The organism is Streptomyces sp. AC512_CC834 (assembly GCF_019049325.1).
Taxonomy (GTDB): Bacteria; Actinomycetota; Actinomycetes; order Streptomycetales; family Streptomycetaceae; genus Streptomyces.
The window spans coordinates 1-57,671 of sequence record NZ_JAGMUO010000052.1 but is presented as its reverse complement, the minus strand read 5'-3'; the positions used below and the strand labels follow the sequence as shown (position 1 = coordinate 57,671).

The 57,671-nt window shown below is 71.0% G+C and carries 49 protein-coding genes, 3 pseudogenes and 1 riboswitch (1 of these 53 running past the window's edge); of the genes and pseudogenes, 36 read left to right on the top strand and 16 right to left on the bottom strand.

From position 1 onward, the window contains the following. Positions 1-905 carry the 5' portion of a M1 family metallopeptidase gene (locus KUM40_RS19895; protein WP_217167351.1) on the bottom strand. It extends 589 nt beyond the left edge of the window, so only the first 905 of its 1,494 coding nucleotides appear in the window; it begins with the start codon at positions 903-905; its stop codon lies beyond the left edge, outside the window. Positions 906-1,068: 163 nt separating this feature from the next. Here KUM40_RS19895 and KUM40_RS19890 point away from each other — a divergent pair, with 163 nt between their 5' ends. The 3 genes from KUM40_RS19890 to KUM40_RS19880 all read left to right on the top strand — a co-directional run bounded on the left by KUM40_RS19890 (position 1,069) and on the right by KUM40_RS19880 (position 4,457). Further along, positions 1,069-1,341 carry a hypothetical protein gene (locus tag KUM40_RS19890; RefSeq protein ID WP_254395355.1) on the top strand — a complete coding sequence of 91 codons (273 nt, stop codon included), beginning with the start codon at positions 1,069-1,071 and terminating at the stop codon, positions 1,339-1,341. After that, the gene (locus KUM40_RS19885) at positions 1,338-2,639 is read left to right on the top strand and encodes a M14 family metallocarboxypeptidase (RefSeq protein WP_217167349.1); all 1,302 of its coding nucleotides are present in this window, start codon (positions 1,338-1,340) and stop codon (positions 2,637-2,639) included. Before KUM40_RS19890 ends, KUM40_RS19885 begins: the two co-directional genes overlap by 4 nt. A gap of 81 nt (positions 2,640-2,720) precedes the next feature. After that, a complete protein-coding gene (locus KUM40_RS19880; RefSeq protein ID WP_217167348.1) occupies positions 2,721-4,457 on the top strand; it encodes a BCCT family transporter in 1,737 nt (578 codons plus the stop codon). Positions 4,458-4,546: 89 nt separating this feature from the next. Here KUM40_RS19880 and KUM40_RS19875 read toward each other — a convergent pair whose 3' ends face one another. Beyond that, positions 4,547-5,497: an FAD-dependent oxidoreductase gene (locus KUM40_RS19875; RefSeq protein WP_217167347.1), complete on the bottom strand. Its 951-nt coding sequence runs from the start codon at positions 5,495-5,497 to the stop codon at positions 4,547-4,549. Between the two features lie 168 nt (positions 5,498-5,665). Between KUM40_RS19875 and KUM40_RS19870 the strand changes: the two genes are divergently transcribed. After that, the gene (locus KUM40_RS19870; protein WP_217167346.1) at positions 5,666-7,312 is read left to right on the top strand and encodes an ABC-F family ATP-binding cassette domain-containing protein; all 1,647 of its coding nucleotides are present in this window, start codon (positions 5,666-5,668) and stop codon (positions 7,310-7,312) included. Between the two features lie 103 nt (positions 7,313-7,415). Here KUM40_RS19870 and KUM40_RS19865 read toward each other — a convergent pair whose 3' ends face one another. The 3 genes from KUM40_RS19865 to KUM40_RS19855 form a co-directional block, all read right to left on the bottom strand. After that, complete coding sequence (locus KUM40_RS19865) at positions 7,416-9,776, bottom strand: Tex family protein (protein ID WP_217167345.1); 2,361 nt, start codon at positions 9,774-9,776, stop codon at positions 7,416-7,418. 66 nt (positions 9,777-9,842) lie between these two features. Beyond that, on the bottom strand, positions 9,843-9,983 hold the full coding sequence (locus KUM40_RS19860) for an LPFR motif small protein (RefSeq protein WP_217167344.1): 141 nt from the start codon (positions 9,981-9,983) through the stop codon (positions 9,843-9,845). Between the two features lie 96 nt (positions 9,984-10,079). Then, on the bottom strand, positions 10,080-10,949 hold the full coding sequence (locus KUM40_RS19855) for a hypothetical protein (RefSeq protein WP_217167343.1): 870 nt from the start codon (positions 10,947-10,949) through the stop codon (positions 10,080-10,082). A gap of 113 nt (positions 10,950-11,062) precedes the next feature. Between KUM40_RS19855 and KUM40_RS19850 the strand changes: the two genes are divergently transcribed. Together KUM40_RS19850 and KUM40_RS19845 are read left to right on the top strand one after the other, a co-directional pair. Beyond that, on the top strand, positions 11,063-12,040 hold the full coding sequence (locus KUM40_RS19850) for a GlxA family transcriptional regulator (protein WP_217167342.1): 978 nt from the start codon (positions 11,063-11,065) through the stop codon (positions 12,038-12,040). Between the two features lie 35 nt (positions 12,041-12,075). Then, a complete protein-coding gene (locus tag KUM40_RS19845; RefSeq protein ID WP_217167341.1) occupies positions 12,076-12,711 on the top strand; it encodes a DJ-1/PfpI family protein in 636 nt (211 codons plus the stop codon). Here KUM40_RS19845 and KUM40_RS19840 read toward each other — a convergent pair. Beyond that, positions 12,698-13,477 carry an enoyl-CoA hydratase/isomerase family protein gene (locus tag KUM40_RS19840; protein ID WP_217167387.1) on the bottom strand — a complete coding sequence of 260 codons (780 nt, stop codon included), beginning with the start codon at positions 13,475-13,477 and terminating at the stop codon, positions 12,698-12,700. The genes KUM40_RS19845 and KUM40_RS19840 overlap by 14 nt on opposite strands. 154 nt (positions 13,478-13,631) lie before the next feature. Between KUM40_RS19840 and KUM40_RS19835 the strand changes: the two genes are divergently transcribed. Continuing rightward, entirely contained in the window at positions 13,632-14,084 is a 453-nt protein-coding gene (locus tag KUM40_RS19835) for an ATP-binding protein (RefSeq protein ID WP_217167386.1), read from the top strand. 48 nt (positions 14,085-14,132) lie between these two features. Here the strand turns inward: KUM40_RS19835 and idi are convergent, their stop codons facing one another. Next, a complete protein-coding gene (gene idi / locus KUM40_RS19830) occupies positions 14,133-14,726 on the bottom strand; it encodes an isopentenyl-diphosphate Delta-isomerase (protein WP_217167340.1) in 594 nt (197 codons plus the stop codon). A gap of 206 nt (positions 14,727-14,932) precedes the next feature. Continuing rightward, positions 14,933-15,871 carry a cation diffusion facilitator family transporter gene (locus tag KUM40_RS19825; RefSeq protein ID WP_217167339.1) on the bottom strand — a complete coding sequence of 313 codons (939 nt, stop codon included), beginning with the start codon at positions 15,869-15,871 and terminating at the stop codon, positions 14,933-14,935. A gap of 499 nt (positions 15,872-16,370) precedes the next feature. Between KUM40_RS19825 and KUM40_RS19820 the strand changes: the two genes are divergently transcribed. The 20 genes from KUM40_RS19820 to KUM40_RS19730 all read left to right on the top strand — a co-directional run bounded on the left by KUM40_RS19820 (position 16,371) and on the right by KUM40_RS19730 (position 37,675). Further along, positions 16,371-18,263: a DUF5941 domain-containing protein gene (locus tag KUM40_RS19820; protein WP_217167338.1), complete on the top strand. Its 1,893-nt coding sequence runs from the start codon at positions 16,371-16,373 to the stop codon at positions 18,261-18,263. Then, positions 18,260-19,012: a sugar phosphate nucleotidyltransferase gene (locus KUM40_RS19815; protein WP_217167337.1), complete on the top strand. Its 753-nt coding sequence runs from the start codon at positions 18,260-18,262 to the stop codon at positions 19,010-19,012. Before KUM40_RS19820 ends, KUM40_RS19815 begins: the two co-directional genes overlap by 4 nt. Then, a complete protein-coding gene (locus tag KUM40_RS19810; protein WP_217167336.1) occupies positions 19,000-20,061 on the top strand; it encodes an iron-containing alcohol dehydrogenase family protein in 1,062 nt (353 codons plus the stop codon). The genes KUM40_RS19815 and KUM40_RS19810 overlap by 13 nt, the downstream gene beginning before the upstream one ends. Continuing rightward, a complete protein-coding gene (locus tag KUM40_RS19805; RefSeq protein ID WP_217167335.1) occupies positions 20,039-20,818 on the top strand; it encodes a CDP-alcohol phosphatidyltransferase family protein in 780 nt (259 codons plus the stop codon). Before KUM40_RS19810 ends, KUM40_RS19805 begins: the two co-directional genes overlap by 23 nt. 8 nt (positions 20,819-20,826) lie before the next feature. Continuing rightward, positions 20,827-21,699, top strand: a complete 873-nt coding sequence (locus tag KUM40_RS19800) for a glycosyltransferase family 2 protein (RefSeq protein WP_217167385.1) — start codon at positions 20,827-20,829, stop codon at positions 21,697-21,699. 98 nt (positions 21,700-21,797) lie between these two features. Continuing rightward, complete coding sequence (locus KUM40_RS19795; protein ID WP_217167334.1) at positions 21,798-22,727, top strand: ABC transporter permease; 930 nt, start codon at positions 21,798-21,800, stop codon at positions 22,725-22,727. Next, positions 22,720-23,508: an ABC transporter ATP-binding protein gene (locus KUM40_RS19790; RefSeq protein WP_217167333.1), complete on the top strand. Its 789-nt coding sequence runs from the start codon at positions 22,720-22,722 to the stop codon at positions 23,506-23,508. Before KUM40_RS19795 ends, KUM40_RS19790 begins: the two co-directional genes overlap by 8 nt. A gap of 359 nt (positions 23,509-23,867) precedes the next feature. Continuing rightward, positions 23,868-24,806 (top strand): squalene synthase HpnC, encoded by a 939-nt coding sequence (gene hpnC, locus KUM40_RS19785; RefSeq protein ID WP_217167332.1) that lies wholly within the window; start codon positions 23,868-23,870, stop codon positions 24,804-24,806. Continuing rightward, positions 24,803-25,753, top strand: coding sequence for a presqualene diphosphate synthase HpnD (gene hpnD / locus KUM40_RS19780; RefSeq protein WP_374227398.1), 951 nt, complete (start codon positions 24,803-24,805; stop codon positions 25,751-25,753). Before hpnC ends, hpnD begins: the two co-directional genes overlap by 4 nt. Further along, the gene (locus tag KUM40_RS41460; protein ID WP_254395354.1) at positions 25,753-25,911 is read left to right on the top strand and encodes a DUF6380 family protein; all 159 of its coding nucleotides are present in this window, start codon (positions 25,753-25,755) and stop codon (positions 25,909-25,911) included. Before hpnD ends, KUM40_RS41460 begins: the two co-directional genes overlap by 1 nt. Next, positions 25,908-27,353, top strand: a complete 1,446-nt coding sequence (gene hpnE / locus KUM40_RS19775) for a hydroxysqualene dehydroxylase HpnE (RefSeq protein ID WP_217167331.1) — start codon at positions 25,908-25,910, stop codon at positions 27,351-27,353. Before KUM40_RS41460 ends, hpnE begins: the two co-directional genes overlap by 4 nt. Before the next feature lie 68 nt (positions 27,354-27,421). Beyond that, positions 27,422-28,486, top strand: coding sequence for a polyprenyl synthetase family protein (locus KUM40_RS19770; RefSeq protein WP_217167383.1), 1,065 nt, complete (start codon positions 27,422-27,424; stop codon positions 28,484-28,486). 121 nt (positions 28,487-28,607) lie between these two features. Next, positions 28,608-30,701 carry a squalene--hopene cyclase gene (shc, locus tag KUM40_RS19765; protein WP_254395353.1) on the top strand — a complete coding sequence of 698 codons (2,094 nt, stop codon included), beginning with the start codon at positions 28,608-28,610 and terminating at the stop codon, positions 30,699-30,701. Beyond that, positions 30,701-31,342 (top strand): 1-hydroxy-2-methyl-2-butenyl 4-diphosphate reductase, encoded by a 642-nt coding sequence (locus KUM40_RS19760; RefSeq protein ID WP_217167330.1) that lies wholly within the window; start codon positions 30,701-30,703, stop codon positions 31,340-31,342. Before shc ends, KUM40_RS19760 begins: the two co-directional genes overlap by 1 nt. 6 nt (positions 31,343-31,348) lie before the next feature. Further along, positions 31,349-32,371 (top strand): adenosyl-hopene transferase HpnH, encoded by a 1,023-nt coding sequence (gene hpnH, locus KUM40_RS19755; protein WP_217167329.1) that lies wholly within the window; start codon positions 31,349-31,351, stop codon positions 32,369-32,371. A 4-nt stretch (positions 32,372-32,375) separates the two neighbouring features. After that, complete coding sequence (ispG, locus tag KUM40_RS19750) at positions 32,376-33,530, top strand: flavodoxin-dependent (E)-4-hydroxy-3-methylbut-2-enyl-diphosphate synthase (RefSeq protein ID WP_217167328.1); 1,155 nt, start codon at positions 32,376-32,378, stop codon at positions 33,528-33,530. Between the two features lie 27 nt (positions 33,531-33,557). Next, complete coding sequence (gene dxs, locus KUM40_RS19745) at positions 33,558-35,474, top strand: 1-deoxy-D-xylulose-5-phosphate synthase (protein WP_217167327.1); 1,917 nt, start codon at positions 33,558-33,560, stop codon at positions 35,472-35,474. Further along, positions 35,475-36,860, top strand: coding sequence for an aspartate aminotransferase family protein (locus KUM40_RS19740; RefSeq protein WP_217167326.1), 1,386 nt, complete (start codon positions 35,475-35,477; stop codon positions 36,858-36,860). Between the two features lie 84 nt (positions 36,861-36,944). Next, on the top strand, positions 36,945-37,559 hold the full coding sequence (locus KUM40_RS19735; RefSeq protein ID WP_217167325.1) for a helix-turn-helix domain-containing protein: 615 nt from the start codon (positions 36,945-36,947) through the stop codon (positions 37,557-37,559). Then, entirely contained in the window at positions 37,556-37,675 is a 120-nt protein-coding gene (locus KUM40_RS19730) for a DUF6126 family protein (protein ID WP_217167324.1), read from the top strand. The genes KUM40_RS19735 and KUM40_RS19730 overlap by 4 nt, the downstream gene beginning before the upstream one ends. A gap of 24 nt (positions 37,676-37,699) precedes the next feature. Here KUM40_RS19730 and KUM40_RS19725 read toward each other — a convergent pair whose 3' ends face one another. Further along, positions 37,700-38,497, bottom strand: coding sequence for a tyrosine-protein phosphatase (locus KUM40_RS19725; protein ID WP_217167323.1), 798 nt, complete (start codon positions 38,495-38,497; stop codon positions 37,700-37,702). 424 nt (positions 38,498-38,921) lie between these two features. Further along, positions 38,922-39,079, top strand: a riboswitch (cyclic di-AMP (ydaO/yuaA leader). Positions 39,080-39,083: 4 nt separating this feature from the next. Between KUM40_RS19725 and KUM40_RS19720 the strand changes: the two genes are divergently transcribed. After that, complete coding sequence (locus KUM40_RS19720; RefSeq protein ID WP_217167322.1) at positions 39,084-40,037, top strand: M23 family metallopeptidase; 954 nt, start codon at positions 39,084-39,086, stop codon at positions 40,035-40,037. Between the two features lie 228 nt (positions 40,038-40,265). Further along, positions 40,266-41,051, top strand: a complete 786-nt coding sequence (locus KUM40_RS19715) for an SGNH/GDSL hydrolase family protein (protein WP_217167382.1) — start codon at positions 40,266-40,268, stop codon at positions 41,049-41,051. 33 nt (positions 41,052-41,084) lie between these two features. Here the strand turns inward: KUM40_RS19715 and KUM40_RS19710 are convergent, their stop codons facing one another. After that, positions 41,085-41,705, bottom strand: a complete 621-nt coding sequence (locus tag KUM40_RS19710; protein WP_217167321.1) for a TetR/AcrR family transcriptional regulator — start codon at positions 41,703-41,705, stop codon at positions 41,085-41,087. A 150-nt stretch (positions 41,706-41,855) separates the two neighbouring features. Between KUM40_RS19710 and KUM40_RS19705 the strand changes: the two genes are divergently transcribed. Continuing rightward, positions 41,856-43,091, top strand: coding sequence for an MBL fold metallo-hydrolase (locus KUM40_RS19705; RefSeq protein ID WP_217167320.1), 1,236 nt, complete (start codon positions 41,856-41,858; stop codon positions 43,089-43,091). A 143-nt stretch (positions 43,092-43,234) separates the two neighbouring features. Here the strand turns inward: KUM40_RS19705 and KUM40_RS19700 are convergent, their stop codons facing one another. Then, on the bottom strand, positions 43,235-44,440 hold the full coding sequence (locus KUM40_RS19700; protein ID WP_217167319.1) for an ISAs1 family transposase: 1,206 nt from the start codon (positions 44,438-44,440) through the stop codon (positions 43,235-43,237). Between the two features lie 219 nt (positions 44,441-44,659). Here KUM40_RS19700 and KUM40_RS19695 point away from each other — a divergent pair, with 219 nt between their 5' ends. Beyond that, complete coding sequence (locus KUM40_RS19695; RefSeq protein ID WP_217167318.1) at positions 44,660-45,460, top strand: WD40 repeat domain-containing protein; 801 nt, start codon at positions 44,660-44,662, stop codon at positions 45,458-45,460. A 40-nt stretch (positions 45,461-45,500) separates the two neighbouring features. On the opposite strand, the gene KUM40_RS41455 is transcribed toward KUM40_RS19695, so the two are convergent. From KUM40_RS41455 to KUM40_RS19675, 5 genes and pseudogenes are all read right to left on the bottom strand, one after another. Continuing rightward, positions 45,501-46,163 (bottom strand): response regulator, encoded by a 663-nt coding sequence (locus KUM40_RS41455; protein ID WP_308401194.1) that lies wholly within the window; start codon positions 46,161-46,163, stop codon positions 45,501-45,503. Between the two features lie 288 nt (positions 46,164-46,451). Then, positions 46,452-47,882, bottom strand: a pseudogene (locus KUM40_RS42170) (SAV_2336 N-terminal domain-related protein); the annotation flags it as partial. Between the two features lie 4 nt (positions 47,883-47,886). Then, positions 47,887-48,882: a MoxR family ATPase gene (locus KUM40_RS19685; protein WP_217167317.1), complete on the bottom strand. Its 996-nt coding sequence runs from the start codon at positions 48,880-48,882 to the stop codon at positions 47,887-47,889. Then, positions 48,879-51,044 carry a hypothetical protein gene (locus tag KUM40_RS19680; protein ID WP_217167316.1) on the bottom strand — a complete coding sequence of 722 codons (2,166 nt, stop codon included), beginning with the start codon at positions 51,042-51,044 and terminating at the stop codon, positions 48,879-48,881. Before KUM40_RS19680 ends, KUM40_RS19685 begins: the two co-directional genes overlap by 4 nt. After that, entirely contained in the window at positions 51,044-51,358 is a 315-nt protein-coding gene (locus tag KUM40_RS19675; protein ID WP_217167315.1) for a trypco2 family protein, read from the bottom strand. The genes KUM40_RS19680 and KUM40_RS19675 overlap by 1 nt, the downstream gene beginning before the upstream one ends. A 365-nt stretch (positions 51,359-51,723) precedes the next feature. Between KUM40_RS19675 and KUM40_RS19670 the strand changes: the two are divergent. The 5 genes and pseudogenes from KUM40_RS19670 to KUM40_RS19655 all read left to right on the top strand — a co-directional run. Further along, positions 51,724-52,071 (top strand): annotated as a pseudogene (locus KUM40_RS19670) (MBL fold metallo-hydrolase); the annotation flags it as partial. Between the two features lie 462 nt (positions 52,072-52,533). Then, positions 52,534-52,869: pseudogene (locus KUM40_RS42460) on the top strand (hypothetical protein); the annotation flags it as partial. A 175-nt stretch (positions 52,870-53,044) separates the two neighbouring features. After that, positions 53,045-53,404, top strand: a complete 360-nt coding sequence (locus KUM40_RS19665) for a CU044_2847 family protein (RefSeq protein WP_217167314.1) — start codon at positions 53,045-53,047, stop codon at positions 53,402-53,404. Then, the gene (locus tag KUM40_RS19660) at positions 53,383-57,114 is read left to right on the top strand and encodes a serine protease (protein ID WP_217167313.1); all 3,732 of its coding nucleotides are present in this window, start codon (positions 53,383-53,385) and stop codon (positions 57,112-57,114) included. The genes KUM40_RS19665 and KUM40_RS19660 overlap by 22 nt, the downstream gene beginning before the upstream one ends. A 3-nt stretch (positions 57,115-57,117) precedes the next feature. Then, positions 57,118-57,477: an ADP-ribosylglycohydrolase family protein gene (locus KUM40_RS19655; RefSeq protein WP_308401192.1), complete on the top strand. Its 360-nt coding sequence runs from the start codon at positions 57,118-57,120 to the stop codon at positions 57,475-57,477. Positions 57,478-57,671: the final 194 nt, after the last annotated feature.

Genomic DNA, 57,671 nt, shown 5'->3' with positions numbered 1-57,671 from the left:
TAGAACGGCCGGGTCTGCGTCTCCAGCGCGTACCCGGTGTCCGTGTTCGGCACGTAACCGCCGAGCGCGTTGAAGGGATACGGCCCGAAGTAGCCGGTCAGCCAGTCCGCGACCTCCCCGGTCCGCTCCACGCTGGCCCGCGCCGCGCCGTCGTTCGCGCCCAGGTCCTTGCTGTAGGCGTTGACAATGGGGATGCCGCTCTCGGTCGTGCCGGTGGTGAGGTCGAACTTCCCGACCGCCAGCGTGGCGAGATACGTGGCCTGCGGCTTGTCGGAGCGCCAGTTCCAGCGCGTCCAGCCGAGCCGCGAACTCGTCGACTGGAGGGTGCCGTTCGAGATGGCCTGAGTGCCGTCCGGCACCTGCACCGACACGTCGTAGGTGGCCTTGTCGAGGGGATGGTCGTTGCTGGGGAACCACCACGCCGCGGCCTCGGGCTCGTTCGCGCCGACGCCGCCGTCCGGGGTGCGGTGCCAGCTTGTGAAGCCGTACGCCTCCTTCGAGGACGGCACGCCGCTGTAGCGGACGACGACGGTGACGGATGTGCCCTTGTCGAGCGGGCTCTGCGGGGTGATCTCCAGCTCCTGCTCGCCCGAGGTGGTGAACGACGCCTTCGCGCCGTTCACCCGCACCTCGCCGACGTCCAGCAGGAAGTCGAGGTTGAACCGCGACAGGTCCTCCGTGGTACGGGCCAGGATCGTCGCCGTACCCTCCAGCCGGTCCGTGGCCGGCTGGTACTTCAGGCGCAGGTCGTAGTGCGAGACGTCGTATCCGCCGTTTCCGTAGGCCGGGTAGTAGGGGTCGCCGATGCCCGGAGCGCCGGGGGAGTGGGCCGCCGCCGACGCCGGGATCGCCAGCATGAGGGAGGCGGCGCCCAGCACGCCCGGCACAGAGATTCTGCGGTGCACGAAAGCTCCAAGTCGTAGGGTCACGAAGTCTGTTCGGAGGCTATTCAGCTCCTGTGCCCGCCGTCATGTCCACGGCCACCCCTGTCACACGATCGCCATCCGGCCGTCACCGGCCACCTCCGGCCCCCTTCTGCGCGGGAGTCGACCGATGTACCGTCCGCGCATGCCGATACGCATGCGCCTCACGATCCGGAGACCGCTCGCGACGGCGGCCACGGCCGCATCCCGGCAACCTTGGGCCGACACGCCGACGCCCACCCTGGACCTCTCCCGCACGTCGGCCCGCGTACCGTTCATCGGCGGAACCGCCGCGTCCGCCCATGCCACCGCAGGTAAGGCGACCGTCGGTACGGCGACCGCCGCTCCGGCACCCGCACCGCTCGACGGCATGACCACGCCGCACCCCACGCACCGCGCCCCGAAGGGAGGCCGATGAACCGCCTGCGCACCCTCACCGTGACCACCGCGGCCCTCGCCGCGTCCCTCCTCGGCGCCCCGGCCCACGCCGACGCCTCCGCGCACCACCCGCCCCGCACCGGCTTCGAGAAGACGCACGGCGCCCGCTGGACCACGCAGCCCGAGGAACACACCCTCCTGGCCGCCGCCGACCGGGCGAGCGACCGCGTCACCGTCGACCGCATCGGCACCACGAAGCAGAACCGCCCGCTCCGGCTCGTGACGATCGGCAGGTCCTCCACCCCCAACAAGGTGCTCCTCGTGTGCAGCCAGCACGGCGACGAGCCCTCCGGGCGCGAGGCCTGCCTGTCCACCGTCCGCGACCTGGCGTATGCCAAGGACCCGCGGACCCGGCGTTTCCTGGACCGCACCACCGTGCTGGTCGTGCCCACCGCCAACCCCGACGGCCGGGCCGCCGACACCCGCGGCAACAGCGACGGCGTCGACATCAACCGCGACCACCTCGCCCTGGAGACGGCCGAGGCCCGCGCCATGGCCGCCGTCGTCCGCGACCGGCGCCCCGACGTCATCTACGACCTGCACGAGTACGGCGCCACGCCCCCGTACGGCGCCACGCCCCCGTACTACGACAAGGACCTCTTCGACCTCTGGCCCCGCAACCTCAACACCCGTACGCCGGTCCACGACGAGGCCCGGACCCTGTCCGGGGCGTACGTCCGCCCCGCCGCCGAGAACGCCGGGTACTCGACCGGCACCTACGGCATCTGGACCGACCCCGTCACCGGCGACCCGGTCAAGCAGACCGCCGGCGACGGCCAGGAACGCATCCTGCGGAACATGTCCGGCGTGAAACACGCGGTCGGCCTGCTCATCGAGAGCCGCGTCGACCCGCTGACCGACGCCGAGCGCGAGGACCCGGCCCTGAACAACCGGCGCCGGGTGAACTCCCAGCTCGCCGCCCTGGACGGCATGTTCCGCCACGCGGACGGACGGCGCGGACACGTCGAGGCGGCCACCGGTGCCGCCCGCCTGGCCGGACTGGCCGACACCGGACCCGTGTACCTCGGCGGCGCGGACAACGACCCGGCCGAGGCCTCCGAGGTGCTCCAGGACCCGCCCTGCGGCTACCGGCTGACGGCTGCCCAATACACCGACATCCGGGATGAACTCGCTCTGCACGGTGTACATGTGCGCCCGGACGGGGAGAAGGGCGCCTACGTACCGCTGCGCCAGCCGCAGCGGGCCCTGGTACCGCTGCTCCTGGACGAGCGTGCGACATACCACCTGACGGTGGGTGAACCCGACGCCCACTGCTGAGGAGGTGAGTTTCGCGTCGCACGTGGTTATGGGCGTAGCGGAGGGGTATTTTCGGCCTCATCGACTTGAAAGGTGCCGTCTGTGACGCAGGACCGACCAAGCGACAAGGAAGAACACGACAGAGGTCCGCTTCCGGGCACGGAAGCGGACCTGCCGGGGCGCGAGCACACGCCCGGGACCGACCGCGTCGTCTTCGGCGTCACTGCTGCCCTCACCCTGGCGTTCGTCGTCTGGGGTGCCGTCGCCACCGACTCGCTGGAGGATGTCTCCAGCAGCATGCTCGGTGGCCTGCTGCACAACGGCGGCTGGGCGTTCACGCTCGCCGCCTCCGGGTTCGTGGTCTTCGCCCTCTGGCTCGCGGCCAGCCGCTACGGCCGCATCCACCTGGGCGCCGAGGGCGAGGAACCCGAGTTCCGGACCGTGTCCTGGGTCGCCATGATGTTCAGCGCGGGCATGGGCATCGGCCTGATGTTCTACGGCGTGAGCGAGCCGCTGGCGCACTACACGACGGCCCCGCCCGGCACCAGCCCGGCCAGCTCCGGTGACAGCATGGCGACGGCCATGGCCACCACCCTGTTCCACTGGACGCTCCACCCGTGGGCGATCTACGCGGTGGTCGGTCTCGGTATCGCCTACAGCACGTTCCGCAGGCGCCGCAGGCAGACCATAAGTGCGGTGTTCACCCCGCTCATCGGCGAGAAGCACGCCAACGGGGCCAGCGGACGGGTCATCGACATCCTGGCCATCATCGCGACGATCTTCGGCTCCGCGGCCTCCCTGGGCCTCGGCGCGCTGCAGATCGGCTCCGGCCTGGAGAAGCTCGACTGGATGGACAAGGTCAGCACCGGGCTGCTGGTCGGCATCATCGCGGTGCTGACGGTGGCGTTCGTGGCCTCCGCGATCTCCGGCGTCGAGAAGGGCATCCAGTGGCTGTCCAACACCAACATGGTGCTGGCCCTGCTGCTCGCCGTGTTCGTGTTCGTCGCGGGCCCGACGATCCTCATCCTCGACCTGTTCCCGACCTCGATCTTCGCCTACCTCGGCGACCTGCCCCAGATGGCCGGCCGCACCGAGATCAGCGGCGGCGAGGGCGTCGCGGACTGGCTGGGTAGCTGGACCGTCTTCTACTGGGCGTGGTGGATCTCCTGGACGCCCTTCGTCGGCATGTTCATCGCCCGTATCAGCCGGGGCCGGACCATCCGTCAGTTCATCGGCGGCGTCATCCTGGTCCCCAGCGTGGTCAGCCTGATCTGGTTCGCGATCTTCGGCGGTTCGGCGATGCGGCTGCAGGAGCAGAACCGGCTGGGCGACGACACGACCCCCGAGGGCCAGCTCTTCGCCGTGCTGCAGGAGTACCCCATCGCCACCGCGACCAGCCTGCTGGTGATGATCCTCGTCGGCATCTTCTTCGTGTCGGGAGCCGACGCGGCCTCCATCGTGATGGGCACGCTGTCGCAGAAGGGCGCGCTGGAACCGAGCCGCTGGGTGGTGGTCTTCTGGGGCGTGGTGACCGGCGCGGTCGCCGCGATCATGCTGCTGATCGGCAGCGGCGAGGCGGACGCGCTCACCGGTCTGCAGAACCTCACGATCCTCGCGGCGGCGCCCTTCGTCATCGTGATGATCTTCATGTGCGTCGCCCTCATGCGCGACCTGCGCCGTGACCCCCTCATCGTGCGCGGCGAGATGGCGTCCGAAGTCGTCGGACTGGCGGTCATCGAGGGCCACAGGCAGTACGAGGGCGAGTTCGAGATCCGGATCGGCCCCGGCCCCGGCACGGAGGTGGAGGGCGACCCGATCGGCAAGCACCAAAATAGCTGAACCCTGCCGGTCGGCCGTGCCACCGGATCGCCCGGTCGGTCGGCCGGTCGGTCGGCCGGGCGGCCGGGCGGGCGGTCGGTACGACGGCGTCAGGAGGCGAGCGCGGCCGCCTCCTGCGCGCAGCCCCAGGCCACGGTCACACCCGCGCCGCCATGACCGTAGTTGTGCACCAGCAGTCGGCCGTCCGGCAGCGTCTCGCGCTCCAGCCGGACGGCGCTGCGCGCCGGCCGCAGCCCGACCGGGTGCGCGAGCACCCGCGCCCCGGCGATCTCGGGCCGCAGTGCCGCGCACCGCCGCACGATGTCCTCGGCGACCGCCGGGTCCGGCTCGGCCGACCAGACGTCGTCCTCGGCCGTCCCGCCCAGCAGGAGCCGGCCGGGCTGCGGAAGGAAGTACGTCACCTCCCCGGAGACGGGATCGTTGGAGACCAGCCAGGTCCGGATACCGGGGTTCTCCACCACGACCAGTTGTCCGCGCACCGGACGCACGTCCGGGTCCGGCACCAGCTCCCGGGCGCCCAGGCCCGTGCAGTTGACCACGACCGGCGCGTCCGCCTCGGCCAGGTGGGTCACCGCACGCGCCTCCACAGTGCCGCCCGCCGCCACCAGCCGCTCCCGCAACCAGGGCAGATGAGTCGACATGTCGATGAGCGGCAGCCGCGCCCACAGCCCCTGCCCGGCGTACTCCGCGGCACTCGACGCGCGCAGTCCCGGCAGCCGGGCGGCGGCCCACGCGCCCACCTCGTCCAGACCGGTCTCGCCTAGCACCCCCTCGACCATGCGTACGCCGGTCTCCTCGGGCCGCGCGGCCAGCTCCTCGTACACGTCCAGGGAACGCAGCGCCCACGCGCGCACCAGCTCCACCGGCTCGATCCGGTACGGCCACCACAGCCCGCCCGCGACCACCGAGGTGGTCCGCTCGACGGGCTCCCGCGTCCACAGCCGCACCCGCCTGCCCCGCTCGGCGAGAACGACGGCCGTCGTCAGCCCGACCACCCCGCCGCCGACCACGACGACCTCGTCATCCAGTTCGGTTTCCACACCGCGACGTTAGCGGAACGCCCCATGCCGCGCTCGAAGCGGTCCCGCCCGACGGCGACCGGCGCCGGGCGGCGCCGGTCGCCGTCGGGAAGGGGCGCTGGTGGCGGCGGTGACGCGCGGAAAACCCGGCTGAGCGTACGCCGGACCGCCGCTAGGATCGACGGTCTGATGACTGCCACCCTCGTCGCCAAGAACCTCGCCGCCGGCCACGGAGACCGCTCCCTGTTCACCGGGCTCGACCTCGTCGTCGCACCCGGCGACGTGATCGGCCTCGTGGGGGCCAACGGCGCGGGCAAGTCCACCCTCCTGCGGATGCTCGCCGGGCTGACCACGCCGGAACAGGGCGAGCTGCGCCTGTCCCCGCCCACCGCCACCGTCGGCCACCTCCCGCAGGAACCGGAGCGCCGCCCCGGCGAGACCGTCCGGGCGTTCCTGTCCCGCCGCACCGGCGTCACCGACGCCCAGCACGCCATGGACGAGGCCACCCAGGCCCTGGTCGACGGCGCCCCAGGTGCGGACGACGCGTACGCGAACAGCCTCGAGCGCTGGCTGGCCCTGGGCGGCGCCGACCTCGACGACCGGGCCGGGGAGACCGCCGACGCGCTGGGCCTGACGGTCGACCTGGAGCAGCCGATGACGTCGCTGTCCGGCGGCCAGGCCGCGCGGACCGGCCTCGCCTCCCTCCTCCTGTCCCGCTACGACGTCTTCCTGCTCGACGAGCCGACCAACGACCTCGACCTGGACGGTCTGGAGCGCCTCGAACGCTTCGTGACCGGCCTGCGCGCCGGCACCGTCGTCGTCAGCCACGACCGCGAGTTCCTCACCCGCACCGTCACCAAGGTCCTCGAACTCGACCTCGCCCAGCGGCAGATCAACCTCTACGGCGGCGGCTACGAGGCCTACCTGGAGGAACGCGAGGTGGGCCGTCGGCACGCCCGCGACGAGTTCGAGGAGTACGCCGACAAACGGGCGTCCCTCCAGGACCGGGCCCAGACGCAGCGCGCCTGGATGGACAAGGGCGTCAAGAACGCCCGGCGCAAGGCGGGCAACGACAACGACAAGATCGGCCGCAAGTTCCGCAGCGAGGCCAGCGAGAAGCAGGCCGCCAAGGCCCGCCAGACACAGCGCATGATCGAACGCCTCGAGGTCGTCGAAGAACCCCGCAAGGAGTGGGACCTGCGCATGGAGATCGCCGCGGCGCCCCGCTCGGGCGCGGTGGTCGCCACCCTGCGCGACGCCGAGGTCCGGCGCGGCGACTTCGTGCTCGGCCCGGTCTCCCTCCAGATCGACTGGGCGGACCGGGTGGCGGTGACGGGAGCCAACGGCGCGGGCAAGTCCACGCTGCTGGGCGCCCTCCTGGGCCGCGTCCCGCTCGACGCCGGGCACGCGGCGCTCGGCTCCGGAGTCCTGCTCGGCGAGGTCGACCAGGCCCGCAAGCTGTTCTACGGGCCCGAGAGTCTGCTCGACGCCTTCCGCGCCCCCGTCCCCGACGCGGAACCGGCCGAGATCCGCACCCTCCTCGCCAAGTTCGGCCTCAAGGCGGACCACGTCACGCGCCCCGCCTCCACCCTCTCCCCGGGCGAACGCACGAGGGCCGCGCTCGCTCTCCTCCAGGGCAGCGGCGTCAACCTCCTGGTCCTGGACGAGCCGACCAACCACCTCGACCTACCGGCCATCGAACAACTGGAGTCGGCCCTGGACGCCTACCAGGGCACGCTCCTGCTGATCACCCACGACCGCCGCATGCTGAACGCGGTACGAGTAACGAGGCGCCTAGAGGTCACGGACGGCAAGGTGATGGAGGCCTCCGCGTAGCTGCGGGCAATCGTGCGGCTGGGGCGGCACCCGTCCCAAAGCGGGCGGCACCCGGCAAGCGCCGGTCCGCGCACCCACCCCCGGCCACAACCGCGCCCCGCGCCTACGCCAACCCGGCCCGCCGCAACGCGTCGGCCATCGCCCCGCTGGACGGGGAAGGCGCCGCAGACGACCGCCCCTTCCCCCCACCGCCGGAGGCAGCCCGCTGCTGCCGCTGCCGAGGCGGCTTCCCACCCCGCTCCTTCTTCGGCTCCCCCTCCGGAGCCGCCTCGTCGTCCAACCGCAACGTCAACGAGATCCGCTTGCGCGGAATGTCGACGTCCATCACCTTCACCTTCACGATGTCCCCGGGCTTCACCACGTCCCGCGGGTCCTTCACGAACGTCTTCGACATCGCGGACACGTGCACGAGCCCGTCCTGATGCACACCGACGTCCACGAACGCCCCGAAGGCGGCGACATTCGTGACGACACCCTCCAGGACCATCCCGGAGGAAAGGTCGGAGATCTTCTCCACGCCCTCCTTGAAGGTGGCCGTCTTGAAGGCGGGCCGAGGGTCGCGCCCCGGCTTCTCCAGCTCCCGCAGAATGTCCGTGACCGTCGGCAGACCGAACGTCTCGTCCACGAACGCAGCCGGCTTCAACGACCGCAGCACCGACGTGTTGCCGATCAGCCCGGCCACCTCCTGCCCGGCGGTCTTCACCATCCGGCGCACCACCGGGTACGCCTCGGGGTGCACGCTGGACGCGTCCAGCGGGTCGTCACCTCCCCGGATCCGCAGGAAGCCCGCGCACTGCTCGTACGCCTTGGGGCCGAGCCGCGACACCTTCTTCAGCGTGGTGCGCGAAGTGAACGGCCCGTTCGCGTCGCGGTGCGCCACGATGTTCCCGGCGAGTCCGGAGGTGATGCCGGAGACCCGGGCGAGCAGCGGCGCGGAGGCCGTGTTGACGTCCACACCCACGCCGTTCACACAGTCCTCGACCACCGCGTCCAGGGAGCGGGACAGCTTCACCTCGGACAGGTCGTGCTGGTACTGCCCGACGCCGATCGACTTCGGGTCGATCTTCACCAGCTCGGCCAGCGGATCCTGGAGCCGCCGGGCGATCGACACCGCGCCGCGCAGCGAGACGTCCATGTCCGGCAGTTCCTGGGAGGCGAAGGCGGAGGCCGAGTACACGGAGGCGCCCGCCTCGGACACCATCACCTTGGTGAGCTTCAACTCCGGGTGCTTGGAGATGAGTTCCCCGGCGAGCTTGTCGGTCTCGCGGGAGGCCGTGCCGTTGCCGATGGCGATCAGGTCGACCGTGTGCTCCTTGGCCAGCCGCGCCAGCTTGGCGATCGCCTCGTCCCACCGGTTGGCGGGGACGTGCGGGTGGATCACGTCGGTGGCCACGACCTTGCCGGTCGCGTCGACCACGGCGACCTTCACGCCCGTCCGGAAACCGGGGTCGAGGCCGAGCGTCGCGCGGGTGCCCGCCGGGGCGGCCAGCAGCAGGTCGCGCAGGTTGGCGGCGAACACGTTCACCGCCTCGTCCTCGGCGGCGGTGCGCAGCCGCAGCCGGACGTCGATGCCCAGGTGCACCAGGATGCGGGTGCGCCAGGCCCAGCGGACGGTGTCCCGCAGCCACTTGTCCGCGGGCCGGCCGCGGTCGGCGATCCCGAACCGGCTCGCGACGATCCCCTCGTACGACGACGGGCCCTCGGTGGCCTCCTCGGGCTCCAGGACCAGGTCGAGCACGTCCTCCTTCTCGCCGCGCAGCATCGCGAGGATCCGGTGCGAGGGCAGCTCGGTGAACGGCTGGGCGAAGTCGAAGTAGTCGGCGAACTTGGCGCCGGCCTCCTCCTTGCCGTCCTTGACCTTGGCGGCGAGCCGCCCGCGCCCCCACATCCGCTCCCGCAGTTCGCCGATCAGGTCGGCGTCCTCGGAGAACTGCTCGGTGAGGATCGACCGCGCCCCGTCCAGGGCGGCCTGCGGATCGGCCACTCCCTTGTCGGCGTCGACGAACGCGGCCGCCGCGGCCAGGGGGTCCACCGACGCGTCGGCGAGCAGGCCCTCGGCCAGCGGCTCCAGACCCGCCTCACGCGCGATCTGCGCCTTCGTCCGCCGCTTCGGCTTGAACGGCAGATAGATGTCCTCCAGGCGCGCCTTGGTCTCCGCCGCCCGGATGCGCCCCTCGAGCTCCTCGGTGAGCTTGCCCTGTTCGCGCACCGAGTCGAGGATCGCCGTCCGCCGCTCCTCCAGCTCGCGCAGATAGCGCAGCCGCTCCTCGAGCGTGCGCAGTTGCGCGTCGTCGAGCATCTCGGTCGCTTCCTTGCGGTAGCGGGCGATGAAGGGCACTGTCGAGCCGCCGTCGAGCAACTCCACCGCGGCCCTCACCTGCCGCTCCCGCACGCCGAGCTCGTCGGCGATCCTGCTTTCGATGGACCCTACGTCGAAAAACGCGCTGGACCCGGGTGTCGTCACGATCCCGTACCGCCTTCTCACTGAGGTTGCGCGGCAATTGTGGCAGGTGACGCCGACAATCGGGGATCAGGGCACCGCCCGGGCCGGTCGGAACCCGGCGGAGGAGGCCCCGCCGAAGAGCCGGGCCAGGGCCCGGAAGGGAAGCGTCACCACGGTGGCGACTGCGCCACCGATCTGGCGCAGTACGTCTGCGATGGCACGGAACACGAGTTGCCCCTTTCGTCCCCCGACCCCATCGGCCGGGAGACCTACGGGTACCTCCGAAGCGGCTCGGCATGCCCGTTCCCGTGCCCGGGTGTGTCCTCAGCGCCTGGCGAGCAGGTCCGCCGGGAAGGCGCCGGCGCCGAGTGCCGTACGCGCGAAGGCCGCCCCGAGTTCCGTCAGGCGGGCCACGCCCTCCGCTCCCAGATGCGCGTAGGGGGCCGCGTCGAGCCGGTCCGTCTCCCGTTCGATCCCCTCGCGCAGGGCCGTGCCCTCCTCGGTCAGCCCGCCGGCCGCGTCGATCAGCCCGCGCTCGCGCAGTCGGCCGGTGGCCTCGTCCCACTCCTCCTGGGTCCAGCCCCGGGTGCCGAGGACCCACTTCGGCGCCAGGCCCTTGCCGGTCGCGGTGTGCGTGACCAGCGCCTCCAGACCGTCCAGGCCCGCGGTCACGAGCGCGGTGAGGTGGCCGTCGCCCCGGTGCTCGCGCAGCAGCGTCGCCGCGTGCCAGAACGCCAGGTGCGGAGCGTCGGGCACGGGCAGGTCCGCGTGGGCCGAGTAGAGCGGGCGGGCGCCGCGCGTGCAGCCCTCGGCGGCGCGCAGCGCCAGGCCTGCCGCTTCCGACATCTCGGCCGACGCCAGGGTCTCCTCGCCCAGCAGCCGGCGCAGCGTCGCGTCGACGGCACGCGCGCGTGCCGCGAGGGCCTGCTCCGGCGTGACCGTCTCCCAGACGGCGGGCACGTGCCGGGCGACCAGGTCGTGCTTGTAGTTGTAGAACGCGGCCGTCACGGCACCCGCCCCGACCGGCCCCAGCGCGGCGGCGCGCACCGCGAAGTTGACGGCCCGGGGATCGGTGACCCCCAGGGCGCCCAGTTCCCGGCCCAGGTCGGGCGAGAAGTAGTGCGTCGAGTGCAGCGAGTTGAGCGCGTTGTGGCAGCGGCGGCCCGCGCGTGGGTCGATGGCGGAAGTTGTCATGCCGCGCAGGTTACCAACCGCTCAGTACGTCCCCCAGGGGTGAGTGCCGCATGGCAGGAAAGGTGGGACACTCGTCATTGCGGCCACCCGGCGACGGGCGAAGAATCGACGGCATGCCGCAGCGAACCGGCCAAACCGGCCGAACCGTACTGGTACTCCTCTTCGACCACGTCCAGAGCCTCGACGTCACCGGCCCGGTGGAGGTCTTCGCGGGCGCCGAGCAGCACACGCCGGGGACGTACCGCATCAGGACGGCCTCGCTGGACGGCGCTCCCGTGCGCACGTCCAGCGGTCTGACCCTCGTACCGGACCATGCCCTCACCGACGCGCCCGAGCCGGACACCCTGGTGGTCCCCGGCGGCCGGGGCACCCGGAACCCCGACCCGCGCCTGACCGACTGGCTGCGCGGGCACGGACCCGACGCCCGGCGGCTGGTCTCGGTCTGCACCGGGGCGATCCTGCTCGCCCGGGCCGGGCTGCTGGACGGTCGCCGCGCCACCACCCACTGGGCCTACTCCGACCGGCTCGCCCGCGACCATCCGGCCGTGGACGTCGACCCCGACCCGATCTACATCCGCGACGGGAACGTGGCCACGTCCGCCGGCGTCACCTCCGGCATCGACCTCGCCCTCGCGCTGGTGGAGGAGGACCTGGGCCGGGACGTCGCCCTGACCGTCGCCCGCCACCTCGTGGTGTTCCTGCGCCGGCCCGGGAACCAGGCCCAGTTCAGCGCCCAGCTCGCCGCCCAGACCGCGCGTCGCGCACCGCTGCGGGAGCTGCAGCACTGGATCACCGAGCATCCGGGCGCCGATCTGAGCGTCGAGTCCCTCGCCGCCCGCGCCGCCCTCTCGCCGCGCCACTTCGCCCGCGCCTTCCAGGCGGAGACCGGCACCACGCCCGGCCGGTACGTCGACCGGGTCCGGCTGGAGCACGCCCGCCGGCTGCTGGAGGACACCGGCGACGGCGTCGAGGAGGTCTCCCGCGCCAGCGGCTACGGCACCCAGGAGGCCATGCGCCGCGCCTTCGTCAAGGCCCTGGGGACCCCACCGGCGGAGTACCGCCGACGCTTCCGACCCGCGCCCGTCACCTGAGGGCGCCGGGACCGAATGACCGAGAGAGGAAACACGTGCAGATCGCCATCGTTGTCTTCGACCGCTTCACCGCCCTGGACGCCGTGGGCCCGTACGAGACCCTCGGCCGTCTCCCGGACGCGGAGACCGTCTTCGTCGCCGAGCACACCGGACCCGTCCGCACCGACACCGGGAACCTCGCGCTCGTCGCCGACCGGGCCCTGACGGACGTACCGAGCCCCGACATCGTCGTCGTCCCCGGCGGTCCGGGACAGAGTCCGCAGATGGAGAACGAGGCCCTGCTGGACTGGCTGCGCGCCGCCGACGCCACCAGCACCTGGACCACCTCCGTGTGTACCGGCTCCCTGCTGCTCGCCGCCGCCGGGCTGCTGGAGGGGCGCCGCGCCACCTCGCACTGGCTGGCGCTGGACTTCCTGAGGCGGTTCGGCGTCGAGCCGACCGGGGAGCGGGTGGTGACCGACGGCAAGTACGTCACCGCCGCCGGCGTCTCCTCCGGCATCGACATGGGACTGACCCTGCTCGGCCGGATCGCCGGCGACGACCACGCCCGGGCGGTGCAACTGCTGACCGAGTACGACCCGCGGCCGCCCTACGACTCCGGGTCCCCGGACAAGGCGCCCGCACATCTCGTCGAGGAGTTCCGCGGCAAGAGCCGGTTCATCCTGACGTAGGCGCGCTCTCCGGCGCACTCCCCGGCGCGCTCCAGCCGAATCGCGGCTGCCTGCGTTCCAGGAAGGCGGCGACGCCCTCCGCGGTGTCGCCGCTGCCGTCCGCCTGCGCGGCCCAGTGGGCGTCCCGGTCGGTGCGGCCGTTCGCGAACTCCTTCGCGGCGGCCTGCGTCAGCAGTGAGCGGGACGCCAGCACCCGGGTGAACTCCGCCACCCGCTTGCCGAGTTCGCCCTCCGGCAGCACCTCGTCCACCAGGCCGGTGCGCAGCGCCCGCGCGGCGTCGATCAACTCGCCGCTGAACAGCAGGTACTTCGCGGTGGCGGGCCCGGTCAGCGCCACCAGCCGCCTGGTCGCGGACGCCGGATACACGACCCCCAGCTTGGCCGGGGTCACCCCGAACAGCGCCGACTCCTCGGCGAACCGCAGGTCGCAGGCGGCCGCCAACTGGGCCCCGCCGCCCACGCAGTGACCCCGGACCGCCGCCAGCGTCGGCTTGGGGAACGCGGCGAGAGCCTCCTCGGCCCGTACCGCCAGCCGCTGCGCCTGACCGGCCGACTCCCGCAGGGTCGAGATGTCCGCCCCGGCGCAGAACGTGGCGCCCTCGCCGGTGAGGACCAGCGCCCGCACCGCGGGATCCCCGGCCAGGGTGTCGAGCAGCCGGGGCAGCGCCCGCCACATCGAGGCCGTCATGGCGTTGCGCTTGGCGGGATGGTGGACGACGACGGTGGCGACCGAGTCGGTGACCCGGTGCAGTAGCTGCGGCTCCATGGACAGGAACGGTCCCACAACTGACCGTGTCATGCGCCAACGATCAGAAACCGCTCGATACATGCTGACTTGTGTTCAGTTCTCCGGTGCGGAGCGACGCGTTACCAACACTCGGGGTGTGGTGACACTCGAGCCCAGGGATGGCGACCGGACGATGGACGAGACCGGGCCCGCCGGGCCGCTGCCGTACGAAGGCGTCTGGCGGTTCACCGCCCCCGCCGTGGACGCGTCGGTCCCGCAGGCCCGGCACGCCGTGCGCGACCTGCTGACGCGCCAGGGCGTGCCGGTCTCCGACGACGTGACGCAGGCCCTGCTGCTGATCGTCTCGGAACTGGTCACGAACGCGGTCCGGCACGCGGCGGTGCTGTCGCCGGTGCTCGCCGTGGAGGTCGCCGTCGGGCCCGAGTGGGTGCGGGTGGCCGTGGAGGACGACCACCCCTACCGCCCGACCGCCCTGGAGACCGACCACGGCCGGACCGGCGGGCGCGGGCTGCTCCTGGTCCGCGAGGTCACCCGGGAGACGGGCGGAGCCTGCGACGTGGCCCACACCGCGAGCGGCGGCAAGGTGATCTGGGCCGCCCTGCCGCTCAAACACGCCCTGCGGTAGGGCCGCCGCGCAGCACCACTGCGCACGGCAGCCCCGCAGCACCGCCGCTCACCAGCTCGCGGACGGTCCCGTCAGCTCGCGGACGGCCGGCCGGGCCGCGTCGAGCACGGTCATGAACCACGCGGAGAAGGTGTCCCTCGCGTGCCGTTCGGTCAGCTCCGACGCAGACACGAAGGCCGTCCCGGCCACTTCCTCGGGATCGGGGCGCGGCTCCGCCTGCACCAGGCCGACGAAGAGGTGGTTGTACTCCTGCTCGACCAGTCCGGACGCCGGGTCGGGGTGGTTGTAGCGCACCGTGCCCGCCTCGGCGAGCAGGGACGGCGACACCCCCAGCTCCTCGTACGTCCGCCTGGCCGCCGCCGCGAACGGCGCCTCTCCCGGGTAGGGGTGGCCGCAGCAGGTGTTGGACCACACACCGGGGGAGTGGTACTTGCCCAGCGCCCGCTGCTGGATCAGCAGCCGCCCCCGCTCGTCGAAGAGGAACACGGAGAAGGCGCGGTGCAGCCGCCCGGGCGGCTGGTGCGCGGAGAGCTTCTCCGCGGTGCCGATCGTCACACCGTTCTCGTCGACCAGTTCCAGCAAAATCGCGTCTGCGGTGCCGTTCGACGAGCTGGGCGTCGCGGTGGCAGGAGTGATCGGCATACCCATCCTTCACATCGGTCCTCGCGCCCCAAGTGTGCCGTACTCATCCGGCACTCTCGGCACTTCCCGGCACACCCGCATGTCCCACGCTCCTTGCGCGGGCGGCGGGCTGCACCGGTCGGACACCGAGGAGGGGTCCGATGGGTGATCGTGCCCGGCGCCGCCGCCCGGGAACCGTCCGGGTCCCGACCGGCGGACGGCGGCGTTCAGCGGCACAACCGCGCCTCGTGCTCAGCGTGACCGCTGGGCTCCAACTGGAACGTGCAGTGCTCCACGTCGAAGTGGTCGCCGAGGCAGCCCTGCAGTTCGTGGAGCATCTTCTCGTGGCCGATCGCGCTGAGCGCCTCGCCGTCGACCACCACGTGCGCCGACAGCACGGGCATGCCCGAGGTGATGGTCCAGGCATGCAGGTCGTGCACGTCCTCGACCCCGTCAAGGGCCAGTATGTGGGCGCGCACCTCGGCGATGTCCACGCCCTTGGGCGCCGCCTCCAGCAGCACGTCCAGGGTCTCGCGCAGCAGCCGCAAGGTACGGGGCACGATCATCAGACCGATGACCAGCGACGCGATCGGGTCGGCCGGCTGCCAGCCGGTGCCCAGGATCACCAGCGCCGAGACGATCACCGCCAGGGAGCCCAGCGCGTCCGCCGCCACCTCCAGGAAGGCGCCCCGCACGTTCAGGCTCTCCTTCTGCCCGCGCATCAGCAGCGACAGCGAGATCACGTTCGCCACCAGGCCGATCGCGCCGAAGACGACGGTCAGCCCGCCCGCGGTGTCGGCGGGCGTGACGAACCGCTCGACCGCCTCGTACAGCACGTAGCCGCCGACCCCGAGCAGCAGCAGACAGTTGGCCAGGGCGGCGAGGATCTCGGCGCGGGCGTAGCCGAAGGTGCGCCGGTCGCTCGGCGGGCGGCCCGCGAAGTGCACGGCCAGCAGCGCCATGCCGAGCCCCAGGGCGTCCGTCGCCATGTGCGCGGCGTCGGCGATCAGCGCGAGGGAGTCGGCGAGCAGCCCGCCGACGATCTCCACGACCATGACGGTGAGGGTGATCGCCAGCGCCACCCGGAGCCTGCCGCGGTACGCGGCGGTCGCCGTCCCGCCGGCGTGCGCCCCGTGCGCGTGCCCGTGATCGTGCCCAGCCCCCATGCGAAAGCCGCCTCCCTGTGTGTACCGGCCGTGTACCCGTTGTGCGTACCGGCCGCCCGAGTCCGGTGCCCGGATGACAGTCAACTACGGGCAGGGGGTACCCGGCAACGCGGCACTGAACACCGTTGTCATGTGCCCTGACCTGCGAAAACGATATGCAGGTCAGGGCGCCGAGGAGGATGTGCAGGCGCCGTCCGCGCCATGTGCGGGACCCGGCCGCCGAGCGCCCTCCCGACCCTGTGCGAACGCCGGCCCACCTTGTGCGATGTCCGCGATGTCCGGTCTGGGAGCGCGGTTTGTGGGGCGGGCCCCGGATCCACGATGATGATCGCGGCAAAGGCGGGTGCAAGCGGCGTCGACCGACCGTGAAACGGGCGGTGAACACGGCGTTCCCCGCATCCGATAGCCTCTGCCGAATGTCGCCCGGGTGCCGCAGGCACGGGCGCTCCACCATGCACAGGCCCGGCGTCCAGGCGTCGGCACCAGGGAGTGAGTTCGGTTGCCGACCGCCATCCTCACCGGACAGCCGGTCCCCGGTTCGTCGATCGAGAGCGAACTGCGGTCCCTGGGCTTCGACGTGCACCTTGCCGCCGGTGCGGCCGACGCCGAGTCCCTGCTGGCCCGGGTCCCCGGCGGGGAGCGGGTCGCCGTCGTCGACGCCCGCTTCGTGGGCCACCCGCACGCCCTGCGCCTCGGTCTCACCGACCCCCGCTTCGCGCTCTCCGCGATCCCGGGCGCCGTGACCGCCCAGCCGGACGCCCGCCGGGCGATGACCCGCGCGATGGCCCGCGAGAACTCCGCCGTCGGCGGCACCGCACGCGGAGGTGCCCCCGCGCGTGGAGGTGCCCCGGCGCGATCGAAGCCGCGCGTGGGGGACCGCGTGGGCGACGTGGACAGCCTCGCCGACCGGATCACCGCCACCCTCGGCGCCGACGGCGCGGACGTGCACCGTCCCGAACTCGGCAGCCTCGTCGCCGCCGTCCCCGCCGACCCGCAGGCCCGCAACGAGGCACGGCAGGCCGTCGCCGCCGTCGACGACGAGGCCGTACGTCTGAAGTCGGCGGTCAAGGCCCGCGACGGCTTCGTCACCACCCACTTCATCAGCCCCTACTCCCGCTACATCGCCCGTTGGTGCGCGCGCCGGGGCCTGACCCCCAACCAGGTCACCACCGCCTCGCTGATCACCGCGCTCGTGGCGGCGGGCTGCGCCGCCACCGGCACCCGTGCCGGGTTCGTCGCCGCCGGTGTCCTGCTGATCGCCTCCTTCGTCCTCGACTGCACCGACGGGCAGCTCGCCCGCTACTCCCTGCGGTACTCCACGCTCGGCGCCTGGCTGGACGCCACCTTCGACCGGGCCAAGGAGTACGCCTACTACGCGGGCCTCGCCCTCGGAGCCGCCCGCGGCGGCGACGACGTATGGACGCTGGCGCTCGGCGCGATAATCCTCCAGTCCTGTCGGCACGTCGTCGACTTCTCCTTCAACGAGGCGGACGCCGACAGCACGGCCGCCGCCGCCAACACCGGCCCCACCGCCGCCCTTTCCGGCAGGCTCGACAGCGTCGGCTGGACGGTCTGGGCGCGCCGCATGATCGTGCTGCCGATCGGTGAACGCTGGGCCATGATCGCCGTCCTGACCGCGCTCACCACGCCCCGGATCACCTTCTACGTGCTGCTGATCGGCTGCGCCTTCGCCGCGACGTACACCACCGCCGGCCGCGTCCTGCGCTCGCTGACCCGCGAGGCCACCCGGACCGACCGGGCGGCGGACGCGCTGGCCGACCTCGCCGACTCCGGTCCGCTCGCAGAGGCCGCCGCCAAGGGGCTCGCGCGCAGCGCCGGCCGGCTGCCCGGCTTCACCGCCCCCGGCGTCGCCCTCCTCGGCGGCGTGGCCGTCGTCGCGACATGCGCGCTCACCGACTTCGGCGGCCCCTGGCCGCTCCTCGCCGCGATCGTCTACGTCCTGACCTCCGCCCTCGCCGTCGCCCGCCCCCTCAAGGGCGCCCTCGACTGGCTGGTCCCGCCCTTCTTCCGGGCCGCCGAGTACGGCACCGTCCTGGTACTGGCGGCGAAAGCCGACGTGAACGGGGCGCTTCCGGCGGCTTTCGGGCTGGTGGCCGCGGTCGCCTACCATCACTACGACACGGTCTACCGCATCCACGGCGACGCGGGCGCGCCGCCGCAGTGGCTGGTGCGGACCGCCGGGGGGCACGAGGGCCGCACGCTGGTGATCACCGTGCTGGCCGTGCTGCTCACCGCCACACAGTTCAAGGTCGCGCTCACGGTCCTCGCCGTGGCCGTGGCACTCGTGGTGCTCGTCGAGAGCATCCGCTTCTGGGTCGCCGCCCACAAGGTCGGCGCACCCGCCGTACACGACGAAGGAGAACCCGCATGATCGGCCTCGTGCTGGCGGCCGGCGCCGGACGCCGTCTGCGCCCCTACACCGACACCCTGCCCAAGGCACTGGTCCCGGTCGGCCCCGAGGGCGCGGAGGACGGCATCACGGTGCTGGACCTGACGCTGGCCAACTTCGCCGAGGTCGGCCTGACCGAGGTCGGGATCATCGTCGGCTACCGCAAGGAAGCCGTGTACGACCGCAAGGAGGAGCTGGAGCAGAAGTACGGCGTCAAGCTCGTCCTCATCGACAACGACAAGGCCGAGGAGTGGAACAACGCCTACTCCCTGTGGTGCGGCCGTGACGCCCTCAAGGACGGCGTGATCCTCGCCAACGGCGACACCGTGCACCCGGTCTCCGTCGAGAAGACCCTGCTCGCCGCCCGCGGCGACGGCAAGAAGATCATCCTCGCCCTCGACACGGTGAAGAGCCTCGCCGAGGAGGAGATGAAGGTCGTCGTCGACCCCGACAAGGGCGTCCAGCGCATCACCAAGCTGATGGACCCCGCCGAGGCGACCGGCGAGTACATCGGCGTCACCCTCATCGAGGGCGAGGCCGCCGCCGACCTGGCCGACGCGCTGAAGACCACCTTCGAGCGCGACCCGCAGCTCTACTACGAGGACGGCTACCAGGAGCTGGTCAACCGCGGCTTCAAGGTCGACGTGGCGCCGATCGGCGACGTCAAGTGGGTCGAGATCGACAACCACGACGACCTCGCCAAGGGCAGGGAGATCGCGTGCCAGTACTGACGAGGCTCATCCCGTCGCCGGTCGTCGTGGACATCCGCGCGGGTGCCCTCGACGACCTGGGGGGTGTGCTCGCCGACGAGCGCATCTCCCACTCGGGCAAGCTCGCCGTCGCCGTCAGCGGCGGCTCGGGCGCCCGGCTGCGTGAGCGCGTCACTCCTTCCCTGCCCGGCGCCGACTGGTTCGAGGTCGGCGGCGGCACCCTGGACGACGCGATCAAGCTGGCCGGTGCCATGAAGGGCGGCCACTACGACGCGGTCGTCGGCCTCGGCGGCGGCAAGATCATCGACTGTGCCAAGTTCGCGGCGGCCCGCATCGGCCTCCCGCTGGTCGCCGTGCCCACGAACCTCGCGCACGACGGACTGTGCTCGCCGGTCGCCACCCTCGACAACGACGCGGGCCGCGGCTCCTACGGAGTGCCCAACCCCATCGCCGTCGTCATCGACCTGGACGTCATCCGCGCGGCCCCGGCCCGCTTCGTGCGCGCCGGCATCGGCGACGCCGTCTCCAACGTCTCCGCGATCGCGGACTGGGAGCTGGCCAACCGGGTCAAGGGCGAGCGCATCGACGGCCTGGCCGCCGCGATGGCCCGCCAGGCCGGCGAGGCCGTGCTCCGCCACCCGGGCGGCATCGGCGACAACGAGTTCCTCCAGGTGCTGGCCGAGGCGCTGGTGCTCAGCGGCATCGCCATGTCGGTCTCCGGCGACTCACGGCCGTCCTCGGGCGCCTGCCACGAGATCAACCACGCCTTCGACCTGCTCTTCCCCGAGCGTGCGGCCGCCCACGGCGAGCAGTGCGGCCTGGGCGCGGCCTTCGCGATGTACCTGCGCGGCGCTCACGAGGAGTCGGTCCACATGGCCGGGGTCCTGCGCCGGCACGGCCTGCCGGTACTGCCGGAGGAGATCGGCTTCACGCCCGAGGAGTTCTTCCGGGCCGTGGAGTTCGCCCCCCAGACGCGGCCCGGCCGCTACACGATCCTCGAGCACCTCGCCCTCACCACCGACCAGATCAAGGACCTGTACGCCGACTATGTCAAGGCCATCGGTAGCTGAACTACGTCCGGTCGTCCATCCCGCGGGGGTCAAGGACCGGCGCAGCGGTGAGCACTGGGCGGGACGCCTCTACATGCGTGAGGTCTCGCTGCGGATCGACCGCTACCTGGTGAACACCAGGATCACGCCCAACCAGCTCACGTACCTGATGACCGTCTGCGGCGTGCTCGCGGCCCCGGCGCTGCTGGTGCCGGGCGTCTGGGGCGCGGTGCTCGGGGTCGTCGCGGTCCAGCTCTACCTGCTGCTCGACTGCGTCGACGGCGAGATCGCGCGCTGGCGCAAGCAGTACTCGCTCGCCGGCGTCTACCTGGACCGGGTCGGCGCCTATCTCACCGACGCCGCGGTCCTGGTCGGCCTCGGCCTGCGCGCCGCCGACGTGTTCGGCACCGGCCGGATCGACTGGCTGTGGGCCTTCCTCGGCACCCTCGCCGCCCTCGGCGCCATCCTGATCAAGGCCGAGACGGACCTGGTGGGCGTCGCCCGGCACCAGACCGGGAAGGAGCCGGTCCAGGAGGCCGCCTCCGAGCCGCGCTCCTCCGGCATGGCGCTGGCCCGCCGGGCCGCCGGGGCGTTCAAGTTCCACCGGCTGATCCTCGGCATCGAGGCGTCCCTGCTGATCCTCGTCCTCGCGATCGTCGACGCGAGCCGCGGCGACCTGTTCTTCACCCGCCTCGGCACCGCCGTACTCGCCGGCATCGCGCTGCTGCAGACCCTGCTGCACCTGGTGTCCATCCTCGCCTCCAGCAGGCTGAAGTGAACGCGGCCGTGAAGGTCGGCGCCGTCGTCATCACGATGGGCAACCGCCCCGAGGAGCTGCGGGCCCTGCTGGACTCGGTCGCCAAGCAGGACGGCGACCCGGTCGAGGTGGTCGTGGTCGGCAACGGCTCGCCCGTCCCTGAGGTACCGGACGGTGTGCGCACCGTCGAGCTGCCCGAGAACCTGGGCATCCCCGGCGGCCGCAACGTCGGCATCGAGGCCTTCGGCCCGGGCGGCAGCGACGTCGACATCCTGCTCTTCCTCGACGACGACGGCCTGCTCGCCCGCACCGACACCGCCGAGCTGTGCCGGCAGGCCTTCGCCGACGACGACGAGCTGGGCATCATCAGCTTCCGCATCGCCGACCCGGACACCGGCGAGACCCAGCGCCGGCACGTCCCGCGGCTGCGCGCCGCCGACCCGATGCGCTCCTCCCGGGTCACCACCTTCCTCGGCGGCGCCAACGCCGTCCGCACCCGCGTCCTCACCCAGGTCGGCGGCCTGCCGGACGCGTTCTTCTACGCCCACGAGGAGACCGACCTGGCCTGGCGGGCCCTCGACGCGGGCTGGATGATCGACTACCGGTCCGACATGGTGCTGAACCACCCCACGACCGCGCCCTCCCGGCACGCGGTCTACCACCGCATGGTCGCCCGCAACCGCGTCTGGCTCGCCCGCCGCAACCTCCCCGCCCTCCTGGTCCCGGTCTACCTCGGCGTCTGGATGGCGCTCACCCTGCTGCGCCGGCCGTCGCGACCTGCCCTCAAGGCCTGGTTCGGCGGCTTCCGCGAGGGCTGGGCCACCCCGTGCGGTCCTCGCCGGCCCATGAGGTGGCGTACGGTGTGGCGCCTGACCCGGCTGGGCCGGCCCCCGGTGATCTGACAAGCTCGTACCCGAGAGTGTTCCGGCCCCGACCGGGGCCAACAGGTCCATGCCAGGCCCGCGCGGCCGAGCATTTTCGAAGACGAAAGTATCCACCAGTGAGTGAGACAACGCACGACGGCACGGTCGCCATGGCCAAGCCCGTGTCGCCCGACGAGGGCCTCACACCGGCCCGGCTCGCCGCCAAGCACGGGCTGACCGTGAGCGGTGCCAGACCTTCCCTCGCGGAGTACGTCCGTCAGCTCTGGGGGCGGCGGCACTTCATCCTCGCCTTCTCCCAGGCGAAGCTGACCGCCCAGTACAGCCAGGCCAAGCTCGGCCAACTGTGGCAGGTGGCCACCCCGCTGCTGAACGCGCTCGTCTACTTCCTGATCTTCGGCCTGATCCTCAACGCGGGCCGCGGCATGCCGAAGGACGTGTACATCCCGTTCCTGGTGACGGGTGTGTTCGTCTTCACCTTCACCCAGTCCTCGGCGATGGCGGGCGTGCGCGCCATCGCCGGCAACCTCGGCCTGGTGCGGGCGCTGCACTTCCCGCGCGCCTCGCTGCCGGTCTCCTTCGCGCTCCAGCAGCTCCAGCAACTGCTGGCCTCGATGATCGTGATGTTCGCGGTGGTCATGGGCTTCGGCAGCTACCCCACCCTGTCCTGGCTGCTGGTCCTGCCGACGCTCGCCCTGCAGTTCCTCTTCAACATGGGGCTGGCGCTGATCGTGGCCCGGATGGGCGCCAAGACGCCGGACCTGGCCCAGCTCATGCCGTTCATCATGCGGACCTGGATGTACGCGTCGGGCGTCATGTTCTCCATCCCGATCATGCTGGAGGACAAGCCGGCGTGGCTCGCCGACGTCCTCCAGTGGAACCCGGCCGCGATCTACATGGACCTGATGCGCTTCGCGCTGATCGACGGGTACGGCTCCGAGAACCTGCCGCCGCACGTGTGGGCGGTCGCCCTCGGCTGGGCGGTACTCGTCGCCGTGGGCGGCTTCGTGTACTTCTGGAAGGCGGAGGAGAGGTACGGCCGTGGCTGAGCAGCAGCAGGGCGAGTGGGTGCCGACGGTCATCGCGGACGAACTGCACATCGTCTACCGCGTCAACGGCGCCAGGACCGGCAAGGGCAGCGCGACGTCCGCGCTGAGCCGCATGATCAGGAGAGGCTCCGACGACACGGCGCGGGGCGTGCGCAAGGTGCACGCCGTGCGGGGCGTCTCCTTCACCGCGTACCGGGGCGAGGCCATCGGCCTGATCGGTTCCAACGGCTCCGGCAAGTCGACGCTGCTGCGGGCCATCGCCGGCCTGCTGCCCGCCGAGCGCGGCAAGGTCTACACCGACGGCCAGCCCTCCCTGCTCGGCGTGAACGCGGCCCTGATGAACGACCTGACCGGCGAACGCAACGTCATCCTCGGCGGCCTGGCCATGGGCATGTCCCGCGAGCAGATCAGGGAGCGCTACCAGGACATCGTCGACTTCTCGGGCATCAACGAGAAGGGCGACTTCATCACCCTGCCGATGCGCACCTACTCCTCCGGCATGGCCGCCCGGCTGCGGTTCTCCATCGCCGCCGCCAAGGACCACGACGTCCTGATGATCGACGAGGCGCTGGCCACCGGTGACCGCAAGTTCCAGACCCGCTCCGAGCAGCGCATCCGGGAGCTGAAGAAGGAAGCCGGCACCATCTTCCTGGTCAGCCACAACAACAAGTCCATCCGCGACACCTGCAACCGCGTCCTGTGGCTGGAGCGCGGCGAGCTGCGCATGGACGGCCCGACCGACGAGGTGCTCAAGGAGTACGAGAAGTTCACGGGCAAGTAGCCCGACACGCCGAGGCCTCGCCGGAACTGTTCCGGCGAGGCCCCGCGTTTGCAAAGGAAACGTCAACTCCTGGCGTTCTCAGGAATCTTGAAGTCAATCGGTGTGTTGTTGTGATGCGCTGTGCACCCCGACGGACGCCCGTGAGTTGTACAACGTAAGCTGTACCGGTCCTGAAACGCGGCACATGGGGCGATAATGCCCGACACCCTCGAGCGGGCCTGCCGCGCGGGTGGCGAGGCGGCGTGTCCGAAATAGTGCGTATTGGGTCGGCAGTGTAGAACGGGAGATGTGACGGCAATGGCGACGGAAACTCCCCAGCTCCGCGAAGCGTGCGCCGTCCCCGCCCAGGGCAGCCCGCGATGACGGTGACCGACACGGCGCACGCCGTCGATCCGGAGCGCGGCACCCTCGCCAAGGCCGCCGACGAGAACTTCCCCGTGGCCCCCTTCTTCCTGCCCCGCGACTGGCGCACCGACCTCATGGCCGTGTACGGCTTCGCCCGCCTGGTCGACGACATCGGCGACGGCGACCTCGCTCCCGGCGGCGCCGACGCCCGCCTCCTCGGCGTCCCCGAGGAGCACGCCGACGACCGGCTGCTGATGCTGGACGCCTTCGAGGAGGACCTGGGCCGAGTCTTCGACGGCTCCACCGGCTCCAACCGGTCCACCGGCTCCGGCGGCCCGCCCCACCACCCGCTGCTGCGCCGCCTGGCGCCGACCGTGCGCCGCCGCTCGATGTCCCCCGCGCCCTTCCGCGGGCTGATCGCCGCCAACCGCCAGGACCAACTGGTCGCGCGGTACGAGACCTACGACGACCTCCTCGCCTACTGCGAGCTGTCCGCCAACCCGGTCGGCCACCTCGTCCTCGCCGTGACCGGCACCGCGACGCCCGAACGGATCCGCCGCTCCGACGCCATCTGCACCGCCCTGCAGATCGTCGAGCACCTCCAGGACGTCGCCGAGGACCTGGGCCGGGACCGGATCTATCTGCCCGCCGAGGACATGAAACGCTTCCACGTCCAGGAGACGGACCTCGCCGCACCCACCGCGAACGCGTCGGTGCGGGCACTCATCGCCTACGAGGCCGGGCGCGCCCGCGACCTGCTGAGTGAAGGCGCTCCCCTGGTGGGCAGCGTCCACGGCAGGCTGCGCCTGCTGCTCGCGGGGTTCGTGGCGGGAGGCAGGGCGGCGCTCCGCGCGATCGCCGCGGCGGATCACGACGTACTTCCCGGCCCGCCCAAGCCCGGCAAGATCCAGTTGCTGCGCGAGGCGGGCGTGGCCCTGCGAGGAGAGGGGTGATCGAGGCCGTGGAGTCGTCAGCGAACATGCCGGCACCGGTGCTCGCCGCCTACAGCTACTGCGAGGCCGTCACCGGTCAGCAGGCGCGTAACTTCGCCTACGGCATCCGGCTGCTGCCCACGCCCAAGCGGCGGGCGATGTCGGCGCTGTACGCGTTCTCGCGCCGCGTCGACGACATCGGCGACGGGGTGCTGGCGGACGACGTCAAGGTCGCCCGGCTGGACGAGACCCGGGCCGTGCTCGCCCGGATCCACGACGGCGCGGTCGACGAGGACGACACCGACCCGGTCGCCGTCGCCCTCGCCCACGCGGCCCGGCGGTTCCCCATCCCGCTCGACGGCCTTGATGAACTGATCGACGGCGTCCAGATGGACGTGCGCGGCGAGACCTACGAGACCTGGGACGACCTGAAGACGTACTGCCGCTGCGTGGCGGGCGCCATCGGACGCCTCTCCCTCGGCGTGTTCGGCACCGAACCGGGGGCGCGCGGCGCCGAGCGCGCGCCCGAGTACGCCGACACGCTCGGGCTCGCACTTCAGCTCACCAACATCCTGCGGGACGTCCGGGAGGACGCCGAGGGCGGGCGCACCTACCTGCCCGCCGACGACCTCGCCAAGTTCGGCTGCTCCGCCGGATTCAACGGGCCGACGCCACCGGAGGGCTCCGACTTCGCGGGCCTCGTGCACTTCGAAGTGCGTCGGGCCCGTGCCCTTTTCGCCGAGGGCTACCGGCTGCTGCCCCTGCTGGACCGGCGCAGCGGCGCCTGTGTGGCGGCCATGGCCGGCATCTACCGCCGCCTCCTGGACCGCATCGAGCGCGACCCGCAGGCCGTGCTGCGCGGCCGGGTCTCGCTCCCCGGGCGCGAGAAGGCGTACGTCGCCGTGCGCGGCCTGTCCGGTCTCGACGCCCGGCACGTCACCCGGCGGACCGTCAGGAGGCGCGCCTGATGGACACACCCGGCACACTCGACACGCCGGACCCGCACGGGAGCACCGGCGCGCGGTGGCGCGCAACCCTGCGGTGGCGGTCGGCGTCCCTGACTGAGACGGTCGGCCGTACGCCGTTCAAGCACCGCGGCGACCGGACAGGGAAGGGCGCACCATGACGCAGGGCAACGGCACGCGCGACGGCGGGCAGCCCGCGGACGTCTCCGCACTTCGTCCCGGCGGGCATGCCGTCGTGGTCGGCGGCGGACTCGCCGGGGTCACCACCGCGCTCGCGCTCGCCGACGCCGGGGTCCGGGTCACCCTGCTCGAAGGACGCCCGCGCCTGGGCGGACTCGCCTTCTCCTTCCAGCGCGGCGACCTCACCGTCGACAACGGCCAGCACGTGTACCTGCGCTGCTGCACCGCCTACCGCTGGTTCCTCGACCGGATCGGCGGAGCGGCGCTCGCTCCGGTGCAAAGCCGTCTCGACGTGCCCGTACTCGACCCGGACCGGCCCGAAGGCAGACGTCTGGGCAGACTGCGGCGCGACGCGCTGCCCGTGCCCCTGCATCTGGGGCGCAGCCTGGCGACGTACCCGCATCTCTCGCTCGCCGAGCGCGCCAGGGTCGGGCGTGCCGCGCTCGCGCTCAAGGGACTGGACCTCGCCGATCCGACCCTGGACACCCAGGACTTCGGCAGTTGGCTGACCGCGCACGGTCAGTCGGCGCGTGCCATCGAGGCCCTGTGGGACCTGGTCGGGGTCGCCACCCTCAACGCGGTCGCGGGCGACGCCTCACTGGCACTCGCCGCGATGGTGTTCAAGACCGGTCTGCTGTCCGACCCGGGCGCGGCCGACATCGGCTGGGCCCGCGTCCCGCTGGGCGAACTGCACGACCGGCTGGCCCGCAGGGCGCTCGACTCCGCGGGCGTGCGTACCGAGGTCCGTACACGCGTCACCTCCCTCTGTGTAAACGAGAACGGAGGCTGGAGCGTTCAGGTTCCCGGCGAGACGCTCGAAGCGGACACCGTGGTCCTCGCCGTACCCCAGCGCGAGGCCCACGACCTGCTGCCGGACGGCGCGCTCGACGCCCCGGAAAATCTTCTCGGGATCGGCACCGCGCCGATCCTCAACATCCACGTGATCTACGACCGCAAGGTGCTCGCCACGCCGTTCCTCACGGCTCTCGGCACGCCCGTGCAATGGGTGTTCGACCGTACCGAGGCCTCCGGACTGAAGGAGGGTCAGTACCTGGCGCTGTCGCAGTCGACCGCGCAGCACGAGATCGACGAGCCCGTGGCCGCGCTGCGCGAGCGGTACCTGCCCGAACTGGAGCGGCTGCTGCCCCGCACCCGGGGTGCCGAGGTGAAGGACTTCTTCGTGACCAGGGAGCGCACGGCGACGTTCGCCCCCGCCCCCGGCGTCGGCCGCCTGAGGCCCGGCGCCCGCACCAAGGCACCCGGCCTGTACCTGGCCGGAGCGTGGACCGCCACCGGGTGGCCCGCGACCATGGAGAGTGCGGTTCGCAGCGGCGTCGGGGCGGCCGCCGCGGCGCTCGGCGCCCTCGGCCGGTCCCGCGGCCTCCTCCCCGACTTCTTCGAGTTCTTCGAGGAGGCGGCGTGAGCGCCGATCCGCGCGGGACCGACACCCGCATTCCCGGTACCGCAACTGGAGGAGAGACTGTGCCCACTGTGCCCCCGGCCCCGAAGGCCGATCGACGGACCACGGTGGACGTGACCGCGCTTCTGGAGCGCGGCCGGACCCTGGCCACGCCGGTTCTGCGGGCGGCGGTCGACCGACTGGCACCTCCCATGGACACCGTCGCCGCCTACCACTTCGGCTGGATCGACGCCCAGGGCAACCCCGCGGACGGTGACGGCGGCAAGGCCGTCAGGCCCGCGCTGGCCGTGCTCTCCGCCGAGGTCACCGGTGCCGCGCCCGAGGTCGGCGTGCCCGGCGCGGTGGCCGTGGAGCTGGTGCACAACTTCTCCCTCCTGCACGACGACCTGATGGACGGCGACGAGCAGCGCCGCCACCGCGACACCGTCTGGAAGGTGCACGGCCCCGCCCAGGCCATCCTGGTCGGCGACGCCCTGTTCGCCCTGGCCAACGAGGTGCTGCTCGAGCTGGGCACCGTCGAGGCCGGCCGCGCCACCCGCCGGCTGACCAGGGCCAGCCGGTCCCTGATCGACGGTCAGGCCCAGGACATCTCCTACGAGCACCGCGACCGCGTCAGCGTCGAGGAGTGCCTGGAGATGGAGGGCAACAAGACCGGCGCCCTGCTCGCCTCCGCCAGCTCCGTCGGCGCGGTGCTCGGCGGCGCCGACGAGCACACCGCCGACACCCTGGAGAGGTACGGCTACCACCTCGGCCTCGCCTTCCAGGCCGTCGACGACCTGCTCGGCATCTGGGGCGACCCGGAGGCCACCGGCAAACAGACCTGGAGCGACCTGCGGCAGCGAAAGAAGTCGCTGCCGGTCGTCGCCGCCCTCGCGGCCGGCGGGCCCGCCTCCGAGCGGCTCGGCGAGATCCTCGCCGCCGACGCCAAGACCAGCGACTTCGCGAACTTCTCCGAGGAGGAGTTCGCGGCCCGCGCCGCCCTCATCGAGGAAGCGGGCGGGCGGGAGTGGACCGCCGACGAGGCGCGCCGCCAGCACACCATCGCCATCGAAGCCCTCGACACCGTCGACATGCCCGGCCGGGTGCGGGAGATGTTCACGGCGCTCGCGGACTTCGTCGTCGTACGAAAGAGATGATCATTATCGGTCGAATAGCCCTCGCGTAGTCGCCGGCCGGTGTCGTGAACGCACGAGCACCGGCCGACGGCGGACCCGCAGCAGACGCACCACCGTATGCACACTGCACGAAGGGGAAGCCATGACAGCGACGACCGACGGAAGCACCGGGGCCTCCCTGCGGCCCCTGGCAGCCTCGGCCAGCGACACCGACATCACGATCCCCGCCGCGGCGGCCGGGGTACCCGAAGCCGCCGCACGCGCCACCCGGCGCGCCACCGACTTCCTGCTCGCCCGGCAGGACGCCGAGGGCTGGTGGAAGGGCGACCTCGAGACGAACGTCACGATGGACGCCGAGGACCTGCTCCTGCGTCAGTTCCTCGGCATCCAGGACGAGGAGATCACCCGCGCCGCCGCCCTGTTCATCCGCGGCGAGCAGCGCGAGGACGGCACCTGGGCCACCTTCTACGGCGGCCCCGGCGAACTGTCCACCACCATCGAGGCCTACGTCGCGCTCCGCCTGGCCGGCGACGCGCCCGACGCACCGCACATGGCGCGGGCCTCGGAGTGGATCAGGTCCCGCGGCGGAATCGCCTCCGCCCGCGTCTTCACCCGGATCTGGCTTGCCCTGTTCGGCTGGTGGAAGTGGGACGACCTGCCCGAACTCCCGCCGGAACTCATCTACTTCCCCACCTGGGTCCCGCTCAACATCTACGACTTCGGCTGCTGGGCCCGGCAGACCATCGTGCCGCTCACCATCGTCTCCGCGAAGCGGCCCGTGCGCCCCGCGCCCTTCCCGCTGGACGAACTGCACACCGACCCGGCCGACCCCAACCCGCCGCGGCCCCTGGCTCCTACGGCGAGCTGGGACGGCGCCTTCCAGCGCCTCGACAAGGCGCTGCACGCCTACCGCAAGGTCGCCCCGCGCCGGCTGCGGCGGGCCGCGATGAACAGCGCCGGCCGCTGGATCATCGAGCGGCAGGAGAACGACGGCTGCTGGGGCGGCATCCAGCCGCCGGCCGTGTACTCGGTCATCGCGCTCTACCTGCTCGGCTACGACCTCGAACACCCCGTGATGCGCGCGGGCCTGGAGTCGCTGGACCGTTTCGCCGTGTGGCGCGAGGACGGCGCCCGGATGATCGAGGCCTGCCAGTCCCCGGTGTGGGACACCTGCCTGGCCGCCATCGCACTGGCCGACGCGGGCGTTCCCGAGGACCACCCGCAGTTGGTGAAGGCCTCGGACTGGATGCTCGGCGAGCAGATCGTCCGCCCCGGCGACTGGTCGGTGAAGCGCCCCGGACTCCCGCCCGGCGGCTGGGCGTTCGAGTTCCACAACGACAACTACCCCGACATCGACGACACCGCCGAGGTGGTCCTCGCCCTGCGCCGCGTCAAGCACCACGACCCGGAGCGGATGGAGCAGGCCATCGGACGCGGGGTGCGCTGGAACCTCGGCATGCAGTCGAAGAACGGCGCCTGGGGCGCGTTCGACGTCGACAACACCAGCCCCTTCCCCAACCGGCTGCCCTTCTGCGACTTCGGGGAGGTCATCGATCCGCCGTCCGCGGACGTCACCGCGCACGTCGTCGAGATGCTCGCCGTCGAGGGCCTCGCCCACGACCCCCGCACCCGGCGCGGCGTCCAGTGGCTCCTCGACGCACAGGAGACGGACGGCTCGTGGTTCGGCCGCTGGGGCGTCAACTACGTCTACGGCACCGGGTCCGTGATCCCCGCCCTGACCGCCGCCGGACTGCCCACCTCGCATCCGGCCATCCGCCGCGCGGTGCGCTGGCTGGAGTCCGTCCAGAACGACGACGGCGGCTGGGGCGAGGACCTGCGCTCGTACCACTACGTCCGGGAGTGGAGCGGCCGGGGCGCCTCGACCGCCTCGCAGACCGGCTGGGCGCTGATGGCCCTGCTGGCGGCGGGGGAGCGGGAGTCCAAGGCCGTCGCGCGCGGCGTCGAGTGGCTCGCCGCCACCCAGCGGGAGGACGGCTCCTGGGACGAGCCCTACTTCACGGGTACCGGATTCCCGTGGGACTTCTCCATCAACTACAACCTCTACCGTCAGGTCTTCCCGCTCACCGCGCTCGGCCGGTACGTCCACGGAGAGCCCTTCGCCAAGAACAAGAAGGGGACCGAGCCCGCCGCGGTGACCGAGCCTGCCGCGGCCGCGCCCGTGGCGGCCGAGCCCGTCGTGACCGAGCCCTTCGTGGCCGAGGTGAAGGGCCGCTGATGAATCCGCAGACCGGCCCGTCCCCGCTGCTGATCGCCTGCGCGCTCGGCATCGAGCACCTCGCCCTGCGCACCGGCGACCGCGGTGGCGCGGGCGGACCGGTCACCGTCCTGCGCACCGGCATGGGACCGAAGGCGGCCGAGCGCTCGGTCGCCCGGGTCCTGGCCGACCCGGCACTCGAGGCCGCCGCCGTGCTCGCCACCGGCTTCTGCGCGGGACTCGCCCCCGGCATGCACCCCGGCGACCTGGTCGTCGCCGAGGAGACCCGGGACCCACGCTCCACCGTCCCATGCGTCGCGACCGACCGGCTCGTCAAGGAACTCGCGCGAGCCGTCCCCGGGCGCACCGTCCACACCGGGCCGCTGACCGGCTCGGACCACGTCGTCCGCGGCCCCGAACGCGCCGACCTGCTCGCGACCGGCGCGATCGCCGTGGACATGGAGTCCGCGGCCACGCTCCTGAGCGCCGTCCGCACGGGCCCGCGCCCCGTTGCGGCCGTCCGAGTGGTCGTGGACGCTCCAGAACACGAACTCGTCCGGATCGGCACCGTGCGCGGTGGAATATCGGCCTTCCGTGTTCTTCGATCCGTTCTTCCCGCATTTTTCGAATGGCACCGTTCTTTGTTGCTCCCCCGGAGGTGAGCCCAGATGGCAATGCCGCTGCGCCAGTCCATCAAGGTCGCTACATACCTGGCCGAACAGAAGATTCGCCGACGGGACAAGTTCCCGCTCATCGTGGAGCTGGAGCCGCTCTTCGCCTGCAACCTGGCGTGTGAGGGATGCGGCAAGATCCAGCACCCCGCCGGAGTGCTCAAGCAGCGCATGCCGGTCGCACAGGCCGTGGGAGCGGTGCTCGAATCGGGTGCGCCGATGGTCTCCATCGCCGGCGGCGAGCCGCTGATGCACCCGCAGATCGACGAGATCGTCCGGCAGTTGGTGGCCAAGCGGAAGTACGTCTTCCTCTGCACCAACGCCATGCTCATGCGCAAGAAGATGGACAAGTTCAAGCCCTCGCCGTACTTCGCCTTCGCCGTCCACATCGACGGCCTGCGCGAGCGGCACGACGAGTCCGTGGCGAAGGAGGGCGTGTTCGACGAGGCCGTGGAAGCCATCAAGGAGGCCAAGCGGCGCGGCTTCCGGGTCACCACCAACTCGACCTTCTTCAACACCGACACCCCGCAGACCATCGTCGAGGTGCTCAACTACCTCAACGACGACCTCAAGGTCGACGAGATGATGATCTCGCCCGCCTACGCCTACGAGAAGGCGCCCGACCAGGAGCACTTCCTGGGCGTGGAGCAGACCCGCGAGCTGTTCAAGAAGGCGTTCTCGGGCGGCAACCGGGCCCGCTGGCGGCTCAACCACTCCCCGCTGTTCCTCGACTTCCTCGAGGGCAAGGTCGACTTCCCGTGCACCGCGTGGGCGATCCCGAACTACTCCCTCTTCGGCTGGCAGCGCCCCTGCTACCTGATGAGCGACGGATACGTGCCCACGTACCGGGAGCTGATCGAGGAGACCGACTGGGACAAGTACGGCCGCGGCAAGGACCCGCGCTGCGACAACTGCATGGCGCACTGCGGCTACGAGCCCACCGCCGTCCTGGCCACCATGGGCTCGCTCAAGGAGTCCCTGCGCGCCATGCGCGAGACGGTCTCCGGAAACCGGGAGTGACGTCATGACCGCCATCCCCTTGGGCGTCCCCGAGGTACCGGTCCGGCCGATCGCCGAGCGACGCGTGTCGCGGCGGATCCAGGTCGGGCCGGTGGCGGTCGGCGGCGGGGCCCCGGTGTCGGTGCAGTCCATGACGACGACTCGCACGTCCGACATCGGTGCCACGCTCCAGCAGATCGCCGAGCTGACGGCGTCCGGCTGCCAGATCGTGCGGGTGGCGTGCCCCACCCAGGACGACGCGGACGCCCTGGCCGTGATCGCCAGGAAGTCGCAGATCCCGGTGATCGCGGACATCCACTTCCAGCCGAAGTACGTCTTCGCCGCGATCGAGGCGGGCTGCGCGGCGGTGCGGGTGAACCCGGGCAACATCAAGCAGTTCGACGACAAGGTCAGGGAGATCGCGAAGGCGGCTCGCGATCACGGCACCCCGATCCGTATCGGCGTGAACGCGGGTTCGCTGGACCGCCGGCTGCTGCAGAAGTACGGCAGGGCGACCCCGGAGGCGTTGGCGGAGTCGGCCCTGTGGGAGGCGTCGCTCTTCGAGGAGCACGACTTCCGGGACATCAAGATCTCCGTCAAGCACAACGACCCGGTCGTGATGGTCGAGGCCTACCGGCAGCTCGCCGCCCAGTGCGACTACCCGCTGCACCTGGGGGTGACGGAGGCCGGGCCCGCGTTCCAGGGCACCATCAAGTCGGCCGTCGCCTTCGGCGCGCTGCTCTCCCAGGGCATCGGCGACACCATCCGCGTGTCGCTCAGCGCGCCGCCCGTCGAGGAGATCAAGGTCGGCATCCAGATCCTTCAGTCGCTGGGGCTCAGGGAACGCCGGCTGGAGATCGTCTCCTGCCCCTCCTGCGGCCGTGCCCAGGTCGACGTATACAAGCTGGCCGAGGAAGTCACCGCCGGGCTCGAGGGCATGGAGGTCCCGCTGCGCGTCGCCGTCATGGGCTGCGTCGTCAACGGCCCCGGCGAGGCCCGCGAGGCCGACCTCGGTGTCGCCTCCGGCAACGGAAAGGGCCAGATCTTCGTCAAGGGCGAGGTCGTCAAGACCGTCCCCGAGTCGAAGATCGTGGAGACCCTCATCGAGGAGGCGATGAGGATCGCCGAGCAGATGGAGAAGGACGGCGCGTCGGGGGAGCCGGCCGTCACCGTGAGCTGAACAGCACGGACCGAAGGGGGCCCGAGCGTGACGATTCTGGAGAGCATCCGGGGACCACGCGACCTGAAGGCGCTGTCCGAGGCGGAACTCGGTGAACTGTCCGACGAGATACGTGACTTCCTGGTGCAGGCGGTCGCCCGCACCGGCGGTCACCTCGGACCCAACCTGGGCGTGGTGGAACTCACCGTCGCCCTGCACCGGGTCTTCGAGTCGCCGGACGACCGCATCCTGTGGGACACCGGCCACCAGAGTTACGTACACAAACTCCTGACCGGACGTCAGGACTTCTCCAAACTGCGGAGCAAGGGCGGCCTGTCCGGCTACCCCGCGCGCGAGGAGTCCGAGCACGACGTCATCGAGAACAGCCACGCCTCCACCGTCCTCGGCTGGGCCGACGGCCTCGCCAAGGCCCGCCAGGTGCAGGGGGAGCGCAGCCACGTCGTCGCCGTCATCGGTGACGGCGCGCTCACCGGCGGCATGGCCTGGGAGGCCCTGAACAACATCGCGGCGGCCCGGGACCGGCCGCTGATCATCGTCGTCAACGACAACGAACGCTCCTACGCGCCGACCATCGGCGGCCTCGCCAACCACCTCGCGACCCTGCGCACCACCGACAGCTACGAACGGGCCCTGGCCTGGGGCAAGGACGTCCTCCAGCGCACGCCCGTGGTCGGCAACACCGTCTACGAGGCCCTGCACGGCGCCAAAAAGGGATTCAAGGACGCCTTCGCCCCGCAAGGGCTCTTCGAGGACCTGGGGCTGAAGTACCTCGGCCCGATCGACGGACACGACATCGGCGCCGTCGAGTCCGCGCTCAGGCGCGCGAAACGCTTCCACGGACCCGTACTGGTCCACTGCCTCACCGAGAAGGGCCGCGGCTACGAACCCGCCCTGCGCGACGAGGAGGACCACTTCCACACCGTCGGCGCGATGGACCCGCTCACCTGCGCGCCGCTCAGCCCCGCGGGCGGGCCGTCCTGGACCTCGGTGTTCGGCGAGGAGATCGTCCGGATCGGCGAGGAGCGCGACGACGTCGTGGCGATCACCGCGGCCATGCTGCACCCGGTCGGTCTCGCCCCCTTCGCCGAACGCTTCCCCGACCGCGTCTGGGACGTCGGCATCGCCGAGCAGCACGCCACCGTGTCCGCCGCCGGCCTCGCCACCGGCGGCCTGCATCCGGTCGTCGCCGTCTACGCCACCTTCCTCAACCGCGCCTTCGACCAGCTCCTGATGGACGTGGCCCTGCACCGCTGCGGCGTCACCTTCGTACTGGACCGGGCCGGCGTCACCGGCACCGACGGGCCCTCGCACAACGGTATGTGGGACATGTCCGTCCTCCAGGTCGTCCCGGGCCTGCGCATCGCCGCGCCACGCGACGCCGACCAGCTCCGGGCGCAGTTGCGCGAGGCGGTCGCCGTCGACGACGCGCCGACCCTGGTGCGCTTCCCGAAGGAGTCCGTCGGACCCGCCGTACCCGCCGTGGACCGGATCGGCGGTCTCGACGTCCTGCACGCCGCCGACCGGCCCGAGGTGCTGCTCGTCGCCGTCGGAGTGATGGCGCCCGTCTGCCTGCGGGCCGCCGAGCTGCTCGAGGCCCGCGGCATCGGCTGCACCGTCGTCGATCCGCGCTGGGTCAAACCCGTCGACCCGGCGCTCCCGCCGCTGGCCGCCCGGCACCGGCTGGTGGCCGTCGTCGAGGACAACAGCCGCGCCGCCGGGGTCGGTTCCGCGGTGGCCCTGGCACTGGGCGACGCCGAGGTCGACGTACCGGTACGCCGGTTCGGCGTCCCCGAGCAGTTCCTCGCCCACGCCAAACGCGCCGAGGTGCTCGCCGACATCGGCCTCACCCCGGTCGAGATCGCCGGCCGGATCAGCGCGAGCCTCGCCCTGGGGGAACAGTCCGGCGACGGACGGATCGTCACGCCAGCGCAAGGAGAGAACTGAATGACCAAGGAGTTCGACCTCGCCGCGCTCTTGGCCGAGCGCGGAGCCGAGCGGTACGAGCTGCACGCGAAGCATCTCAATCACCAGCTCCCGCGCATGCTGCGCACCATCGGCTTCGACAAGGTCTACGAGCGGGCCGAGGGCGCGCACTTCTGGGACGCCGACGGCAACGACTACCTGGACATGCTCGCCGGGTTCGCGGTCATGGGACTGGGCCGCCACCACCCCGTCGTCCGCAAGGCGCTGCACGACGTCCTCGACGCCTCGCTGGCCGACCTGACCCGCTTCGACTGTCCGCCACTGCCCGGACTGCTCGCCGAGAAGCTGCTCTCCTACAGTCCGCACCTGGACCGCGTCTTCTTCGGCAACAGCGGCACCGAGGCGGTCGAGACCGCCCTGAAGTTCGCCCGGTACGCGACCGGCAGACAACGGATCCTGTACTGCTCGCACGCCTTCCACGGCCTGACCACCGGCGCGCTCTCCGTCAACGGCGAGGACGGGTTCCGCAAGGGCTTCGCACCCCTGCTGCCCGACACCGCCGTCCCCCTCGGCGACCTGGACGCGCTGGCCCGGGAGCTGGCCAAGGGCGACGTGGCCGCCCTGATCGTGGAACCGGTCCAGGGCAAGGGCGTGCACGAGGCCCCGCCCGGATATCTGCGCGCCGCCCAGGAGCTGCTGCACCGGCACAAGGCCCTCCTGATCGCCGACGAGGTGCAGACGGGCCTCGGCCGGACCGGGAAGTTCTACGCCTACCAGCACGACGACGGCGTCGAACCCGACCTGGTCTGCGTCGCCAAGGCACTGTCCGGCGGATACGTGCCGGTGGGGGCCACCCTGGGCAAGGACTGGATCTTCCAGAAGGTGTACTCCTCGATGGACCGCGTGCAGGTCCACTCGGCGAGCTTCGGGTCCAACGCACAGGCCATGGCAGCCGGGCTCGCGGTGCTGTCGGTCATGGAGAACGAGGAGATCGTGGCCAACGCCGCCGCGGTCGGGGAGCGGCTGAAGTCCCGGCTGGCCGAGCTGGTGGACCGCTACGAGCTGCTCGCCGACGTCCGCGGCCGGGGGCTGATGATCGGCATCGAGTTCGGCCGGCCCAGGTCCCTGAAGCTGCGCAGCCGCTGGACCATGCTGCAGGCCGCACGGAAGGGACTGTTCGCGCAGATGGTGGTGGTGCCGCTGCTGCAACGGCACCGGATCCTGACGCAGGTGTCCGGCGACCACCTGGAGGTGATCAAGCTGATCCCGCCGCTGATCATCGACACCGACGACGCCGACCGGTTCGTCGACGCCTTCACCGAGGTGATGGAGGACGCGCACAACGGCGGCGGCCTGATGTGGGACTTCGGCAAGACACTGGTCAGGCAGGCGGTGGCCAACCGCTGAATAGCCTGCCGGTTGCCCACCGGTCGATTTGCCTGTGGGGCAAGAAATTTGCCCGGCAGGCAAGACTCCGGCTCAATGGGAGGCATGAGCTCCTCCGAGTCAGGACCGGCCGAGGGGGCGGTCGCCGCCGTCGCGCCACAGTTGCGTGAGCTGCGGCGGCGGGCCGCCCTCACCCTCGAGACCGCGGCCCGCGTCGCAGGGCTGTCGCCCGCCCACCTCTCCCGCCTGGAGACCGGACAGCGCCAGCCCTCGCTGCCGATGCTGCTCGCCCTCGCCCGGGTCTACGGTACGACCGTCGCCGAGCTGCTGGGGGAGTCGGCCGCGGACCGGGACGCCGTCGTGCGCGGCGCCGACATGGAACCGACCGCCGCGGGCGGCTGGACGTACTGGCGGGCCGGAGCGCCGGGCCGCGGCATGCAGGCCCTGCGCGTCCAGGTGCCGTACGGCTCCCAGGGCGATGTCGTGCGGGTGCACCCCGGGGAGGAGTGGCTCCATGTCCTCACCGGCCGGTTGCGGCTGCGCCTCGGGGACACCGAGCACCGGCTCACCGCGGGGGACAGCGCCCACTTCGACTCGACGACCCCGCACCGGATCGCCGCGCAGGACCCCGAGGGGGTCGAGCTGCTCTTCGTCCACACCCTGCTGCAGAGCCCGACGGCCGCGCTGTGCCTCGGCCCGATCCCCGGAGAGATGCCATGAGTGCCAAGCAGGAGAAGCTCCCGCGCGCCCTGTGGGTGCGACTGCTCGTCTACATCGCGCTGGGGCACGTCTTCGGCGGCTTCCTCTACCTGCTGTTCGAGGTGGGGGCGAAGTAGCGCAGGCCGCGACGGGAGACCGGCTCAGTCCAGCATCCGCTCGCGCAGCCGCTCCCGGGTCCCGGCAGTGAGCCGCAGGCCCTGCTCCAGGTAGGCGTCGACCCCGCCCCACGTCTCCTCGACGGTCTCGAAGGCCGCCGCCAGGTACTCGGCGCGCGCGTCGAACAGGGGGCTGAGCAGCTCCATGACCTCGGGGGAGTAGGCCGAGGCGGCGGAGCCGCTGCGGTGCACCTTGTAGCGGCGGTGCGCGGCGTTCGACTTCAGGTAGTCCTCGACGACGGCATCGCGCTCGACGCCCAGCGCGAGCAGGGTGATCGCGATCGACAGACCGGCACGGTCCTTGCCGGCCGCGCAGTGCATCAGCGTGGGGACGCTGTCCTCGGCGAGCGCGTGCAGGATCTGGGAGTGCTCCGCCGTGCGCTCCTTGACGATCATGCGGTACGAGGTGATCATCCGGTCGGCGCCCTTGTCGCCGTCCAGGATCTCGCGCAACTGGTCGAGGTCCCCGTCGCGGACCATCTTCCAGAACTCGGCGCCGTCGGCCGGATCACTCAGCGGCAGGTTCACATTGCGCACGCCAGGCAGCTCGACGTCCGGGCCGTCGAGCTTCTGGTCGGCCGCGTTGCGGAAGTCGAAGACCGTGTGCAGGCCCAGTGAGGCCAGGAACGCGGCGTCCTCCCCGGTGGCGTGCGCCAGGTGGCCGCTGCGGAACAGCACCCCCTGCCGCACCCGCCGCCCGTCCACGGTCGGCAGTCCGCCCACGTCCCGGAAGTTGCGCACACCGGTCAGCTCGGGTTCGGTCGACGGGACCTGCTGCGTCACGGGGGCTCCTCCCACTGAGCGCCGCCGACGCTGCTCGCCTGCGGGCACCACTCGACGATACGGCATCCCGGTGCCCGAAAGCCGCCCTCAAAAGGACACTGCGGACCGATAAGAGCCTTCTGTCCGAATTAGTGCATTGATGGCAACTGGCCCTGAAATGGCGACGGGTGGAAATGTGTCGCGTGAGCAGCGTCATATCCGTGACCGTGCGTTGCCCGTCATGTTCACGTAATTCAGCGGCTTCTCATGGGTGTTCAGGGAAAACCGGGCCACGGAAATCGACGCAGGGTTACCGGGTTTTCCCGTAAAGGATCAATCGGAACACCTGTCAATGGAACCCCTCGCTTGTCCCTGTGCGTCTTGGTCCCTTACGTTCACCACCGATCCGGACGGACGCCTAATCCTGCCGCCGACCGGAGCCCACTCTCATCCACCACCCGTACACGGCAGGAGCGGGGGACCCACAGGTAGAACTGCCTGTTCCGGTTCCCGGAACGGCTTGGGGTAAAGCCGCGTTTCGGCGCGGCCGGGCATCTCCAGCCCGCACCCGACAGCTCACCTCGCAGGCGCCGGAGAGGAATTCGTCATGCCCGCGAAGGGTAAGCACCGCCGTACCAGGGCCATGCGCCTGACCCGCACCATCGCCGTCGCCGGAACGGGTGGCGCCGCGCTCGCGCTCCCGCTGATGGGTGCCGCCGGGGCCAGCGCCGCCCCCGCCCACTCCGTTTCCGAGCAGGCCGTGCAGTCCATTCCGACGTCGGCCAAGAAGTCCGCCGCGAGCACTTCCGAGAAGAACTCGGACGCGCGGACGTACACCGTGAAGAACGGTGACTACCTTTCGAAGATCGCCGACGACCAGGACGTCGACGGCGGCTGGAAGAAGCTCTACTCGGACAACCGCGAGGCCGTCGGTTCCGACCCGTCGCTGATCCACCCCGGCCTCAAGCTCTCGATCGGCGGCCAGGCCGCCAAGTCGTCGGCCCCGTCCACCGCCGAGTCGGAGAAGCCGGCCGCCGAGAAGCCCGCCGAGGCCGAGAAGCCCGCCTCCGAGTCGTCCGAGAAGTCGACGGACGCCGACAAGGCCTCCTCCTCGGACTCCTCGAACACCGGCACCCAGTCCGCCGGCACCACCAGCGGCTACACCTCCCCAGTCGAGGGCGGCACCGTCGGTACCCCGTACCACCAGTCCGGCAGCATGTGGTCCAGCGGTTACCACACCGGCACGGACTTCGTCGTCCCGACCGGCACCTCGCTCAAGGCCGTCGGCGCGGGCACCGTCGTCTCCGCCGGCTGGGGCGGCGCGTACGGCAACCAGGTCGTCATCCAGCTCTCCGACGGCCACTACGCCCAGTACGCCCACCTCTCCTCGCTCTCCGTCTCCGCCGGCCAGTCGGTGACGGCGGGCCAGCAGGTCGGCCTCTCGGGTGCCACCGGCAACGTGACCGGACCGCACCTGCACTTCGAGATCCGCACCACGCCGGACTACGGCTCGGACGTCGACCCGATCGCGTTCCTGCGCTCGCACGGCGTCTCCGTCTGACGACCTGACGACCTGACGACCTGACGGCGTTTCGGCGCGGCCCCCCGCGCCACCGAAGGCCGGACCCCGATCCCCGGGTCCGGCCTTCGGTCTATTCCGGAATTGACGAACACTTTAGGCGTGGCTTTTCTCACCGACCGTCAATCCCTTCCTACGGTCGCGTAGGTCACATTCCAAGGTGAATCATGGGCCGATGTGGCTGACGATTCGAAGAGTGACAGCAGAGCAGTGATCGGGTCGTACGTGGCGGTGGGGGACAGCTTCACCGAGGGCGTCGGCGACCCCGGCCCCGACGGGGCGTTCGTCGGCTGGGCCGACCGACTCGCCGTACTGCTCGCGGACCGGCGCCCCGAGGGCGACTTCACGTACACCAACCTCGCCGTGCGCGGCAGGCTGCTCGACCGGATCGTGGCGGAACAGGTCCCGCGAGTGGTCGCACTCGCCCCGGACCTGGTCTCGTTCGCGGCGGGCGGCAACGACATCATCCGGCCCGGTACCGACCCGGACGAGGTGGCCCAGCGGTTCGAACTGGCGGTGGCCGCGCTGACCGCGACGGCCGGCACCGTACTGGTGACCACCGGGTTCGACACCCGTGGGGTGCCCGTCCTCAAGCATCTGCGCGGCAAGATCGCCACGTACAACGGGCACGTGCGTGCCATCGCCGACCGGTACGGCTGCCCGGTGCTCGACCTGTGGTCGCTCAGGAGCGTCCAGGACCGCAGGGCGTGGGACGCCGACCGGCTGCATCTCTCGCCCGAGGGCCACACGCGCGTGGCGCTGCGCGCGGGACAGGCGCTGGGCCTGCGCGTCCCGGCCGACCCGGACCAGCTTTGGCCGACACTGCCGCCGCGCGGCACGCTGGACGTGCGGCGCGACGACGTGCACTGGGCGCGCGAGTACCTGGTGCCGTGGATCGGACGCCGGCTGCGGGGCGAGTCGTCGGGCGATCACGTGACGGCCAAGGGCACGCTGTCGCCGGACGACATCAAGACCCGGATCGCCGCGGTGGCCTGACGGCGGGGAGTGAGCGGCCGGTGTCCAGCGGGGCTAGCGCCTCGCAGGCGTCAAGGCCGTTCGCTCCAGGCCCAGTTCCCGGGCCAGCGCCTCGTCCACCCACTCCTGTGCCCGGGCCCGTGACACCGTGCCCGCGTACGACGTGAGCTGCACCGCCAGCCCGTCGAGCAGGGCCGTCAGCCGCAGGGCGGCGCCGTCGGGCTCGGGGCACCGGAACTCACCGGCGGCCACGCCCTCGGCGATGACCTCGGCGATCGCCGCCTTCCACTGGCGGTCCAGCTCGCGCGTGACCTCCCGCAGCGCGGGCTCGCGCAGCGCCGCCGCCCAGCCCTCGATCCACAGCCGCCAGCCCTTGGCCTGACCGGTGGGGGCGTACCACCGCACGGCCGCCCGCAGCCGGCGCAGCGCCGACGTACGGCGGCCGAGCAGCTTGCGGAGCTGGGCCAGGTCGTCCTCGGCGGCGTGGGTGAACGCGGCGGCGACCAGCCTCTCCTTCGTGGAGAAGTGGTAGAGCACCAGGGCGTTGCTGACCCCGAGCGCGGCGGCCACGTCGGCGATCCGCAGCGCCGCCACCCCTCGCGCCGATATCTGCTCGATGGCCGCGCGGAGCAGTTCCTCGCGCCGCTCCGTCACGCTCAACCGGACTCTCACCACGCACGTCACCCTATACAGGCCCTCGGACGTGCGGTGGCGCCCTCTTCGGTCGCGATGGACCTGGGAACACCGATGTGACATCCGTCGTTCGAGGTGACGTAGGACGAGACGACCATACTGAGAACCTGAACCACTCCACCTGGAGGTACCGTGGCCGGTTTCCGTTCCCCGAGTCCCGGGCTTCGCGTGCCGCTGCCCGCGGCCTTCGGCGCGGACCCGAGCGGTGAGCGCATGGCGCGCATCCGCAGATCGCCGAACTTCCGTGACGGCGTCTTCCAGAACCCCGGCGGCACCGCCAGGACCCGGCCCTCCGGATCGGCCACGGAGTTCGCGAAGATCTACTTCAACAAGGAGGCGCGGCTCCGCCGTTCCCCGCAGGGTCCGGTCCCGGTGCACGCCACCACCCTCGCCGACCTCGCCCGGCCGCCCGCCACGGGTCTCCGGCTGACCTGGATGGGGCACTCCAGCGTGCTCGCCGAGATCGACGGGCACCGGGTGCTCTTCGACCCCGTGTGGGGCGAGCGCTGTTCCCCGGTCCCCTTCGCCGGTCCCAAGCGGCTGCATCCGGTGCCGCTGCCCCTGGCGGCCCTGGGCCCCGTCGACGTCGTCGTCATCTCCCACGACCACTACGACCACTTCGACCTGCCCACGATCAAGGCACTGGCCGGCACCGACACCCACTTCGCCGTGCCGCTGGGCGTCGGCGCCCACCTCGAACACTGGGGCGTGTCCCCCGACCGGCTGCGCGAGCTGGACTGGCACGAGTCGACGCGCGTCGGCGGCCTCACCCTCACCGCCACCCCGGCCCGGCACTTCTGCGGGCGCGGGCTGCGCAACACCCAGCACACCCTCTGGGCCTCCTGGGTCGTCGCCGGGGAGGAGCACCGCGTCTACCACAGCGGGGACACGGGCTACTTCGACGGCTTCCGGGACATCGGCGCCGCGCACGGCCCGTTCGACGCCACGATGATCCAGCTCGGGGCGTACGCCGAGTTCTGGCCCAAGAACCACACGGACTATACGCCGCTTCCTGGCATGTGGCCAGACATTCACATGACGCCTGCGCAGGGGGTGCAGGCCCACCTTGACCTGCAGGGAGGCGCCCCGGGAGGGGTGCTGCTGCCGATCCACTGGGGGACGTTCAACCTGGCTCCGCATCCGTGGGCGGAGCCCGGGGAGTGGACCAAGGACGCGGCCGAGGAGGTCGGCCAGGCGGTGGCGTTCCCGCGGCCGGGGGAGCCGTTCGAGCCGGCGGGTGAGCTGCCGGTGGAGGCGTGGTGGCGGGCGGTGTCGGGTCCGATCGTGCACCCCTGGCGGCGTCCCCGGCTTGCTGAGGGCGTGGCCGAGACGAGCAAAAGTGATCTCGACCTCGCGGGCGAGCGGTGACGTCGGTCGGGGACGAGCTCGGCGAGGTGGCCCGGATGCTGGGACTTCTCACGGCTGAGGAGCAGGATCGTGTGATAAGAGCCTTAGATGGCGGGCCCCGTGTAGAGCAGGGTCATTGCATGATCGAGATCTGTCTGGGTTCGTCACGTGAGACCGAGGGTTCGTAGGGGCCGGTGGTAGTCGCGACCGGTGTGGCGGAGGGCGGCGGCGATGTTGGTCTGGCCGTCCTGGCGGAAGACGCTGATGGCGAGGTTGCGCAGGGAGGCCATGGCGCGGGGCAGGGTGCCGGTGCGGACCTTGGAGTCGTCCTCGCGGAACGTGCGGTCCCGCACGTGGTGCAGGAGGTTCTCGATACCCCAGTGGCCTCTGATCCAGGTGGCGAGCTCGGTGCAGGTGGCGTCGAAGACGTTCAGGCTGGTGATCAGGTAGACGCGCTCGATGGTCAGCTTCCCGGTGCTCAAGTCGCGTCGCCACCGTACGACTTGGATCGCCTGGCGGGCGCCGGGGTAGTCGAGGTGGCTGAACGTGGCGGCCTTGAGCCGGCGGATCTCGTCGCGGTGGTGGGCGTGGTCGCGAGTGCGGTGCCCGAGCGGGATGTCCCACCAGGGCAGCTTCCTGACCTGGGCATACAGGCCCGGATGGTTCTTCTTCACGACGGCCACGTAGTGCGCGCCGCGACTGGCCAGATAGGCCCCGTGGTCGTGCTGGGTGTGCAGGGCGTCGGCGGTCACCACCGTGTTCTCCAGCTCGAGACCGTCCAGCAACGGCGCGAAGGAGGGGATCTCGTTGCTCTTGGAAGCGACCTGCCGCTGGGCCAGGACCACGCCGTGGTGGTCCATCGCCGCCAGCAGCTGGATCGCCGCGGCCGTTGCGGTTCGCGATCCGCGGACCACCTTGCCGTCGACCGCGATCACCCGTCGCACCGGCCCTTTCTCCGCCTCCAGCTCGACCGGGAGCGGCGTTCTGGCCTGCAGATACGCGCTGATCGCCGCGTCCAGCGCGTCACCGTTCACACGCTGCAGCAGACGGCGCACGGTTGCGGCGTGCGGCACCGGTCGCAGACCGGTAAGTGGATCGGCAGCGAAGCCGAGGACGCCCAGCACATGCTGCGGGGCATCCGTGATCCACTCGCTGATCGCGATGAGCGAGCGAGCCCCGGTCGACACCGCCGAGACGGCTGCGCACAGCAACGCGAGGGCCGGATATCGCAGTCCTCGCGCATCGCGGGGATCGGCTACCAGGATCAGGAAACGCCGCAGGTCAGCGACATCGCTTGAGGTGAGGGGATCAGTCGGGGAACTCAGTTTCTCCAGTGCGGAAGGGATGGGCGATGATGTTCGGGCAGGCACGGTCTCGCTCGGTTCTCATGGGTCTCGACAACCACATGATCACCAGCACCGTGCCTGCTCTGCCGGGCCCCTTGCCCCACAACGGACATGACACCACGTCACTCACGAGACCGGCGAACCGGACCAATCCCAATCACGCAATGCCCCTGGCCCGAAGAGGTGGCCTTCCAGGGACTGACAGCTGTCACCAGTCACCTGTGGCCCGATGGATCGGTATCCGTGATCGCGGGCACGTATGGCGGCGGCATCGTCCGTTGGGACCAGGAGAATGGGTGGCTCCGCATGCCTGATCCGACCCGCACGGTTTTGTCGAGGCCAGTACACGATCTGACTGACATGGTTTCGTCGAGGCCGGCCCACGATCTGACACGGATACGTGCGCTGACAACCTTTCGCGTGGATGACACGGACCAGGTGTTCGTAGTCAGCGGCACCAGTTCTGGCACCGTGTCCTTCCACGATCTGGCCACCGGAGAGCCGTGGCCCGTCGTCCGCGCCTCACATGCGATCCGCGCCCTGGCGGCCCTGCCGAGTACGGAAGGCACGATCGTGGCCTACTCATCCGCTGCGGCCGTGCGGTTCTGCCGTCCCGGGCAGCCTTCCGAGGGGCGCCTTCCTTCCCGCATCGGCATCGTAGGCTGCTTGACCACTTGGACGGCGGAGGACGGCACTGTGTTCCTCGCCACTGGCGGCTCCGACGGCGTCATTCGGCTTTGGTCTCCAGATGCACTGAGACAGGAGGCGCTTCCCGTATTGCACGGCCATCAGGGCCCGGTCACTGCCATTGCGAGCTTCCGGGCCTCGCCCACCGCCCCACCCCTCCTCGCCACGGTGGGTCAACGGGATACCACTGTGCGGGTGTGGGAGCCCCGTACGGGCGAGGAGTTGACGCGGATCGTTACTGGTGCTGCTCTAACGTCGCTCTGCGCCCCGCTGACATGGGACGATCCAAAGCTCGCCGAGCCGGTGCTCGTCTTCGGTGGAACGGCGGGCGCTGCCGTGGTCTCGGTCCGGCTGTAAATCAAGCGCGCTGGAAATGCCCCGCGCGGCCGGGCTGCCTTCACTGGTCTCGATGTCGTGGTGAGTGTGGTGAGTGTAGGGAAGCCGGGGCGGGCGGGGAACCAAGTTCTTCCTGCAGCTCCAACGCACCCTGCAATACCTGGCGCAGGCTCCTGACCGCGCGTTCCAGGCGGTTGGCCGTGGTCCTCACCGTCGCGCTCGATGCCTTTGCCCGGAGCTGTCCGGTCAGGTCGTGTGCCTGCGACTCGGCGTCGGACAGCAGGGTGGACAGCTGCGCCAGCAGATCGGTCGCGCCCCCGGTGCGCAATAGGGCTGCCTGTTTGCGCAGTTGCACGTTTGTCTGGTGCAGGTCGACGAATACGGTCACTTTGGCGCGCAGCACCCAGGGCTCGTACGGCCGCGACACATAGTCCACGGCACCCGCCGCATACCCTCGGAAGGTGGCGTGGGTACCCGTTTCGTACGCGCTGATGAAGATGATCGGGGTGTCACGAGTCCGCAATCGGCGCTTGATGTGTGTGGCGGTCTCGTGGCCGTCCATTCCCGACATCTGGGTGGCGAGTAGGACGAGGGCGAATTGGTCCTCGTCCAGCGCCTTGAGGGCTTCCTCGCCCGACGAGGCGCGGACGAGTGTCTGGTCGAGCGCGGACAGGGCGGTCTCCAGGGCCAGCAAGTTCTCCGGCTGGTCATCGACCAAAAGGATCTTGGCCTTCGTGTCCGCCGCGGAGGACGGTGCGGGGAGTCTGGTGGCCGTCCGGTAAGCCGCAGGTGACTGTGGTCCCTCCCGTTCCCGGGGTTCCGGGGGCCGCGGGGTCGGGGGAGGCCGGTCGGTGGTCGGGGTGTCGATGTGCGTGGCGACGCCAAGGCGTTTCAGTAGCCGCTCTTCCAGATGGGCGAACGATCGTTCGGGCGCGCCGACGGCGGCGGCTCCTCCCGGGTGCGCCACCCAGGCGGTGAAGCTCGGTGAGTGCCGGACCCACGCTGCCAGGCGGTCGGCGATGAGACGCGTGGTGCGCAGCAGCTCGCGGGCGGGGAGCGTGCCGAGGAGGATGCTCCGTGCGTCGGCGGAAAAGTCGAAGAACTCTGGCTGCGGCGACCTGCCTGTGGGGTCAGCAGCGGCGTTGTGCATGAGGCCGCCCAGAAAGACTTCCACGAGGTGCCCGGTGTCCGTCGGAGGGCCCAGGGCCTCCTGCACCATGCGCATGACTGAGGGAGTGACGGGCGCCACGGCTGCGAGGTGGGCGGCGAGCCGGTAGGCCTCCGGGCTGGCCGCGTCGCGGAAGCGCAGGACGGCTTCAGCGTCCGTAACCTGCCGGGTTCCGGCGCGCCAGGGTTGGGTGACGTACCGCCCGATGTCCCACAGCGGCAGCACCGCGGTCGCGCTCGGTGAGGCGACCAGCCGGGCCCAGTCACCGACGGCGGCCCGTGTGGGTTCAAGCACCGGGACGGGGACAGAGTCGAACGCGACCAGATCCGCCGGCAGTCTCAGGTCGGTGACGTGCCAAGCGGTGGTGGGGCCGCCCCTGCGGACACTGGTGACGTGCCACGGCCGAGTCATGACGCCCGAGTTAGCCCAGAGCCGGGCGGGCAGCGCCTGCACAATCGCGGTGGGTTGCCGGCGGGCCCACATGGCCGCCACCTCACTCATCCGGCCGTCCCACCAGGCGTCGCCGACGCCGTCGCTGACCATGAGGACAAGGGTGGCGCCGGTGGGGTCGCAGAGCGCGGCCGGCGGAAGGTAGGGACCTTGCTGGTGGTAGGGACGGTTGCTCAGCAACGGAGCGTGGGAACCACGGGTATTGAGTCCGAAGACGCGGACGTCGCGGAAAGCCCCGGCCCGTTCCATCAGTGTGCGGATCTCGGAGGCCAGACGCTTCCACAGGACCATGGACACGCCGTCGTCGATCAGCAGGGCGAGAGAGAGCCAGCGGCTACGAGCTGCACACGTCACGGTCTCGGGCAGGCCCGTCTCGGCCATGGCATCAACCGTCCGTGCCACGTCCAGTTCCTGACGGCGTCGATCGGGGAGCCGCTGCCGCAGCGGCCGTAACGCCTTGCCGAGCGTGAGATGACGGCTGGGCAGGACATGAGGGCCCGGCGTGCGTACGGCGTGTGCCCGGTGCAGGGTCGGCTCCGGCCTGCCGCTCCCCTTCCCTCGCGGGGCCGCGTACAGCGGGAACAGGCGGTGCGAGGCGACGTCCGGCGGCGGGTGCGCACCTGATTGCACGGCATCGTCCGCGTCGGGGGCCCGGGGCACACCATGCTCGGCGACCTGCCGTGAGGGGGCGGCCGGGGCAGGACGTCGCGCCAACGGATCGACGTCGCCCGGCAGGTTCCTGGCGAGCCACAGGACGTCGAGGAGTTCCTCGTCGGCGAGGTCGACGCCGCTCCTGGCCAGGATCTCTCTCAGACGTCCGAGCATGCCCTCATACCGCCCCGCCTAGTTGGTGCAGAACGGCGTCGAGCAGTCGGCCGGCGTCCAGATCGATGCCCCCCTTGCGTAGGAAGACCGCGTTTAGGAGCTGATCGGTCGCGAGTTCTCCGGGTGCGCGGCGGCCGAGGAACTCCTCCAGCAGGCCGTCGATGTCGTGAAGTGCCTCGTGGCCGAGGTGCGCGGCGACGATGTCCCGCAGCCGTTCCTCGTCGGGCTCGGGCAGGTCGAGACGGACGCACCGCCGGAGGAAAGCGGGAGGGAATTCGCGTTCACCGTTGCTGGTGATGACCACGACGGGGAACTCAGGGCAGCGGACGCGGCCTCGAACAATTGGGGCTGGCGCGTCAGGGTCGTCGGTCTGGACGTGGACCGTGGAGTGTTCCTCGGGGAGGCGGCTGAGCTCCGGAATCTCGAACTCGCCCTCCTCGAACACGGTGAGCAGGTCGTTGGGTAGATCGACGTCCCCCTTGTCCAGTTCGTCGATGAGTAGGACCCTGGGCCGGTCCCGGGCCAGCAACGCAGTGCCCAGAGGGCCGAGCCGGACGTACTGGCCGATGCCGGGGTCGGAGCTGTCCGTGTCCCGGCGGAGGTTGGCTTCCCGCAGTCGGCCGATCGCGTCGTAGTGGTAGAGGGAGTCCTGCAGGGTGGAGCGGCTGTTGATTGGCCAGTGCAGGATACGGCCGAGGGCGAGTTCGTGAGCGATTGCGTGGGCCAGGGAGGACTTTCCGGTACCGGGGTGTCCCGTGACCAGCAGAGGCCGGCGCAGGTGGAGGGCGGCGTTGACGATGTCCGCGTCGTCGGGGTCGATCAGGTACGGGTGGGGGCGTGCGGTCCGCGAGCCGTCGGGCTCCTCTGGGCGGAGCCGGCGCCATGGTGGTGCGGGCGGGAAGGTGACCGCGCGGGCCGTTCCATCGCCCCGAAAGAGCCGCCAGTTCCCGTCGCCGGATGGGGTGGGGTGGCCGGTGGCAGCGGATTCTGCGACGGTCATGACGCGTGGGCTCCTTCTGGGGGATCCTGCAGGGTCAGTAATTCGGGCCGCGGTCGCCGACCGTGTTCCTCCCATACGAGTGCGGGGCGCGCCGGGAACGTTTCCGGCTCGTCGAAGGCCGTCCCGCGGAAGAGTCGGACTCGCTCGGGCAGATCGGGGAGGGAGCCGGTGGGGTCCAGTTGTTGCAGCCCGGCCGCGTCCGCAGGGCAGTCGGCCCTCCTGTCCCAAAGGACGACCGGGACGCCGAGCGCCAGGCAGAGTTCGAGTAGTGCGTCCCGCTGGTCCGGGGAACCGTGGAGCACGACCTGAGTGGCATCACGGTGAGTGGTCTGCAGCAGGCGCCTAAGCCGTGGGCGAGTGACACATTCGTCGTCGACCACTAACGCGGCCGTGTGTCCGCTCTCCCAGCGCCGCCGGTGCTCACGTTCTCTGCCCCGCACCAGGTCGCTCATCTCCGGGCAGCTCAGGGTGAGGCAGAACTCGGCGCCGATCGGCTGGTCAGGCACGAACTCGTTGGGCGCCCCGGGGTTCCATTCGTCGATGGGTAGCTGGAGGCTGTCGCGGTCCACCAGAACCGTCGCGTGGGGCACGGCCGTCGGGCCGAGCTCGTCCGCGATGACCTCGACGGCGTCGCGCACCCGCTGGGCCACTCCCTCGGGTGTCCGCGGCGCGCTTTCCGCCTCGTTGAGGGGGGTGTGCGTGCCGTCGGCGCGGGCGAGCAGGATGCGGCAGTAGTAGCTCTCACGCGGTTCGGTCCGCGCGCGGGATATTTCGACGACGACGCGAGAGAAGGGGGAGGATTGCCGGGCGGCCCAGCGGCCGGCGTCGGTGCGGCGCTCGGCAAGCGCCGCCGGATGGATGCCGGTCCGGGCGGCCACCTGATCGGACCAGCTGCGCAGCTCCGCGCCCGCTCCCCTTCCCAGGGCGGCGGCTACAACCTCGACTAGGCGGAGCAGGGCTGGTACGGGCGGTGTGCCGTCTGGTACGCGCTCGCTGTCGGAGACGGACTCCAGGTGCTCGATAACGTGTTCGAGATCGTCGACGCAGAGATGCGTGCGGTTCAGCGGGTCGGGCAGCCAGGCAAAGCGCAGGGCCTCGCGGGCGGCGCGAGGTATCAGCGCGGGCTGCTCCTTGCAGATGCCGCAGAGCAGTTCCAGTAAGTGCTCGTACTCGTCCGGGGACAGGAGCAGGCACAGTCCGCCGGCGCGGGCGCGGGTGAGGACGTCCGTCAGACGGGTGCGCTCGTCCTCGCCCGTGAGGGCCGGGGTCAGGGTGCTGCTCAGGGCGGGCAGGGCGCGGGGATGGGCTGCCACGAGTGCCGCGAGGTCGGGCATGGTCGGTTCGTGGCTGTCGGAGACGTTATATCCGAGCCGCCGTGCGAGGTCGCGGGCATGTGCCGCGTACGTCCTCCGGCCGCCGAGCACCGACCACAGGAGCCGTTCGGTCTCCTGCTCGGCCGGGCTGCGTTCCGCCGCGGGTTGAGCCGTCGGGAGGGCGGCGCCAATCTCGGTCAGGCTGGGTGGGTCGTCGGCGTACCGCCGCAGGAGTGCTTCGAAGCCGGCGTCTTGGACGAAGCAATGCGCCGGGAGGGCCCGCAGGCGGCGGTTGCCGTAGGACCGGTCGTCGCGAATCACCACGCCCGCCAGGTAGTCCTCGCAGAACACTGCGGTTCCCGAGGCGCCTCCCCAGGCCTTGCGGCCGTCGTCGCGAAGGTCGGGTGCGGACTCCTGGTCGAGCACGTAGAGGCCACGAGCCCCGGAGGACAGCGGAGGCAGGACACCTCGAAGGTGTTCGGCGTCACGACCGTCTTCTGCGGATGCCAGCGGAAAGCCCAGTCCCTCGTAACGCAGCGGGGTCGTGCCCACGGGGTGGCCCCATCGGACCGACCCCGGTACGTCGATCTTGTCGTGTGTGAGCAGCAGGGCGACGTCCAGGTCCTGCGGATGGGTCCAGATCAGCTCCGCGCCGGTGCGTAGCGTTTCACCGCGGCCCGGGTGTCCCACTCTGACCTGGATCTCCTCCCAGTAGGCGCCGCTTTCGCGGTCCTGGAGGATGTGTCCGGCGGTGAGCACCAGGCGCGGCGCGACAAGATAGCCGGACCCGACGCGATGGCGCAGCCGCGTGGTCCCGCTGCGGATCAGCACCAGTCTGTGCGGGTCCATCACTCCTCATCCCAGGAGCCGGGTTCGGTGTCGCTGATCTCTGGACTGGAGCCGCCGCGGGCTCGGTCCCGGACCGAAAGTTTCAGCGTCAGTCTGTGGGCGCGGACGCTGGAGTGCTCGCCGCCCGCGCCGACGGTCGCCACACCGAAGCTGACCTTGCCGTCCCCCTTGCCGCTGTTGCGCAGCTCCAGCTGCAGTTCCAGTTCGGCCTCCTCGATGCCAAACGCGAATTGCTGGTCTGCCCCCAGGTCCTGTGCCCGATAAAGCTCTTGCCGCAGTTCCTCGATCGCTGCGGTAAGACCAATCCCCGTCATCCGTACCCCCAACGCGCACTGTGCCTACGGAGTAGTCTGCCAAGGTTATGGGGCCGAGCGCCCCGGCTTCGGGGGAACGGACGCGTCGGGGATGCGTGTCTGGCGGGTAGGAACGGGTCCGCGCTCCGACGTCGCCTGACGTTCCCGTGCAACGACACGAGCTCCAACAGGGGCGGAACTCTCGATCGCATGCCAAGCCGAGGCCGGACTAAGTAGTGGATGTCGTACTGCTCGCACCTGGCGCCGAGCGGGACGCGGCTGTCGATGCCGGCGCCTCACGTGCCATCGAGTCACTGTGGGCTGAAAGAACCAAGAACGACTTCTGGCCCAAGAACCACACGGACTATACGCCGCTGCCTGGCATGTGGCCAGACATTCACATGACGCCTGCCGAGGGCGTGCAAACGCACCTTGACCTGCAGGGAGGCAGTCCGGGTGGGGTGCTGCTGCCGATCCACTGGGGGACCTTCAACCTGGCGTCGCATGCGTGGGCGGAGCCGGGGGAGTGGACGAAGGATGCGGCCGAGGAGGTGGGGCAGGCGGTGGCGTTCCCGCGGCCGGGGGAGCCCTTCGAGCCGGCGGGGGTGCTGCCGGTGGAGGCGTGGTGGCGGCCGGTGTCGGAGCCAATCGAACGCCCGTGGCGTCGTCCGCGGAGTGCTGAGGGTGTGACCGGGACGAGCAGGGGTGATCTCGACCTCGCGGGTGAGCGGTGATGTCGGTCGGAAACGAGTTTAGGGAGCTGGAGCGTCTCCCCGCTGACGAGCAGGATCGTTTGCTGCGCGCTTTGGACGGAGCAGCGTCCCGAGTGCAGTGTGAAGTCACTGCTCAGCGCTTTGGGCTCTTGCCGTCCCTGGAAGCCTCGTCTCGGCTTGTTGTCCGAACCCGCATTGTGGAGCGCTGAGCCCGCAGGAGGGCGTCGGCTGGGCAGGGCTCGGCCGCTGACGGCCCCCGGCGCCCTGCGGCCAGCACGGGAGCGCTCGCCACAGCCCGGCGCCCCCGCCGCTCCCCCTCGCCGACAGACCGCCCACGACCACGGAGTGACCATGACGCGTCCCTTCACCGCCCTCGGCTTCCTCGCCGTCTCGTTCCTCGCACTGCCCAGGCGCGGTACTGCGCCGCAGTGAACCGGCTGCTCACCAAGAGGCACCGCTGACCCGCCCACGCTCTGCGGCGGGCTTCCAGGCTGGGGCATCGCATACGTCGTCGGCCTCTCCGTCTTTGCCGAGCTGGCCGCTCTGTTTCCGTTGCTGCTCGTCAGCAACCGGTGGCGGCCGTTGCACCCCAGGGTCCTTGCCCCGCTGGCCTGGACCGCCTCGGGTGTCCTGGTCCTGATGGCACTGTGGCAACTCGTGGTCGCTTTCACCGTTGAGAGCGAGACGTGCATGTCGAGTGGTACAGCACAGACCGTCTGGGGCTTCGCTTTCGCCCCGCTGTTCGCCATCCCGGCCCTGATGACCGCGGTGACCTGGTCGTACGCAAAACGGCACCGGGCACGGGGACAGGTACAGCGACCACGAGATGGCACTTACGCCCCAGGGCGCCGCTGCTTCGAGCAGGCAGCGTGGTGGCGGACGCGGCGCTGGATTGGGGAGGGTTGTGAAGGTTTTCCGACGGGCGACCGGCGGGATCACTAGGCTGAACGCAACTGTGGAGGCGATGTGCGGGCAAGTGAAGGGGAGGCGCGGGGTGCTGGACGAGCGGGCGGGGGTCGACGCGTTGGCAGGGGACGAGACGGCCGTGGTTCCGGTGACGGTCGAAGGGCATCCGCTGTATCTGTCGGTGCGGCGGCTGGAGTCCAGTCATGCCGGTGCGGGCGAGCGGGAGATCGCGGCTTCACGGCCGACCCTTGAGGAGGCTCTGGACTCGCTGGTGGGGGTCGCCAGAGCGGTGGGGACGCGCTTGGAGCAGACCGGCAGTCAGAAGGCGACCGTTGAGTTCTCGTGCGAGTTCGCGGTCGAATCCGGCACGCTCGTTGCGGTCCTCGGCAAGGCCACGGCCAGGTCCACCTTCAAGGTCGCACTGGAGTGGGCCGCGCCGACGCCGTGACCCCCCTGAGCAGCGGCACTCGGGAATTGCTCACGGGGGCGACGGTGGCGCTGGTGATCCGTGCACCCGGTAGTGCGTCGCTGAGGTGCGGCACGGGCTTCTTCATTGCGCCAGGCACTGTGGCGACTTGCGCCCACGTGATCGCGGACAGCGCTGAAACACTCCCGGAAGTGGTGTACGGCCGGGTGGGTGGCTCGGAGCGTGAACTGCGGCTGCGTCCCGCCCTCGATCTGTACTTCCGCGACCGGACCACGGGCCTTGACCTGGCCCTGCTGCGAGTCGTGACGGACACCGGCGGCGTGGCCGCCCCCGCCCCGTGGGTGCTATTCCACGACGACCTGCGGGACGGCGACGGGGTCTGGGTCCGGGGGCATCCGGAGGGAATTTTCCGCAGCGGCCAGTCGGTTCAACTCGACTACCAGGGCCCTTCGTCGCGCGACCCGGACGGACTCGGCCTGCTGGAACGGTTCTGGGGTCCCCCCATCGGCGGGGGCTACAGCGGCAGCGCGATCCTCAACAAGCGCACCGGCGCCGTCAGCGGAATGCTCTGCACGTCCGACCACGCCGGCAGCGTGCACGCCCTCTCCGCCACGGCACTGCTCTCCCACTGCCCACAACAGGTCCAGGAGCTGCATAAATCCGCAGCCCGCGCTGTAAGTCCGCGAGTGAGCAGCAAGATCTCAGATGTGGAGCAGCCCTGGCTGAGCACCCTCTCCGATGACCAACTCCAGGCGGGCGGCTGGGCGTTCCCCAGCCGCCGACTGCGCGGCTACCTCGCCGCCGCCGCGCGGGCGGCTGAGTCCCACCCTTATCCCGGAGTGGCACCGGGCAACGTCTCCCCGCCGCTGTCGACTGTCTACGTCAGTCAACACGCCCATTCCATAGGGACTCTGACCCGGCCAGGCCAACTGGACACCGAGGAACGGGTGTCGGCCTCGACCATCATTGACAACCACATGGACGCCCTGGCGGTCGGCGGACCGGGCGCGGGCAAGTCCAGTCTTCTGCGCAGCTTCGTGCGGGAATGCGTGGCGGGGTGGGGTGATGCGTGGGCCGGGGACGAAGGCGACAAGGGCACCGGCGGCTCGGGCAGCCGTGCGGTCGAACAGTCCGCGCCGCCGAGTCCCGGCCCTCGCCCCGACCGCACCCCCCGCCTCACGCCCACCCCTTTGCTGGTCCCGGTCTACGTACAAGCGGCCGATCTGGTCCCCGACCGCCCCTTGGCCGAAGCGCTGGAAGCCGGAGTCCGGGCCGATGCCGGGCGGTACGGTCCGCTGGAGGCATGGTCGGCCGAGTTCTTCCGGGGGCCGCCCGCAGCGCATGCGTCATGGCTCGTACTCGTGGACGGGCTAGACGAGTTGCTGGCCTCCGAGCAGCGTCAGGTCGTGCTCACCAGGCTGGCGGGTGTACGGGCCGCCGACCCCGAAGGGGCGATGTACCGATGCGTCATCGCCACGCGTCCCATCCCAGAGCTGCCCACATCGCGCTCCCCGGTCTGGCGGGCCGCCGTCTTCGACCTTCTGCCCTTCGACACCCGCCAGCTGCGGGACTTCGCCGAACGCTGGCTAAGTGCCCTCGGCCTGCCCGACCCCGAGCGCGCCGCGGAGCAGTTCACGCTTCAGTTCGGCGAGCGGCGTCGCGAAGCGCTCGTACGCGTACCGCTCATGGCCACGATGCTGTGCCAGCTCTTCGCCGACCAGCCAAAACCCCCGCTGCCGACCACCCGGCACGAGGTGTACCGCTCCTTCATCGGGCTTCTGCAGAGCAGGCAGTACAGCGATGCGGCTTCCGGGATCATCCCCCAGGCCACGGTTGCTGCCGCCAAGTACGGCACCATGGCAGTCCGCACCGTGGAGCGCCTGCCCGCCCAGGTCGTGAGTCTGGCCGGAGAACTCGCCCTGGCCTGGCTGGACGGGGAGCAGCTGTCGGCCGGTGAGCTGTTCGCCGCACGCACTGAGGACCAGCGCCCTCCCGACCTTCCCGAGCGGGTCTGGCGAGAGATCCTGCGTGAAACTTTGCGCCGCAGCGGCCTGTTCACGGAACGCGGCGGCGACCTCGTCTTCATCCACCAGACCCTGCTGGAATTCCTTGCCGCGCAACGCGTAGCCGAAGACCCCCGGCGGGCCGACGTCGAGCTGCGTAACGTCTTCGGCCACTGCCTCACACGCCCGCCCCAGGAATGGCGACGGCAAGACTCCTTCACTCGCTTCCTGATCGCGGCTGTGACGGACCGCCCTCTGCTCGGCCGAGCCCTGTGGCGCTGCGGAAAAGGCTGGGAGGGCGCCCGCTTCATTGCCGAACTGGTCGCGGACGGCATCCCGGTCGCGCCCAAGTCCATGCGCCGCTGTGCCGACACGCTCGCAGCCGCCGCGAAGATGCCGGAGTGTACCGGCTTCTTCCGCCGCGAACTCGCCCAGCACCTGCGCACCCTCGGCGACGACAGAGACGCGCGCATCCTCACCGCCGTTGCCACAGACCCCATGATCAGCGACGACGACCGCATTATGGCCGCACGGACCCTGGGTGCCCTTCGCGGCAGCGGCTACACCGAATCCCTGCTGAGCATCGCCGCCGACACCGACGTAGGCCTGCTCGCCAGGGTCGAGACCATGCAGCGCCTCCTGGAGGGGCTCGGCGACACCACCCACGGCAAGCAGCTGCTAGCCGTCGTTGCCGACCCGGTGTTCCACGACGGGCTGCGACGGGATGTGGTCAACGCATTGCGCTCGGCCGACCCGAAAGGCTGCACCGAACTGTTCTTCTCCTACGCCCAAGACCCCGAACTCAGCCAGAACGCCCGAGCCCTCGCGCTCCGCGAACTCGCGACAGCGGGTGACCCGCGCGCCCCCGCACTGCTGCTGGCCCTGGCGGGCGAGAGCACAGCCGACAGCACGCTGCGATACGAGCTCATGAGGACCCTGCGCTCCACCGACGCTGACCGCTACGCGGAGCTTCTCGTCTCCTACGGAGCCGACTCCGGCCTCGACCCAGGCACCCGCGTCACCGCGCTTGGCGAACTCGCCCACACCGGTGACGAACGGGCCGCCGACCTGCTGGCCTCCCTCGCCACGGAACTGGACGCCGACCCCGTCGGTGGGGAACGCGTCCAGACCGCCCGCCTGCGGGTCGCCGAGCAACTCGCCCAGCTGAACGACCCACGGGCGGACGAACTTTTCATCACCCTGGCCGGCGACATGTCGGTCGCCGCGCCGATCCGGCTGGGTGCCGCAGACGAGTTGCAAGCCATGGGGAATGCCTCCGCGGCCGATATGTATGCGGCCTTGGCCGCCGACCGTGTGCTGGACGAGCACGCGCGCGTGGCCGCCGCTCAAGCGCTTACCGAGGCCGAGCCGGGCGGGTACAGCCCCCGCCTCACCGCCATCCTGGTGCAGCTGGTCATCGACCCCGAAATGCCTGAGACGGTTCGTGACGATGCATTTCGGTTGCTCGACCGGTACGCGGCCGGTGTTCACAGAATTCAGGACCCGCGCGACTCCCAACGCCCTCGCACGGCCGAGGGCGTTTTCGAACTCCTCACCCGCGTGGCAAGCGACGGAAACTACTCACGCCTTCAGCGAGCTTGGGCTGCCAAGGCAATGCGTAACCTGCCGTATCTGCGCCGCCTCAGGGAAGGGCCGGCATCAGGGGATCCCGTCCCCGATGCGCCAGGCGGCACCCACTCGACGTGGACACGCTTGCCGGAGCCATGACCCATGGTTCGCTGGGTCCGGCCGGTTCTCCGCGCAGGGGCAGAAGCCCACGCAGGCAGCACAGATGGAAGGCCACAGGGCCATGAGCCTTCGGCTCGGCGCGGTTGGCCTGCGAGAATGAAGCGGATTCAGCGAGCGGCCGGCGCGGCCGGCGCGGCCGACGGTTCAGCGGTGGGTGACGCTCTGGGCCCTCTTCGAGTTTCGCCCCCCCGGGAGCGTTCTCCGCGCGGTTCCCGCTTCCGGTGCCGGGGGCGAGATGTGCGGAGACGGTGGCTGGGACCCGGCGAGGCCACTGACGACACGCAGATGGCCGTCCTGGTCGCCGAGTCGGTGCTGGAGCGCGGCGGGCTGGATCAGTCGTGAGCCGGCGGGGGAGCTTCCCTCGGATGCGCGGTGGTGTGCGGTGGCGGCACCGATCGCGCACCCGTGGCGTCGCCCGGTAGCGGCCAGGGTCCCGGGAAAGTTGTTCTGTAGCCCTGTGACGTGGGGGTTTGCGGGTGGACAAGTGCGCGGGCGTGCTCCGGTCCGGTTGGATGGAGGTTCCTACGCCTTGCCGT

What these genes read in the sequence shown, in the direction of transcription:
- KUM40_RS19890 (WP_254395355.1), top strand. Translation starts at nt 1,069, where the DNA reads ATGCCGATACGCATGCGCCTCACGATCCGGAGACCGCTCGCGACGGCG.
- KUM40_RS19885 (WP_217167349.1), top strand. Translation starts at nt 1,338, where the DNA reads ATGAACCGCCTGCGCACCCTCACCGTGACCACCGCGGCCCTCGCCGCG.
- KUM40_RS19870 (WP_217167346.1), top strand. Translation starts at nt 5,666, where the DNA reads ATGACTGCCACCCTCGTCGCCAAGAACCTCGCCGCCGGCCACGGAGAC.
- KUM40_RS19855 (WP_217167343.1), bottom strand. Translation starts at nt 10,949, where the DNA reads ATGACAACTTCCGCCATCGACCCACGCGCGGGCCGCCGCTGCCACAAC.
- KUM40_RS19850 (WP_217167342.1), top strand. Translation starts at nt 11,063, where the DNA reads ATGCCGCAGCGAACCGGCCAAACCGGCCGAACCGTACTGGTACTCCTC.
- KUM40_RS19840 (WP_217167387.1), bottom strand. Translation starts at nt 13,477, where the DNA reads ATGGAGCCGCAGCTACTGCACCGGGTCACCGACTCGGTCGCCACCGTC.
- KUM40_RS19835 (WP_217167386.1), top strand. Translation starts at nt 13,632, where the DNA reads ATGGACGAGACCGGGCCCGCCGGGCCGCTGCCGTACGAAGGCGTCTGG.
- idi (WP_217167340.1), bottom strand. Translation starts at nt 14,726, where the DNA reads ATGCCGATCACTCCTGCCACCGCGACGCCCAGCTCGTCGAACGGCACC.
- KUM40_RS19825 (WP_217167339.1), bottom strand. Translation starts at nt 15,871, where the DNA reads ATGGGGGCTGGGCACGATCACGGGCACGCGCACGGGGCGCACGCCGGC.
- KUM40_RS19815 (WP_217167337.1), top strand. Translation starts at nt 18,260, where the DNA reads ATGATCGGCCTCGTGCTGGCGGCCGGCGCCGGACGCCGTCTGCGCCCC.
- KUM40_RS19805 (WP_217167335.1), top strand. Translation starts at nt 20,039, where the DNA reads ATGTCAAGGCCATCGGTAGCTGAACTACGTCCGGTCGTCCATCCCGCG.
- hpnC (WP_217167332.1), top strand. Translation starts at nt 23,868, where the DNA reads ATGACGGTGACCGACACGGCGCACGCCGTCGATCCGGAGCGCGGCACC.
- KUM40_RS41460 (WP_254395354.1), top strand. Translation starts at nt 25,753, where the DNA reads ATGGACACACCCGGCACACTCGACACGCCGGACCCGCACGGGAGCACC.
- hpnE (WP_217167331.1), top strand. Translation starts at nt 25,908, where the DNA reads ATGACGCAGGGCAACGGCACGCGCGACGGCGGGCAGCCCGCGGACGTC.
- shc (WP_254395353.1), top strand. Translation starts at nt 28,608, where the DNA reads ATGACAGCGACGACCGACGGAAGCACCGGGGCCTCCCTGCGGCCCCTG.
- KUM40_RS19760 (WP_217167330.1), top strand. Translation starts at nt 30,701, where the DNA reads ATGAATCCGCAGACCGGCCCGTCCCCGCTGCTGATCGCCTGCGCGCTC.
- hpnH (WP_217167329.1), top strand. Translation starts at nt 31,349, where the DNA reads ATGGCAATGCCGCTGCGCCAGTCCATCAAGGTCGCTACATACCTGGCC.
- ispG (WP_217167328.1), top strand. Translation starts at nt 32,376, where the DNA reads ATGACCGCCATCCCCTTGGGCGTCCCCGAGGTACCGGTCCGGCCGATC.
- KUM40_RS19740 (WP_217167326.1), top strand. Translation starts at nt 35,475, where the DNA reads ATGACCAAGGAGTTCGACCTCGCCGCGCTCTTGGCCGAGCGCGGAGCC.
- KUM40_RS19735 (WP_217167325.1), top strand. Translation starts at nt 36,945, where the DNA reads ATGAGCTCCTCCGAGTCAGGACCGGCCGAGGGGGCGGTCGCCGCCGTC.
- KUM40_RS19730 (WP_217167324.1), top strand. Translation starts at nt 37,556, where the DNA reads ATGAGTGCCAAGCAGGAGAAGCTCCCGCGCGCCCTGTGGGTGCGACTG.
- KUM40_RS19720 (WP_217167322.1), top strand. Translation starts at nt 39,084, where the DNA reads ATGCCCGCGAAGGGTAAGCACCGCCGTACCAGGGCCATGCGCCTGACC.
- KUM40_RS19685 (WP_217167317.1), bottom strand. Translation starts at nt 48,882, where the DNA reads ATGACCGTCGCAGAATCCGCTGCCACCGGCCACCCCACCCCATCCGGC.
- KUM40_RS19680 (WP_217167316.1), bottom strand. Translation starts at nt 51,044, where the DNA reads ATGGACCCGCACAGACTGGTGCTGATCCGCAGCGGGACCACGCGGCTG.
- KUM40_RS19675 (WP_217167315.1), bottom strand. Translation starts at nt 51,358, where the DNA reads ATGACGGGGATTGGTCTTACCGCAGCGATCGAGGAACTGCGGCAAGAG.
- KUM40_RS19655 (WP_308401192.1), top strand. Translation starts at nt 57,118, where the DNA reads ATGGTTCGCTGGGTCCGGCCGGTTCTCCGCGCAGGGGCAGAAGCCCAC.